We start from the raw sequence: 54,606 nt of genomic DNA, 5'->3' as shown, positions 1-54,606 counted from the left end.
AAGCCGGTCTGGGCCGGCGTCAGCTTGTAGGTCTCAGTGATGAACGGGCCCATGGCGCCGTTCAGGACCCAGATGGCGAAGCAGAAATCGAAGTAGAGGAATGCCGCGAACAGCGTCGGGGGGTGACCCGACTTCATCACCGTTTTGAAGCTGGCCATAGCTGGTGCTCGTCGTAAGTGGGCGAACCGCCGTGCGGTCGCTCATGCCGGGGATCCGGACTTACACCGTCCGCTGTTTGGAGCGTCGTTGCTCCGCCGCCGCAGCAGGCGCGGCTGACTGGGCAATGCAGCAAGCGTGCCATCCCGGACGGACGCCCGCCGACCGGATCGCTCGGCCGTCGCGGCGCCGCGGCCGAACCGCAATCCGCCAAGTCGCTGGCGCCGAGTCGCTGCCGCTCGGCGAGGCAGGCCTGCCGAGTAAACGGGCGCTCGCCCGGCGCCCTCACGGATCGGTGAGCGGCGCGGCCGAAATCGTTGCTGCACGAGGGCAACACACGCGGCGAGAAACGACCCGGAAGACCCTGTAAGTTGCCCTCGATGACCGTCGGCAACTTGGCGGTAAAGCGCGACCTTTGCTAAGCCCCGGGATGAGCTGTGCCGCGACTTCGTGCCGGCCCGCTCGCCTGCGCGTCGCGGCAAGCCCCGGCGGCGCCTCCCGAGGAATTCGAACCATGTCCGCCCCGATCCGTCGCCTTCTCCTGGCCGGCTTCACGGTCCTCGCCCTCGTCTCCGCCGCGCACGCCCAGGGCCGCGGCCCCGTGGGCGACGCCGGGATCGACGGGTTCGGCGACGACAATCAGCTCTACCAGGATCAGAACGGCGCGCTGTACGTGCGTCGCGGCGGCCGCTACCTGCCCTATACCGGCCGCACCGACTTCGTGCGCCCGGCACCCCCGCCGCCCCCCGCGCAGGCCCCGGTCGCGCCGCCGCCGGCCGCCAACCTGGAGACGGACCCGACGGTCCCGGCACGCCCGGGCAGCGCGCCCCCGGCCGAGGGGCTCTCGCCGCTGGAGGCCGCGAAGGCCAAGGCCGTGCTCCGCGCGCCCGACAACGAGCCGATCGACTACGCCAAGATCTACGGCCCGATCACGGACGACGTGTTCCCGGTCCAGGCGTTCAATTACAAGAAGATGAACCCCGCGTTCCTCCGTCAGGAGATCGCCTATCACGGTCCCTACGAGCCGGGGACGATCATCGTCGACCCGCGGGCCCACCAGCTTACCCTGGTCGAGGCGAACGGCCGGGCCCGCCGCTACGGCGTCGGCGTCGGCAAGCAGGGCTTCTCGTGGTCGGGCACCGCGACGGTGAATTCCAAGCAGGCGTGGCCGGACTGGTATCCGCCGAAGGAGATGATCGCCCGCAGCCCGAAGCTCGCCAGCGAGGTCGACAAGCTGCAGAGCGGCCTCGGCGTCGCCGGCGGTCTGCGCAATCCGCTCGGCGCCCGCGCGATGTACCTCTGGCAGGGCAACAAGGACACGCTGTTCCGCATCCACGGAACCCTCGAGCCCTTCTCCATCGGCAAGAGCGTGTCGTCGGGCTGCATCCGGATGATCAATCAGGACGCGATCGACCTGTTCAGCCGGGTCGGCGTCGGCAGCAAGGTGGTGGTGCTGAACTGAGGCCGGGCCGGGCCCACCGCCCGAGCGCCGCCGGTCCGGGACCGGCGGTCCGCCGGTTCAGGTCAGCCCGCGCCGGTGCTCGCCGAGGATCCGGCGGACCGTCCCGGCCTCGGACCGGTACACCAGGGTCTCGGTCTGGATCTTGTCCGGCCGGAAGCGCACGCCGCGCAGGAGAGCCCCGTCCGTGATGCCCGTGGCGGCCACGATGACGTCGCCGCTCGCGAGCTCGGTCAGGTCGTATTTCCGGTCCTGATTCTCGATGCCCATCTCGGCGGCCCGGCGTCGCCGGTCCGGGGTGTCGAGAATCAGGCGTCCCTGCATCTGGCCGCCGATGCAGCGCATCGCGGCGGCCGCCAGCACGCCTTCGGGCGCCGCGCCGGTCCCGAGATAGAGGTCGATGCCCGTCTCCTCGGGGCTCGCCGTGAAGATGATCCCCGCGATGTCGCCGTCCGAGATCAGGCGGACCGCCGCGCCGGCCGCCCGCACCTCGGCCACGAGCGCCGCGTGGCGCGGCCGGTCGAGGATCAGCGCGGTGATCTGCTTCGGGTCGACGCCCTTGGCCCGGGCCAGCGCCGCGATGTTGTCGGTCGGGCTGGCGTCGAGATCGACGAGGCCGGGCGGGTAGCCGGGCCCGATCGCGATCTTCTGCATGTAGACGTCCGGCGCGGCGAGGAGCGAGCCGCGCTCGGCCATCGCCATGACGGCGATGGCACCCGGCATGTCCTTGGCGCAGAGGGTCGTGCCCTCAAGCGGATCGACCGCGATGTCGACCTCGGGCCCTTCCCCGAGACCGAGCTGCTCGCCGATGAACAGCATCGGCGCCTGATCGCGCTCCCCCTCCCCGATCACCACGGTGCCGCGGATCGGCAGGCCGTTGAGTTCGTCGCGCATCGCGTCGACCGCGGCCTGGTCGGCCGCCTTCTCGTCGCCCTGGCCGCGCAATCGGGCGGCGGCGATGGCGGCACGCTCCGTCACGCGGGCCAGTTCGAGGGCGAGCGTGCGCGGGACGCCGCGCGATGCCGGCTTGGGGGCCTCTTCCATGGTTTCCTGCCTCTGGCCGGGTCCGATCTTGGGGTCGGATCCCGGATGGATACCGTCGGATGACGGCCGCGCAGCGTATACGCCGGTTCGCTAAAGCCCACTATCCTGCATCAAGCGGTGGGGGGTCACGCGACCGTATGCACTGTTATTCACGCTCGATCCGGATCAGCTGCGGCGGCTCCGCCAGCAGCCCGTCGGCGCCGATGGCGTCGAGGGCGTCGCGGATGTTGCCCTCGGTCGCCGCGTAGGTGATCAGCACCAGCGGCACCGGCCGGCCGGAGCGGCCGCGCGGATCGGTCTCCGGCCCCTCGACGCGGCGCTGCAGGATGCTCTCCAGGGAGATGGATCGCTCGGCCATCCGCTGCGCGACGCCGGCCGCGACGCCCGGGCGGTCATGGACGGTGAGGCGGATGTAGTAGCCGCCCTCGTGACGTTGCATCTCCACGCGCTCGCTGGCGCGCATCGCCGCGGCCGGAACGCCGAAGGTCGGGCGGATCACGCCGCGCGCCACGTCGGCGATGTCGGCCACCACCGCGGAGGCCGTGGCCTCGCCGCCGGCGCCGGGACCGATGAGCGTGAGCTCGCCCACCGCGTCCGCGTCGATCGTCACGGCGTTGGTCACGCCCATGACCTGCGCGATCGCCGAGGATTTCGGCACCATGGTCGGGTGGACCCGCTGCTCGATGCCGGACTCGGTCGCCTGCGCGACGCCGAGCAGCTTGATCCGGTATCCGAGTTCGTCCGCCATGCGCAGATCGAGGGGCTGCACCCGGGAGATGCCCTCGACCGACACGCCGTCGGCGTCGACGACGGTCCCGAAGGCGAGGCTCGTCAGGATCGCGAGCTTGTGCGCGGTGTCGAACCCCTCGACGTCGAAGGTCGGGTCCGCCTCGGCGTAGCCCAGGGCCTGCGCGTCCTTCAGGCAGGCCTCGAAGGTCAGCCCCTCGCGCTCCATGCGGCTGAGGATGTAGTTGCAGGTGCCGTTGAGGATCCCGTAGACGCGGGAGACCGCGTTGCCCGGCAGGCCCTCGCGCAGGGTCTTGATCACCGGGATGCCGCCGGCCACCGCCGCCTCGAAGGCGAGGGCCACGCCCTTCGCCTCGGCCTGCGCGGCCAGGGCGGCGCCGTGACGGGCCAGCAGCGCCTTGTTGGCGGTCACCACCGGCTTGCCCGCCGCGAGCGCCGCCTCGACCACGGCCTTGGCCGGTCCCTCGGCGCCGCCGATCAGCTCGACCACGCAGTCCACGGATTCCGACCGGGCGAGCGCCACCGAATCGTCGAACCACGCGATGCCGGACAGGTCGAGGCCGCGGTCCCGGCCACGGTCGCGCGAGGAGACCGCGGTGACGCGGATGTCGAGGCCCGCCGCAGCGAAGGCGGCGCGGCGGCGCTCGACCATCCGGACCACGGACGCACCGACGGTCCCGAGTCCGGCGATCCCGAGGCGAAAGCTCACTGTCATGACCCCTTCCGTGCCCGGGCGACCGCGATGGGCCGGGCGCCCGATGCGGCGCACTTCTGCAAGAATTCCGCCCCGCCCGCAAGGAATTGGCCCGGGACCGCGGGGCGTGTCATCCGGCGGTCTCCCGGTGGCGGATCGCCGTCGCCACGAGGGCGTACAGGACGACGGCGTTCAGCAGGTGCCAGAGCGGGTGCGTCCCGGTCGGCAGCAGCGCGCAGGCCGCCCGGTCCCGACGAAGCGCTCCTCCGGCCGCCGCGCGGCCGCCCAGGCGACGCCGAACAGCGCCAGCAGGGCGGGCAGGTAGTCGACCGAGCCGTTGGTGAGCCGCGCGACGTCGAGGCCGGTCAGCCCGTCGAGCAGGGGCGTGAGCGCGAATCCGAGGAGCGCGAAGCCGCCCGTCGCCGCCGCGACCCGGACCGGCGCCAAGCGCAGGAACCGCGAGAGGGCCAGCGCGAGATAGGCGTAGATGAATAGCGCGATCGGGACGACGTCCGCGAGCATCGCCCAGTAGACCGCCAGGGTGTGGAACAGGAACGAGCCGACGCCCACCACGGCGATCAGGGCCGCCAGCCCGAGGCAGGTCCGGTCCGGCGGATCGGTGACGGCGGCGCGCCGCGCGGCGGCGGCGGCGGCCAGCAGGAAGGCCGCGTTCGACAGCGCGTTCGCGGGCTCGGCCCAGAAGTCCGGGCCGCCCCGCTCGCAATAAGCCGACACCGGCTCGAACCAGTTCATCCGTCGACCCTACTTCCCCGTCCTTGCGCCGGGATGGCCTTGTCAGCGCGACGCGAAGCGCGGATGACGGCCGGGCGGCGACCGGAAGCGAGGCGATGCGGATCACCACCTGGAACGTCAACTCGATCAAGCAGCGGCTCCCGCACCTCCTCGGCTTCCTGGAGGAGGCGCGGCCCGACGTGGTCTGCCTGCAGGAGCTGAAATGCCAGGACGAGGCCTTCCCGCGCGCCGACATCGAGGCGGCGGGCTACGCTGTCGAGACGCTGGGCCAGAAGGCCTATAACGGCGTGGCGCTGCTGGTCCGGGCGCCGCTGGCCATGTCGGAGATCCGGCGCGGGCTGCCGGGCGACGCCGCCGACGAGCAGGCCCGCTACATCGAGGCGCTGATCTCGGGCGCGGAGTGCCGCCCGGTGCGCGTGGCGTCGATCTACCTGCCGAACGGCAACCCGGTGGACAGCCCGAAATACCCGTACAAGCTCGCCTTCATGGAGCGGCTGCGGCTCCACGCCCGGGCGCTGCTGGACGACGAGATCGCGGTGGTGCTGGCGGGCGACTACAACGTCATCCCGGAGGCGGCCGACGCGGCCGATCCGGAGGCGTGGCGCTCGGACGCACTGTTCCTCGGGACGACCCGGGCCGCGTTCCGGGCGATCCTCGCCGAGGGCTACACCGACGCCCTGCGCGCCTGCGACCCGCGCGACGGGCTCTACACCTTCTGGGACTATCAGGCCGGGTGCTGGCAGCGGAATGCCGGCATCCGCATTGACCATCTGCTGCTCTCGCCCCAGGCCGGCGACCGCCTGGTCTCGGCCTCGGTCCAGAAGCACATGCGCGGGCTCGACAAGCCGTCGGACCACGTGCCGGTCACGGCGGAACTGGCGGCCGGTTAGAGCCGCGATCGGGGGAACGACGATGATCATCTACGGCAGCAGCGTGTCGCCCTACGTGCGCAAGGTGCTCGCGGCGCTCTACGAGAAGGGCGTCGCCTTCGAGCACCGCCCGGTCGGCTTCCACGCGCAGGATCCCGGCTTCCGGGCGGCGAGCCCGATGGGGAAGATCCCCGCGATGGAGGATGCCGGGTATCGCCTCGCCGATTCGAGCGCCATCGTGGACTATCTCGAGCGGCTGCATCCGGCGCCCGCGCTGATCCCCGAGGACGCGCGGGACGCCGCCCGCGCCCGCTGGTTCGACAAGTTCGGCGAGTGCGAGCTGACCCGGCAGGTGCTGGTGCCGTTCGTCGAGCGCTTCCTCAAGCCCCGCCTGTTCAAGGTCGAGGGCGACGAGGCCCTGGCGCAGCGGACCGTCGACACGGCGCTGCCGCCGCTGTTCGACTACCTCGAATCGCAGATCGACGGGCCCTACCTCGTCGGCGGCCGGTTCGGCATCGCCGACATCGCCGTGGCGGCGCCGTTCCACAACCTGCGGCTAGCCAAGGTCGCGGTCGACGGCGCCCGGTGGCCGAAGCTCGCCGACTGGGTCGCGGCGACGCTGGAGCGGCCGTCCTTCACCGCGGCGATCGCCGCGGCGAAGAGCTGAGGCCGCTCAGCGCCGCTTGCACAGTCGAGGGCGGCTCAGCGCCGCTTGCGGATCGAGCCCACGGTCTGAAGCTGCGTCTGCGCCTCGGCGCGATCGTCCTCGCTGGCGGCCGCCCAGTTCTTCTCGTAGAGCGCGACGATCCAGTCGTCCTTGCGGCTCTCGGCGCCTTCCCGGGCGAGCGAGAGCCACATCAGGCCGCGCACCCGCTGGACCGGGATGCCGCCCAGGCCGTTGACCAGCATGTCGCCGAGCAGCGCCTGCGCCGGGTGGTGGCCCTTCTCGGCGGCGAGGTTGAACCAGCGCGCGGCCTGCCGCGGGTCGGCCTCGACGCCGGTGCCGTCGAGGTAGAGCCGGGCGAGATTGTACTGCGCGTTGGGGTCCCCGTAGTAGGACGCCGCGTAGTTGAACATGTCGTAGGCGCGCTCGGGATTGGGGCGCACGTAGGTGCCCTTGATCCCCTCCAGGAAGTAGGTGCCCAGAGCCGTGAAGGCGCTGCCCAGGACCGCCGAGTTCTGCGGATCGGGCCCGTCATCGGTGCTGGCGTCGGCGATCCGCGAGAAGAACTCGAACGCCTTCAGGTCGTCGTGCGGGACGCCGTCGCCGTCGGCGTACATCCGGCCGAGCTTCCACAGCGCAAGGGCGTGGCCCTGGCCGGCCGCGTACTCCAGCGCGCGGGCGGCGCCCTGCTTGTCGCCGGCATTGTACTCGCGCATGCCGGCGCGCAGCGCGTCCTTGGCCGAGCGGTAGCTCTTGTCGGCGACCGGGACCTGCACGGGCGTGCGGACATTGGCGTCGAGGGCGCGCGACGGCGCGACCGGCAGCGCGACCAGGGCGAGCGCCCAGGTCGCGACCGCGAGCCGGCCGACGGACCGGAACCGACCGGGATCGGCCCCGGCCGGCGCCCTGCGCCGGCTGAGGTCAGTCCTAGACGTCCGCATAGCTCTGCGTCTCCTTGGCACCTCCCGGATGGGTGACGGCGCCGTACAGGGCCGGGCCGACGCCCTGCGCGTATTTCCAGAGGTAGCCGGAGGTCGCGGTGTTGGGCCGCGCGGTCCAGGCCTTGCGTCGCTCGGCCAGCTCCGCGTCCGACAGGGCGACGCTGAGCGTGCCCTGGATCGCGTCGAGGGTGATGACGTCGCCGTCGCGCAGCAGCCCGATCGGGCCGCCCACGGCGGCCTCGGGGCCGACATGCCCGACGCAGAAGCCCCGGGTCGCGCCCGAGAAGCGCCCGTCGGTGATCAGCGCGACCTTGTCGCCCATGCCCTGGCCGTAGAGGGCCGCGGTGGTCGACAGCATCTCGCGCATGCCGGGGCCGCCCCGCGGGCCCTCGTAGCGGATCACGAGGACGTCGCCCTCCTCGTAGCTGCGGGCCTGCACGGCCGCGAAGCAGGCCTCCTCGCCGTCGAACACGCGGGCCGGGCCGGTGAAGACCTGCTTCTCGGCCGGGATGCCGGCGACCTTCACGATCGCGCCCTCGGGGGCGAGGTTGCCCTTGAGGCCGACGACGCCGCCGGTCGGGGTGATCGGCCGGTTCGCCGGGTAGACCACGTCCTGGTCCGGGTTCCAGGTCACCCGGTCCATATTCTCCGCGATGGTGCGGCCGGTGACCGTCAGGCAGTCGCCGTGCATGAAGCCGTGGTCGAGGAGCGTCTTCATCAGCAGCGGGATGCCGCCGACCTCGAACATGTCCTTGGCGACGTAGCGCCCGCCGGGCTTCAGGTCGGCGATGTATGGGGTGCGCCGGAAGATCTCGGCCACGTCGAACAGGGTGAACTCGATGCCGCACTCGTGGGCGATCGCCGGCAGGTGCAGCGCCGCGTTGGTGGAGCCGCCCGAGGCCGCCACCACCGTGGCGGCGTTCTCCAGCGCCTTGCGGGTGACGATGTCGCGCGGGCGGATGCGCTTCTCCAGGAGCTCCATCACCTTCTCGCCGGCGGTGGCGCAGAACTTGTCGCGAATCTCGTAGGGCGCCGGGGCGCCGGCCGAGTAGGGCAGCGCCAGGCCGATCGCCTCGGAGACGGTCGCCATGGTGTTGGCGGTGAACTGCGCGCCGCAGGCGCCGGCCGACGGGCAGGCGACCTGCTCCAGCTCGTCGAGGTCCTCGAGGCTCATGTCGCCGACGGCGACCTTGCCGACCGCCTCGAACAGGTCCTGGACGGTCACGGGCTTGCCGCGGAACGAGCCGGGCAGGATCGAGCCGCCGTAGATGAAGATCGAGGGCACGTTCAGCCGGACCATCGCCATCATCATGCCGGGCAGCGACTTGTCGCAGCCCGCGAGGCCCACGAGGGCGTCGTAGGCGTGGCCGCGCATGGTCAGCTCGACCGAGTCGGCGATGACCTCGCGCGACGGCAGCGACGCGCGCATGCCGCCATGGCCCATGGCGATGCCGTCGGTGACGGTGATCGTGCAGAACTCGCGCGGCGTCCCGTTGGCGGCGGCGACGCCCTTCTTCACCGCCTGCGCCTGGCGCATCAGCGAGATGTTGCAGGGCGCGGCCTCGTTCCAGCAGGAGGCGACACCCACCAGCGGCTGGTGGATCTGCTCGCGGGTCAGGCCCATGGCGTAGAGGTAGGAGCGGTGCGGGGCGCGGTCGGGCCCCTCCGTGACGTGGCGACTCGGCAGCTTCGACTTGTCGTTCAAACGCGTCACCATGACTTCAGACCAAGCCTTCGCAGCCGATCCCGAGGGTGCGTTGAACCGCGGCGCGTCGCCGTTCGCGAGGCGCCGGGAGATCCGTCCGCGTGCTCGGGAAGTCCTCGTTTCCGAACGGTAAACCGTTGTCGAATTTGCCGTTTACCGCGGATGTTGAGGTGGGCCCGGACTATGGCGGGATCGCGGCGTTTACGGGCAGGTCTCGGGGCGGAGCGGGGATCGTTTTACGGTGTTGCGACCCCGCCACAGCCACGCTTGCGGCCATTTCGGCGGCGACGACAAGATGAAGGACAATGGCGCGGCGCTGACGAGACGCTTCTCCGAGACGCAACTTGTCTTCGGGCAAGCCGAGGATCTACCGGCCGCGATCCGGGCGGGACGCGGCAATCCGGCACCCGGAAAGTCGCTGTATCACTATCCCTGCGCGGGACCGGCGCCGGCAATACGCCGACCGACGGGCGGAACGACATGTCGCGCCGCCGCCGCGGCAGGTCCGGCGCGCCAATCTGCTTGCGCGCCGCGCGGTCCTCGCACGCGCGGAACGGCGGGTCCGGCGCGCGTCCGTGGCGGCGTCGCGGGCCTGATCGAATGGAGCCCGTGTCCCGCTCTTCGCCGACGCAGGCCGGGATCGGGCGTCCTGCACCGGCACCCGCTTCGCCGCGGCCGGGATCACGGGATCACAGGACGACGTGATCCCGGCCGGATCCGCGCTCAGGCCGCTCCGGCGTGCGGCGCCGGGATCTCGGTCGAGATGGCGTCCACCGTGCGCGGCATCGGGCTGCCCTGCCCGTCCGCGCGCTGGATCCGGACCTGCTGATTGACCGGCTGCATGCTGCCGAAGGGCGTCGAGAAGGCGATCTCCGCGGCGTCGCGCCCGACGCCGATCCGCACTAGCCCGTCGAGGTCGGCCTGCCGGGTGGCGTCGAACAGCCACCAGCGCCCGTCGAGATAGGCCTCGAACACCGCGTGGAAGTCGCTCGGGACGAGGCCGTGGGCGTAGCAGCTCACGAACCGGGCCGGGATCCCGAGCGCCCGGCAGAAGGCGGCGCCGATATGCGCGAAGTCGCGGCAGACGCCGGCGCGCTTCAGGAGCGACTCGTGGGCGGTCGTCTCGCCGTCGCTGGAGCCGGGCTGGTAGGCGATGTGGTCGTGGATCCAGTTGCAGATCTGGTTCACGCGCGCGTGGCCCTTGGGGAGCGCCCCGAACTCGGCGAGCGCGAAAGGCGTCAGCCGGTCCGATGAGACGAACCGGCTCGGCAGCAGGAACGGCAGGATGTCGAGGGGCAGTTGCCCGATGGGCGTCTCGTTGACGGTCGCCGGGTCGGCCCGGTGCACGGTCAGGTCGACCTCGGCATTGTACTCCAGCGCGAACTGACCGGTCGGGACGTTGACCGCGAGATAGCGGTTCTGGAGATCGGGGGTCGTGTAGAGATCGCGCTTGAGGTTCGGCGTCAGGACCAGGCTCTCGCTCAGGATCTCGACGCTCTTCAGCTTCGCCACCTCCAGATTGAAGATGAAGGTGGTGTCCGAGAGGATGTTGTAGGACAGGCTGCAACCGAGGGTGTAGCGCATCGGATCTCCTTGCCGGATGACGGCCCATCCGCCGTCCAAGCAAGGGGCGCGCCCGACCGTCGGTTCCGGCTCGATCGGGGGGGACGCGGGCGAGACGGGGGCGCCGCGTGCGTCGGACGGCGCCTCCGTCATCGCGAGCGCAGCGAAGCGAGGCAGAGCGGCGCGTCCCTGGATTGCTTCGCTCCGCTCGCAAGGACGGCTGAAGCGATGGTGCCGGTCTCAGCCGCGCTCGGCGGCATCCCGCGGGAGCAGCACCACCGTCAGCGAGCGGACGCCCTGCGCGCCGTGGATGAGGACGCCCTCGATGTCGGCGGTGGCCGACGGGCCGGTATGCAGCACCGCGTAGGCCGAGCGGCCGAATTCCGATCGGCGGTAGGCCGCCTGCACGTTCGGCACGATGTCGGCCGGGTCGAGCAGCACGACGAGGTGCTGCGCGAGATAGGCGACGGCGTTGACGATCAGCTGGTCCTGCGTGAACAGCACCGAGCCGGTCTCGGCGATGCCGAACACCGCGCGGACCACCGCCACGTCCACGTCCTCGACCTCCTGGGGCGCGCGCACGCTCCGCAGGTCGCGGTTGCCGGTCAGCTCCGGCACCGCGGAGGCGATAACCTTGGCGGCGTCGAGGCGCTCGCGCACGCCCGCGAACACGTCGCCGGTGCCGGGCTCGGCCACGCGGCCGCCCATGCGCTTCAGCCGCTCGCCGAACTCGGCGACCAGGTCCTCGCCGACGAGCGGCGCGAACAGCGGCACCTCCGGCAGCGGGAAGTCGCCGGCCGGCCGGTTCCTGCGGATGCCGTCGAGGATCGCGTCGCGGGCGCTCATCGACCCGTGTCCTTCATGCGGTTCTGCTTGTACCAGGCGTGGAAGGTCTGGCGCGGCGCGTCGGGCATCTCGCGCTTCTTCCCCCAGGTGTTAAGTGGGTTGTAGACCGCGAAGCGCGGCAGGACCTTCAGGGCGGAATCCGCCGCGCCGATCGCCGCCCGATAGGCGGCCGGGCGCGAGAGCACGGCGCCCGCGGCCTTCATCATGCCCTGCTTGAGCGCCGGGATCTGGTGCTCCTCGACCAGCACCTTCCGCCACGCGAAGATCTGCTCGTGGATGTTGATCTTGACCGGGCAGACGTTGGTGCACGAGCCGTTCATCGTCGAGGAGAACGGCAGCGTCGAGTATTTCCGCTTGTTGAAGGTCGGATCGATGATCAGACCGATCGGCCCCGAATAGGTCGCGCCGTAGGAGAGGCCGCCCGAGCGCCGGTAGACCGGGCAGGTGTTCATGCAGGCGCCGCAGCGGATGCATTTCAGCGAGGTCCAGAACTCCTCCATGCCGAGGCGCTCGGAGCGGCCATTGTCGACCAGAACCATGTGCATCTCGGTGCCCGCGCGGGGGCCGCGGAAATGCGAGGTGTACTGGGTTATCGGCGAGCCCAGCGCCGAGCGCGACAGCAGGCGGATGAACACCCCGAGGTGCTCGACCTTCGGGATAATCTTCTCGATGCCGATGGAGTGGATCTGCAGCGGCGGCACGTTGCCGGACAGGTCGGCGTTGCCCTCATTGGTGCAGGTCACGACCGTGCCGGTCTCGGCGATCGCGAAGTTGCATCCGGTCATGCCGGCATCGGCCTTCAGGATGTAGGGCCGGGTGGTCTCGCGCTGGCTCTCGGCAAGGTAGTGCGCGTCGTCGTTGTCCGGATCGGTGCCGAGCGTCTTGGCGAAGACCTCGGCCACGTCCATCCGGGTCTTGTGGACGGCCGGCGCCACGACGTGGCTCGGCTCCTCGTTGTCGAGCTGCTGGATCCGCTCGCCGAGATCCGTCTCGATGACCTCGATGCCGTTGGCCGCCATGTGGTGGCGGAAGCCGCACTCCTCGGTGAGCATCGACTTCGACTTCACCAGCGTCTTCGCGCCGTGGCTCCGCAGGATCTCCAGCACGATCCGGTTGTGATCGGCGCCGTCCTTCGCCCAGTGGACGTGGACGCCGTTGGCCTTCGCGGCCGCCTCGAACTGCTCGAGGTACCGGTCAAGGTGGCTCAGCGTGTGGGTCTTGATCTGCGAGGCGAGCTCGCGCAGCTCCTCCCACTCCGGGATGCCGTGCGCGGAGGCGTCGCGCTTCTTGCGCAGGTCCCACAGGCGCTCGTCGTGGGCGGCCTGGTGCAGCGGCGCCGCGAGGAAGCGCTCGGCGGCCTCCGACTGATTGATCGGCCGGTCGCCCCGGATCTTCGCGCCGCGCGGCTGCGGCTCCCGGGTCTGCGGGGTGCGGATCGGCTTCGAGGCGGCTTCCGCGTGCTGGAGACGCCGGCCGTCCGGCGCCCGCTCGCTCTCGTCGTGGCCGGCCCGCACCTCGGGGTGGATGACGCCTTCGCGCTCGCGGGGGTTGAGGTCCTCGGCGCTCATGCGGCGGCTCCGTTCAGCACCTGCGCGATGTGGATGTATTTGAGCGGCAAGCCGAGCCGTTCGGCGCAGCCCTTCTGGTGCATCAGGCAGGAGGAATCCGCCGAGACGACGTAGGCGGCCCCGGCGCGGTTCTGATCGGCGACCTTGTCGTAGCCCATCTTCGCCGAGACGGCGGGCTCGAACACCGAGAAGGTGCCGCCGAAGCCGCAGCACTCGTCCGGCCGGGCGAGGTCGACGAGCTCGACCCCCTTCACGAGGCGCAGCAGGTCGAGGGGCTTCGAGTAGTAGGGCTTCACCAGCTCGGTCGGCCGCGCGTGGTGGATGCCGCGCAGGGCGTTGCAGTTGGTGTGGTAGGCGACCTTGTGGGGGAAGTTCGCCCAGGGCAGGTCCTCGACCTTCAGCACGTCGTGCAGGAACTCCACGAGCTCGTAGGTGCTGGCGCGGACGTGGCGGACCTCGTCGGTCTGCGGGATCGCCGTCAGGTGCTCGCGCACCTGGTGGACGCAGGATCCCGACGGGGCGACGATATAGTCGAATCCGGAGAAGTTCTTGACGAACAGCGCCTCGGTCGCGGCGGCCTCGGCGTGGCAGCCGGTGTTGGTCATCGGCTGGCCGCAGCAGGTCTGGTCGAACGGGTACTCGACCGTGCAGCCCAGGCGCTCGAGGAGCTCGAGGGTGGCGATCCCGACCTCGGGCTCGAAGGCGTCGACGTAGCACGGCACGAACAGGCCGACCCGCATGGTCCGGCAACTCCCTGGATCACCCGGCCCGGCGGCCTGGAACGGTTCAAGACTGACCGAGGGTCTACCGGAAGGGGCGGCCCTTGGCGAGGTCGCCCGCTGCGGCACCGTGCCCGCTGTAACCGGGGAGTTTTCCTGGGAAGCGATGCCGCGCGCTTGATTTCCGACGCCTCAGAGTCGAAGGACGTCTGGAAGCGTTCCGAAGAGATCATCACCATGGAAGAACTGCTCGCCCGCGTCACCACCCGCACCGGGCTCGACGCCGCGACCGCTCAGACCGCCATCGGGCACATCCTGGCCTTCCTGCAGAAGGAAGGGCCCGCGGCCGAGGTCGGCCAGCTGCTGGCGGCCCTGCCGGGCTCCGAGGCGCTGATCGCCGAGTCGAATGCCGGCGAGAGCGGCGGCGGCGGGCTGATGGGCATGCTCGGCGGGATGATGGGCGGCGGCGGCGTCATGGCGCTCGGCCAGAAGCTGATGGCCGCCGGCGTGCCGATGGGTCAGATGCAGCCGCTCGGCCAGGAGCTGTTCGCCTTCGGCCGCGAGAAGGTCGGCGAGGACGCGATGGGCCCGATCATCGGCTCGATCCCGGGGCTGAACCAGTTCGTCTGACCGCGGGCCGGTGTGCGCGGCCGCACTGCATTCGGGTGACGCCTGGACGAAAGTAAAAAAGAGGTTGCGGAGCGAAAGCTTGACGGAACCTGTCCACGCGATCCCCGTTATTGGGGATGTGCCCCGGATCGACGCCTTCGGCAGTGTCCGGTACCGCACTCAAGCAGGCCGGCCATGCCCGTCTTCGAAGCCAAGAACCTGGACAGCGAGTTCGAAGGGCAGTCCCTGCTCGCTGCCATCCTGCACCCGACCCGCGCGGCGCAGACCCGGGCCCTGAGGCACGGTCGCCGGCGCGCTGAGCGCGCGGCGGCCCTGGCCGATCCGATGACGATCGAGCCGCGCTTCCCGATCGCGCCCGGCGAGCTGGCGCCGACCGGGTTCACGGGCCGCTGAGGGCTACCAAGCCTGCGCGGTGACGAGGCCCTGGCGGGTCACCACCACCCATTCCCGACCGTGGCGCTCGACGCCCTCGACGCGGCCGACGCCCGGGATGACGTCGCCGGGCGCGACCTCGACGAGGCGGCGCCGGCGGTTCTCCAGGATCGCGGTGCCCTCGTAGACGTCCCGGAGGGCCCAGCCCTCGATGACCGGCGGCTTGACGGCCGCGGCCGGCTTCGCCTTCGGCTCGCTCACCTTGGCGTCCGCGACCTTGACCTCGGGCTTCGCCTCGGCGGCGCGGGCGGGCTCGCCGATGCTGCCGGTCTGGGTCGGCTCCGCCTTCGCGGCGGCCGGAGTCGCGGCCGCGCGGCGGTCGAGCTGCGCGGCGAGGCCGCTGAGGCGGGTGTTGTGGTCGCGCTCAACCTGCTCGAGCCGCTCGCCGAGGGCCGTGACCTTGCTGTTCAGGCTCTTGTCGACCTGCGCCAGGCGCTCGCCGAGGGCGGTGCTGCGGCTGGCCGCCTCCTTCCGCGCCACGTCGGTCGAGGCGCGCAGGTCGGCGAGCACGGTGTGGAGCTGCGCGATGTCGGCGGCGAGGCGCACGGTCTCGGTGCGGCCGGCATCGAGCGTCGTCTCGAGGGCCGCGAGCGCGTCGGGCCGGACCGAGGCCGGGCGGGAAAGCGCCATCACGCCCCCGCCCAGGAGGACACCGACCGCCAGGGTCGCGCCCGGGATCGCGAACCGCTTCGGATCCAGGCGCGCCAGCGACGCCAGCGCGAACTTCCCGCCGGCCGGCGAGGCCGCGGTCTCGGTCGCGGCGCCCGCGGCGTCGGTCTTGCCGGTCACCGCGGCCTTGAGCAGGTCGGCCGGCGAGATGCCCTGGGAAACGCCCTGCTTGGCTTCGATCTTCGTCATCGCCCCGAACTCCGCACGCGGCCTCGCGCTGCAAGCGTTCGTTAAGGACGTTTGTTTACGAAACCCTTACCGCACGCCCGTCGCTTAGGCCGCGAGCCCGCGCTTCTTCAGGAGCGGCTCGATGCTCGGCATCCGCCCGCGGAAGGCCGTGTAGGCCTCGCGCGGGTCGCGCAAATTGCCGGCCCCGTACACGAAGGTCCGCAACCGCTTCGCCAGCTCCGGATCGAAGATGTCGCCGGCCTCGCGGAACGCGTCGAAGGCGTCCGCGTCCAGCACCTCAGACCAGAGGTAGCTGTAGTATCCGGCGGCGTAGCCGTCCCCCGAGAAGATGTGGGCGAAGTGCGGCGTCCGGTGCCGCATGCTGATCTCGGCCGGCATGCTGATCCGCCGCAGCGCCTCGGCCTCGAAGGCGGGCACGTCGAGACCGCCCTCGCCTTCCGCCGAGAGGTGCAGGGTCATGTCGACGATCGCCGAGGACGTGTACTCCACGGTGGCGAAACCCTGGTTGAAGGTCCGCGCGGCGAGCAGCTTCCGCAGCAGGGCGTCGGGCATGGGCTCGCCCGTGCGATGGTGGCGCGCGTGGGTCCGCAGGACTTCCGGCTGCTCCAGCCAGTGCTCGTAGAGCTGCGAGGGCAGCTCCACGAAGTCGCGCGACACCGCTGTCCCCGACAGGAGCGGGTAGGTCACGTCCGAGAGCAGCCCGTGCAGGGCGTGGCCGAACTCGTGGAACAGGGTGCGCGCGTCGTCGAAGGACAGCAGCGTCGCCTCGCCGTCCGGCGCCTTGGCGAAGTTCATGACGTTGACGATGATCGGCGTGACCGTCCCGTTCAGGCGCTCCTGTGAGCGGAAGGCGCTCATCCAGGCGCCGGACCGTTTCGAGGCGCGGGCGAAGTAGTCGCCAAGGAACAGGCCGACCTCGGACCCGTCGGGATTGCCGACCCGCCAGACCCGGACATCGGGATGGTAGCGCGGCACGTCGGCGAGTTCCGTGAAGGTCAGACCGAACAGCCGCGAGGCCGTGTCGAATGCCGCCTGGATCATCCGCTCCAGCGGCAGGTACGCCTTGATCTCGCTCTCGTCGAGGTCGTGCTCGGCGCGCCGCACCTTCTCGGCGTAGTGCCGCCAATCGTGCGCCTGGAGGGGAAAGTTGTGCCCCTCCGCCTGGATGGTGGCCTGGAGACGGTCGCGCTCCTCCGCCGCCCGCGCCCGGGCCGGCGTCCACACGTCCCGCAGCAGCCCGGTCGCCGCATCCGGGCTCGCCGCCATCGTGTCGTCGAGGGCGAAATGGGCGAAGCTCTCGAAGCCGAGGAGCCGCGCCCGCTCGGCGCGCAGCCGGATGATCTCCGCGATGATCGCCCGGTTGTCGGTCGCGCCGCCGTTCTCGCCGCGCCGCGTCCAGGCCGCGTAGGCGCGCTCGCGCAGGTCGCGCCGCGTCGAGCAGACCAGGAACGGCTCGATCAGCGAGCGGGACAGGGTGATGACGTGCCCGTCGAGGCCGCGCTCCTTCGCGGCGCTCTCGGCCGCGGCCCGCAGGAACGGCGGCAGGCCGGCCAGATCCTCCTCGCCCTGCAGCGGCAGGGTGAAGCTGCTCTCGTCGGCCAGGAGGTTCTGGCTGAACGTGGTCCCGAGTTCCGACATGCGCGCCGCGATCTCGGCGATGCGGGCCTTGTCCTCGGGCCCGAGATCCGCCCCCGACCGGCGGAAGCGGATCCGGTACCGGTCGAGGACCCGGCGCTGCTCCGCGCTCAGGCCCTCGGCGTCGATCGCCGAGATCCGGGCCCAGAGCTCGGGGTTGAGGTAGATGGCGCTGCCGTGCCGGGCGAGCTTCGGCCCGATCTCCCGCTCGATGGCCTGCAGCTCGGGGTTCGTGTGGCTGCCTGTCAGGTTGTAGAACACGCCGGCGACGCGCTCGAGGGCGAGGCCGGCCCGCTCCATCGCCTCGACGGTGTTGCCGAAGGTGGCGGGAGCGGACTCACTCGCGATGGCGCGGATCTCGGAATCGTGCGCCGCCAGGGCGGCGTCGAACGCGGGCCGGTAGTGCTCCGGCCGGATCCGCTCGAACGGCGGGAGGCCGTGCGGGGTGCTCCACTGCGCCTCGCGGAAGGGATTGTCCGGCGGCAGGCTCGGGAGCCCGGCATCAGCTGCGTCCGACATGCAGTCCTCGATCTCGACGTCCACGCGACGGCGCGATCGTCCGCGCCGCAGGTGCGCCGACATGGGGTGTGCCGGCGCGATCCGGAAGACAGTGGTCCGATCGGCGCGGCCGTCAACCGGGTCCGGGCGATCCGAATGGCGTCTCGCCCGTTGTAGAGGCCAACGCCCACGCTTCGAGGCCCCATGCCGGGACGCAGCCTGTCGATCCTCCGATCCGCGACGCTCCTGGCGGGCGGCGCCCTCGCCGCGGGGCTCGCCCTCCCGGCCACGCCGGTCGGCGCCGTCGAAACGCCGGCGGCCACGGTGCCGACGCCCCCGCCCCTGCCGCCGGAGCGCCCAGAGACGCTGAAGCCGCCCGTCGCCGAGCCGGCGCCACCGACGCCGCCGGCGCGGCCGCCCGAGCTGAAACCTGCCGCGGCTGAGCCGAGCAAGGAGCCGGGCAAGCACTTGGCCCGAGAGCCTTCGAGGGAGAATGGCCGGGACAAGCCGCCGGAGTCCGGGCAGGAAGCCGGGAAGGAAGCCCCGAAGGAAAGCGCGAAGGAGACAGCGAAGCCCGAGATCCCCTCACCGCCGCCAGCGCCGCCCGCGCGGCCGCCCGAGCTGTCGGGCGCGGCCGCCCTGGCGCTCAAGGTGACACCGCCGGACGATTCCGCCTGCCGGACGCGCCTCAAGCGTCTTGGGGTCGAGTTCGAGCCGCTGCCGGCGATCTCCGAAGGCCAGTGCACCGCGCCGCTGCCGCTCAAGGTGACGAAGTTCGCCGACGGGGTGGTGCTGCCGCAGGGCGCCACGCTGACCTGCCGGACCGCCGAGGCGCTGGCGCGCTGGGTCACGGAGGTGCAGATCGAGGCCGATCGAACGCTGAAGCACCCGCTGATCGCGCTCGAACTCGGCGGCTCCTATGTGTGCCGGGGACAGAACCACGACGTCGACGCCAAGCTCAGCGAACACGCCTTCGCCAACGCCGCCGACATCATGGGCTTCGCCTTCGCGGGACGCGCGAGCATCCCCGTCAAGGCGATGCCGGACGGTTCCGAGGAGGCACAGTTCCTCGGCGCGGTGCGCGCCAAGGCCTGCGGCTTCTTCCGCACCGTCCTCGGCCCGGGCTCGAACGCCGCCCACGCCAACCATTTCCACCTCGACGAGCGCGAGCGTAACGGCGGTCACCGCCTGTGCCAGTAGAGCGGCGTGGAACGTTCCCGCAGATCCGGCATTTCTCGGCTCGGGAGCGCGCCCGCTCCCCGGAATGACGACGGCGATGATCCCGAAACCCTGGCGGCAGGTCTGCGTGGCTCTCCTGGCGAGTTGTCTGGCCGCGCACGGTGCGGCTGCCCGGACCGGGAAGGGCCGGAAAGCCGAGACGGCCCAGCCGCCGGCGCTGACCGCCGAGGCAGTGAACGCCGCGACCCTGGCGCAGTCGGGCGCCGGGAAGGGCGAGGGCACAAAGTCCGACGCGAAGGCTCGTCGGGCCAAGTCGTCGGACGACAAGCCCGATCCGCTGATCGTCAAGGCCCAGGTGCTGCTCGATCGCGCGCGCTTCTATCCCGGAGCGATCGACGGCCGGAAAGGCGACAATTACCGGCACGCCCTCTCGGCGTTCGCGGTGGCCCAGGGGCTTCCCGCCGGCGAGGACCTGACGCCCGAGATCTGGGACAAGCTCCAGGCGACCAGCGACAAGCCCGCCGTCACCGACTACACGCTCTCCGAGGCCGACGCCGCGGGCCCCTACGTCGAGCGGATCCCGCCCAAGATGGAGGAGCAGGCCGAGCTCAAGTCGATGGGCTACACCAATCCCCGCGAGATGCTGGCCGAGCGCTTCCACATGAGCCGCGACCTCGTGAGCGCGCTCAATCCCGGCAAGCCCCTGGACAAGGCCGGCACGACCATCGCGGTCGCGGCGGTGGACCCGATGGGCACGGACAAGCCGAAGGGGAAGGACCTGCCCCAGGAACCGAAGGTCGAGCGCATCGAGGTCGACAAGACGAGCCGCGACGTCCGCGCCTACGGCGCCGACGGGAAGCTCGTGGCCTATTATCCGGCGTCGATCGGCAGTGCCGAGAAGCCGGCCCCGAGCGGCGAGACCAAGGTGAAGGGCGTCGCGTTCGATCCCGACTATACCTACAACCCGAAATACGCGTTCAAGGGCGTGAAGGCGCAGCACAAATTCACCATCCAGTCGGGCCCCAACAACCCGGTCGGCCTGGTCTGGATCGACCTGGCGATCCCGAGCTACGGGATCCACGGGACGCCGGAGCCCGAGAAGGTCGGGAAGACCGAGTCCCATGGCTGCATCCGCCTGACCAACTGGAACGCCCGCGACCTCGCCGCGCATGTGACACGGGGCGCCAAGGTCACGTTCAAGGACGACTGAGCGGCCGCGCGGCGACACTCGCATACGCCCGCGCGGAGCCGCCCGCACAAAAATGTATCATCGGTTAACATAGCGCCCGGTCTGGGTGTCGGAACGGGGCGGGAACGCTTGACACATTGCGCATTACAGGCGACGCCTCAGGTTGTCTCGCGGGCTGACCCTCGGGCCGCGTTCACCCGTCCGGACGCTGCTCACGCGGTGCGCAAGGCGTGACCAGCCGCATGGCAAGATCCCCGGCGACGGGGGCATTCGAAGGGAAGACGGCCCGGCGTGATTGCTGACCCTAACGACGACGTCCTCAACGGCGTCCGTGTTCTCGTCGTCGAGGACGAGGCCGCGATCTCGATGCTGCTGGAGGACATGCTCCTCGATTTCGGCTGCGCCGTGGTCGGGCCGGCCGCGCGGCTGTCCTCCGCGCTGGAGATGGCGTCGCAGGAAGCGTTCGAGGTCGCCATTCTCGACGTGAACGTGGCGGGTGAGCCGATCTACCCGGTGGCCGAGGCCATCGCCAAGCGCGACCTGCCGCTGGTCTTCTCGACCGGTTACGGCGGTGCCGGCATCCGCGAGCCGTTCCGCGACAGGCCCGTCGTCCAGAAGCCGTTCAGCCAGGCCGACCTGAAGCGGACCCTGATCGGGGCGATCCGCGCCGCCCGGGACTGAAGACCCGGCGCGTCGGCTCCGGCGGCCTCGGGCCGCCCGTCAGAGACCCTCGATGGTGAAGACCCGCTCGACATGGGCGGGCCAGGTGCGGGATCCGACGAACACGGCGTCGGCCCGGAACGTCGACCCGGCACACCACGCATTGCGTCCGATCCAGGCGCGGACCGCGCGGGAGAACCGCCGCCGCTTGGCGGCGTCGATCGCCTCCCGGGCATCGTCGCGGCGCGCCCGAGCCTTCACCTCCACGAACACGACGGTCTTCCAGCGCCGGACGACGAGATCGATCTCGCCGCCCGCGACGCTCACGCGCCGGCCGATCGGCCAGTACCCCTTGAGCATCAGCGCGGCGAGCGCCAGCCACTCGGCGCGGTGGCCGAGCCGGTAGGCGGCGCGGCGCCGGCCGGCCCGGTCCGGCAGGGCCCCGGTCATCCCTGGTCCCGCGCCAGCGCCAGCGCGCGGGTGTAGACGAGGCGCCGCGGCTGACCGGTCTCGTCGGATACAAGGCTGGCGGCATCCTTGATCGAGTGCCGCTCCAGCGCCGCCAGGATCAGGGCGTCGAGGGCGGCATCCGAATCCGCGCTGCGCTCCGGCGCCGTCGCCGCACCGATGATCACCACGATCTCCCCCTTCGGCGGTCCCTCCTGGGCGAAGCGTGCGCTCAGGCTGCCCAACGTATCGCGCCGGATGGTTTCGTAGAGCTTGGTCAGCTCGCGGGTCACGGCCGCCGGCCGCTCCGAACCGAGCACCGCGGCGGCGTCGGCCAGCATGTCGGGCAGGCGATGCGGCGACTCGAACAGGACCAGGGTGCCGGGAACCTGGATCAGCGCCTCCAGGCGGTTGCGCCGCGCTCCGGCCTTCTGCGGCAGGAAGCCCTCGAAGAAGAACCGGTCGGTCGGCAGGCCGGCCGCGACCAGCGCGGTCATCACCGCGGACGGCCCCGGGACGGGCGTGATGGCGATCCCGGCCTCGATGGCGGCCTGGACCAGCTTGTAGCCGGGATCCGAGACGAGCGGCGTCCCGGCATCCGAGACCAGCGCCAGGGCCTCGCCGGCGGTGAGCCGCGCCACCATCCGCTCGCGCACCGCGTCGTTGGAATGCTCGTGATAGGCGAGCAGCGGCGTCGTGATCCCGTAATGCGCCAGCAGGTTCCGGGTCACGCGGGTGTCCTCGGCCAGGACCGCGTCGGCGGCCGCCAGCGTCGCCAACGCCCGGATGGTGATGTCTCGCAGGTTCCCGATCGGCGTCGCCACGATGTGCAGGCCCGGCGACAGGGGTTCGGTCTCGCTCGCGAGGCCGAAGGCCGTGAAGGTCGTGCTGCGCGGGCGGTCGGGGGCGAGCTTCGGGGACGGAGCTCGGGTCGGGGCGGCGGGCCCCGGGTCGTCGAATCTGCGGGTCATCACCGGCGATCTTGCCACACTGGTCGCCTCTCGTCGCGGCGAGGCCGCGTGGCCGGGGGGCAAGTCCCCGCCGCCGCGTTTACATTTGAGAATCCGCCGGTCAGGCTGCGGAGCCTGCCCGAAGGAGTACGCGCCATGGCGCGCCCGACAAGCGCGCGGGACCGTCTCGTGCGTGTCACCGCCCAGACCGCCGCGCTCTGCGCGATCCTGCTCTCGCTCGGCGGTTGCGTCGGCAGCGACCTCGCGCGACGCGCGACCGGGCCGCAGGCCGAGCTGTCACCGCCGGCCGCCGTGCCGGATGCACCGGGCACCGCACCCGCGGCGCCGCCGATGCCGGCCGCGGGCGGCGGGCGCATCGGGGCGGGCTCGGTGAAGGTCGCCCTGGTGCTGCCGCTGACCGGCCAGGGATCGACCGTGGGGGCCGCCATGCGCAACGCCGCGCAGCTCGCCTACGACGAGGCCCAGCAGCCCGACCTGACGCTCATCGTCGAGGACGACCGGGGCAGTCCGGACGGCGCCCGGGAGGCGACCCAGGAGGCGCTGCGGCAGGGCGCCGAGATCGTGCTCGGCCCGCTCTTCGCCGGCAGCGTGCAGGCCGCCGCGGCCGTCGCCAGGACCGCCGGCAAGCCGGTGATCGGCTTCTCCACGGACGCGACCGTGGCGAACCCGGGCGTCTACCTTCTGAGCTTCCTGCCGCAGCCGGAGGTGGACCGCGTGGTCGAGGACGCGGTCGCGGGCGGGAAAAGGTCCTTCGCGGCGCTGATCCCCGAGACCGCCTACGGCAACGCCGTCGAGGCGGCGTTCCGGGAGGTCGTCGCCCGCAAGGGCGCGCGCGTCGCCGCCGTGGAGCGCTACCCGGCCGGCGCGCCCGGCCCGGCGGTCGAGCGGCTCGCGCGAGTGATCGCCGGGCCCGGCGCCACCGCCGACGCGCTGTTCATCCCCGAGACCGCGGACGCGATGCCCGCCGTGGCGGCCGCGCTGACGAAGGCGGGCTTCTCGCCGGCACGGGTGCGCCCCCTCGGCACCGCCCTCTGGAACGAGCCGTCACTGTTCGCGCTGCCGGCCCTCCAGGGTGGCCGCTTCGCTGCGCCGGACCGCGTCGGCTTCTCGAATTTCAGTGCGCGCTACCAGGCCCGGTTCGGCGCCGTCCCGCCGCGGGTGGCCTCGCTCGCCTACGACGCGGTGCTGCTCGCCGCGGCCCTGTCGCGGCGCTACGGCTCGCAGCGCTTCGCCGAGACCACCCTGACCAACGGCCTGGGCTTCGCCGGCGTCGACGGGACGTTCCGGTTCCGGCCGGACGGTCAGAGCGAGCGGTCCCTCGCGGTCTACGAGATCCGCAACAACGCCGCGACGCCCGTCAGCCCGGCGCCCCGGGTTCTCGCCAAGCCAGCGATCTGATCAGGCGGCGAGCTCGGCGACCAGGGCATTGAGCACCGGCGCCCCCCGCGCCGTGGCGGCGATGCGGCCGCCCGGCAGCCGCTCGAGCAGGCCGTCCCCGATCAGCATGCCGATGCGGTTGCCGTTCAGGGGCCGGCCCTTGAGCGCCGCGTAGCGGTCGGGATCGATCCCCTCGCGCAGGCGCAGGCCCATCACCAGGAACTCGTCGGCCTGGTCGGCGGCCGAGAGGCTCTCGGTCTCGACGATCCCGTGGCCCTCGGCCTTGACGCGGGCGAGCCACGCCTCGGGCGACCGCTCCGTCACGGTTCCGACCCGGCCCTGTCCCGTCACGAGCCGTCCGTGGGCGCCCGGACCGATGCCGGCATACTCGCCGTAGCGCCAGTAGAGCAGGTTGTGCCGCGATTCCGCCCCGGGCCGCGCGTGGTTCGAGATCTCGTAGGCCGGGAGGCCGGCCTTCGCGCAGAGCTCCTGGGTGACGTCGTAGAGGGCGCGGCCGACCTCGTCGTCCGGCGTCACCAGCTTGCCGGCGGCGGCGAGCCCGTGGAACGGCGTCCCGGGCTCGATGGTGAGTTGGTAGAGCGAGAGGTGCTCGGCGGCCCGCGCGAGCGCGTCGCTAAGCTCCGCCCGCCACAGGTCCGGCGTCTGTCCGGGCCGCGCGTAGATCAGGTCGAAGGAGGTCCGCGCGAAGGCCGACTGCGCCAGGGCGATCGCGCCGAGCGCCTGCGCGGTGTCGTGCAGGCGCCCGAGGGTCCGCAGCGAGGCGTCGTCGAGGGCCTGGATCCCGAGCGACACCCGGTTGACCCCGGCGGCGCGATAGCCGTGGAAGCGGCCGGCCTCGACACTCGACGGGTTTGCCTCGAGGGTCACTTCCGCGTTCGGCGCCACCGCCCAATGCTCCGCCACCGCGTCGAGCAGGCCGGCCACGGTCGCGGGCTGCATCAGCGAGGGCGTGCCGCCGCCGAGGAAGATGCTGGTCACGGTCCGGCCCGACGTGCGGGCGGCGGTGTGGGCGATCTCGGCGCGGAAGGCCGCCAGGAAGCGCGGCTCGTCCACGCCCGCGTGGCGGACGTGGCTGTTGAAGTCGCAGTACGGGCACTTCGCGGCGCAGAAGGGCCAGTGCAGGTAGATCCCGAAGCCCGCGTCGCGGGTCGGATGGTCCGGGCCGGTCGATGACATGATGGCGGGCATGTGAGCGCCCGCGCGTCTTTTGGCAATCAGGCGCCGGGCGCGAGGCAGGCGCGGCTCAGCTCGACGAAGGCCCGCGCCCGGTGCGACAGGCCCCGCCCCTGCTGCCAGTCGACCCCGTGCTTCTCCTCGGCGCTCATCTCGCCGAAGGTGCGGTCGTGGCCGTCCGGCCGGAAGATCGGGTCGTAGCCGAAGCCCGCGGAGCCCTTCGCGGCGACGAGGTCGCCGAAGACCCGTCCCTCGAACAGCTCGGTGTGCCCGTCCGGCCAAGCCAGCACGAGGGCGGACACGAAGTGCGCCCGGCGCTCGGCGGCCCCGCGCCGGTCGAGTTCGGCGAAGATCCGCGCCATCGCGCCGGTGAAGTCCTTGGTCGCGCCGGCCCAGCGGGCCGAGAAGATGCCCGGCGCCCCGTCGAGGGCGTCGACGCAGAGGCCGGAATCGTCCGCGAAGGCCGGCAGCCCGGTGGCGTCGGCCGCCGCCCGCGCCTTGATCGCCGCGTTCTCGGCGAACATCGTGCCGGTCTCGTCGGGCTCGGGCAGGCCGAGCTCGCCCGCCGACACCGCCTCGATCCCGAACGGCGCGAGCAGGTCGCGCATCTCGGCGAGCTTGCCGGCATTGTGCGTGGCGATGACCACCTTCCCGGTCAGACGGCGGCTCACGCGAGGGCCTCCTTCTGCAGGGCGACCAGCCGCTCGGTGCCGGCGCGGGCGAGGCCGAGGAGCTCGAGAAGCTGCTCCTGCGTGAAGGGCTCCATCTCGGCGGTGCCCTGCACCTCGACGATGCCGCCCCGGCCGGTGAGGACGAAGTTGGCGTCGGTCTCGGCCGCCGAATCCTCGGCGTAGTCGAGGTCGAGGACCGGCATGCCCTTGTAGAGTCCGCACGAGACGGCGGCGACGTGGTCGCGCAGCGGGTCGACGGAGATGATCGAGCGGGTCCGCATCCAGGCGAAGCAATCGTGCAGCGCCACCCAGGCGCCCGTGATCGCGGCCGTCCGGGTGCCGCCGTCGGCCTGGATCACGTCGCAATCGATCGTGATCTGGCGCTCGCCCATGGCCGGGAGGTTGGTGACGGCGCGCAGCGAACGGCCGATCAGTCGCTGGATTTCCTGGGTACGCCCCGACGGCTTCCCGGAACCGACCTCGCGGCGGGTGCGTTCGTGCGTCGCACGCGGCAGCATGGCGTACTCGGCCGTGACCCAGCCCTTGCCGGAACCGCGCAGCCACGGCGGCGCGCGCTCTTCCAGCGACGCGGTGCAGAGCACCCGGGTGTTGCCGAAGCTGACGAGGCAGGAGCCCTCGGCGTAGCGCGAGACCGCGCGCTCCAGGCTCACGGGCCGCAACTCGTCGGCGGCACGCTTGGAAGGCCGCATCGCGGGCCCCTTCTGTCGAGAGTGTCGAGGGCCGGGCTCTTAGGCCGCCGCGCCACCGCGGGCAAGCATCGCAGTACGGATTGATCCGCGCGGGACGGTTGGACATGATCGGACCACAGGATGACCCCGTGACACACCCCAGTCCCAACTTCTCGAACGGCCAAGCGATGCAGGCGCTCGCCGCCCTCAACGAGCGTGCCCGGGAGATCTTCCGGCAGATCGTGGAGAGCTACCTCACGACCGGCGAGCCGGTCGGTTCCCGGAATCTCGCGCGCATCCTGCCGATGGCGCTGTCGCCGGCCTCGATCCGCAACGTGATGGCGGATCTGGAGCATTCCGGCCTCATCTTCGCGCCGCACACCTCCGCCGGCCGCCTGCCGACGGAGCTCGGCCTGCGCTTCTTCGTGGACGCGATGCTCGAGCTCGGTGACGTCAGCCAGGACGAGCAGGCGCGCATCGAGGCGCAGATGCGCGCCGCCGCCTCGGGTCACACCTTCGACTCGGCCCTGGCCGAAGCCTCGACCATGCTGTCCGGCGTCTCCCGGGGCGCCGGGGTCGTCCTGACCACCAAGGCGAACGTCAACCTGAAGCACATCGAGTTCGTGCGCCTCGATCCCGCCCGCGCCCTCGTCATCCTCGTCTCGGACGACGGCTCGGTGGAGAACCGCCTCGTGGACCTGCCGGCGGGCCTGCCGGCCGGGGCCCTCCAGGAGGCGACGAACTTCCTCAACGCGCGCCTGCAGGGCCGCACCCTCGGCACGCTGCGCGCCGAGATCGAGGCCGGCCGCAAGGCGATGAAGCGGGAGCTCGACGCGATCACCGAGCGCCTCGTCGATGCCGGACTGGCCACGCCGGTCGGCCCGACGGAGGCTCGCCAGCTGATCGTGCGCGGGCAGGCCAACCTGCTCGACGACCTGCGCGCGGTCGAGGATCTCGAGCGGATTCGCCTTCTGTTCAACGATCTGGAGACCCAGAAGGACGTGATCGATCTCCTGTCCCGCGCCGAGGGCGGCGAGGGCGTGCGGATCTTCATCGGCTCGGAGAACAAGCTGTTCTCGCTCTCCGGATCCTCGCTGATCGCGGCGCCGTTCCGCGACGGCTCGCAGAAGATCGTGGGCGTCGTCGGCGTGATCGGTCCGACCCGGCTGAACTACGCGCGGATCGTGCCGATGGTCGACTACACAGCGCGCGTGGTGTCGAAACTCCTGGACGGCGGGCGGTAGAGGGCACCGGGCAGAGGATCCGCCCGGCCCACCGATCTCCCTGTGATTGCCCGCTCAGGCCGGGATCACGTCCACGATCTCGTAGGTGTCGGGATCGATGATCACGATGTCGTCGCGGACCAGGACGAAGTCGTAGCCTTCGTATTCCGGCACCAGCTCGATGATCGCCGGTGGGAGCCGGTGGAGGGTGACCGAGCGGGGGATCGCCGTGCCCACCGCGAGGCCGAACGCCACGTCCCGGAGCGGCGAGACGCCCAGACGGGTGATCGAGCTGCGGAACTCGGTCCGCTGACGGGTGTCGAGGCGGCCGACAGCGCCGCGGACGGCGCCCCGGTCGCGGGCACCGGCACGGCCGTCCCGTTCGCCGGCCGGACCGCGACCGCCGCGCTCGGGACCGGCCGCGTCGCGGTTGCCCCGCTCGGGTCCGGCACCCGGCTCGCGGCCACCCCGATCGCCGGCACCGCGTTCACCCGCACCGCGTTCACCCGCACCGCGTTCGCCCGCACCTGGATTCGCGGCCGCGCCGCCCCGGTCCGCCGGTCCGTTGCGCTCGGCCGCGCCGCCCGGGCGACCCGGTCCCTCGGCGCCGCGCGGCCCACCCTCGGCACCGCCGGGACCGCGCATCGCCCCGCCTTCGGGCGCGCCGCCCCTCATCCCGCCGCCGGCACCGCCAGCAGGGCCGCCGGCCGGGCCGCCGCCGGACGGACCTGCGCCCGCTCCGGCCCCACCACCCGGGCCGCCGGCGCCGCCGCCCGCACCACCGGGTCCGGCCCCTCCGCCGCCCGGGCCGCCCTGCGCGAACGCCGTCGCCGCGCCGGCGACGACGATGGCGGCCGCGACCGCGTCTCTCAGAACTCGCTTCATGGCCTCTTCCTCCTGCGGTGGTCGGAACGCCATCGACGCCCACGCCGGCCCGCAACGGGGTCCTGAGGCGAACCGTTCCCTCCCGCGGCACTGTGGACCCGCGGCCGGTGACACCGCCCTGCGCTGTCCTCGGCTAAGTCGGATCACGGCCTTGCGATCGGGCGCGTCACCTGTAACGTCGCGCCGCACCAAGAAGAGACCGGCCTCGGCCGGCACCAAGATTGATCGACGGAGACGCCATGTCCGCCTCGCGCGACGATACGATCGGTATCGCACCGAGCGACCTCGATGATGCTGCGGACCGCAAGCGCCGGATCTGGGCGATCGTCGGCTCGTCGTCGGGCAATCTCGTCGAGTGGTACGATTTCTACTGCTACGCGTTCTTCGCGCTCTATTTCGCGCCCGCCTTCTTTCCGAAGGGCGATTCGACCAGTCAGCTCCTGCAGACCGCCGGCATCTTCGCGGTGGGCTTCTTCATGCGGCCGATCGGCGGCTGGCTGTTCGGGCGCATCGCCGACCGCGTCGGCCGCCGGACCTCGATGGTCATCTCGGTGCTGATGATGTGCTTCGGCTCGCTGCTGATCGGCATCCTGCCGACCTACGAGCATGTCGGCACGCTGGCGCCCGTGCTGCTGCTGCTCGCGCGCATGCTCCAGGGCCTGTCGGTCGGCGGCGAGTACGGCACCTCGGCGACCTACATGAGCGAGGTGGCGATCAAGGGGCGGCGCGGCTTCTTCGCCTCGTTCCAGTACGTGACGCTGATCGGCGGCCAGCTCCTCGCCTCGCTGGTCCTGGTGCTGCTGCAGACGGTGATGACCGGTCCGGAACTCACCGCCTGGGGCTGGCGCATCCCGTTCTTCATCGGCGCCGCGCTGGCGGTCGTCGCGCTCTATCTCCGGCGCTCCCTGGCCGAGACGAAGGACAGCAGCGACAAGGAGACCGCCGGCACTTTCGCCGCGCTGGCCAAGCACTGGCGGGCGTTTTTGGTCGTGGTCGCCTACACGGCCGGCGGCTCGCTGAGCTTCTACACCTTCACGACGTACATGCAGAAGTATCTGGTCAACACAGCCGGCATGCCGAAGACTTCGGCGTCGCAGACGATGACGGTTGTGCTGTTCGTCTACATGATCATCCAGCCGATCTTCGGCGCGCTCTCCGACAAGATCGGCCGCAAGGCGAACATGCTGCTCTACAGCGGCCTCGGCACGCTCATGGTGGTGCCGCTGATGACGGCCCTCGGCACCAACAAGGACCCCTACCTCGCCTTCGCGCTGATCACCCTCGGGCTCGCCGTGGTGTCGTTCTACACGGGCATCAGCGGCATCGTGAAAGCCGAGCTGTTCCCCACCAACGTCCGGGCGCTCGGGGTCGGCCTCTCCTACGCGATCGCCAACGCCACCTTCGGCGGCACCGCCGAGTTCGTCGCCCTGTGGTTCAAGGACGCCGGCATGGAGAGCACGTTCTTCTGGTACGTGACCGTCCTGATGGCGATCGCCTTCGTGGCCTCGCTGATCATGCCGAACCCCAAGGTCCACGGCTACCTCGACGGCGCGGGCACCGTCGAGGAGGCGCTGGGGAAGAAGCCGCGCCTCGCCCACGCCTGATCGGCCGCCCGGCTGGACCGGGCCGGACTTTCACGTTGATATGCCTCCCGCCGGGCGCGCCAGACGCCCGCGGGAGGACGCCATGTTCAGGAACGCCGCCGCCGGGGCGCTGGCCCTGCTCTGTCTCGCCATTGCATCCCCGTCCCGAGCCGCCGAGGCGGGTGCCGCCGACGGGCCGTTCAGGCTGACGCAGCCCGCGGGCTACTTCTTCGTCGGCGGCCGCTACGCCACCGCGGGCGGCAAGACGACGGCGTCCGGCCAGATGTTCGTGGAGTACCGCGTTCCGGAGCGGGTGACGCAGCCCTACCCGATCGTCCTGGTGCACGGCACCGCCCAGACCGGGACCAACTTCCTCGGGACGCCCGACGGCCGGCCGGGCTGGGCCGACCGCTTCGCCGCGCAGGGATTCGCGGTCTACGTCGTCGACCAAGTCGGTCGCGGCCGCTCGGGCGGCGACCCGGACACCTACGGCCCCTACGCCCGCCTGCCCGCCGAGGATCTGGAGACGGTGTTCACCGGGCAGGAGCGCTCCGCGCTCTACCCGCAGGCGAAGCTCCACACGCAGTGGCCGGGCGGCGCCGGGATCCGCGGCAACGCCGCCTTCGACCAGTTCTACCTCTCCCAGGTGCCCTACATCGCCAGCGCGCTGCGGAGCGAGGAGTTGGTCGACCCGGCGCTGATCGCCCTGCTGGAGAAGATCGGCCCGGCGATCCTGCTGACGCACTCGCAGGCGGGCGTCTTCGGCTGGGCGGTCTCCGATCAGCGGCCCGACCTCGTGAAGGCGCACGTCGCCGTCGAGCCGAACGGGCCGACCTTCTACGACATCCGCTTCAAGGGCGGCGCGGACTGGTACGAGCGCGTCGGCGAGGCCCGGGCCCGGCCCTACGGCATCACCCGGGTGCCGCTGCACTTCGAGCCGCCAGTGAGCGGCCCGGCGGACCTGACGGTGGTCCAGGCGGAGAGCGCCGCCGCGCCCGACCGGATCCGCTGCTGGCTCCAGGCCGAGCCCGCGCGCCAACTGCCGAACCTCGCCCGGGTGCCGGCGGTGATCGTGACCGCAGAGGCGTCGTTCCGGGCGACGATGGACGATTGCACGGCGGCCTTCCTGACCCAGGCGGGCGCGAAGCCGGACCGCCTGGCGCTCGCCGAGCACGGCATCCGCGGCAACGGCCACATGATGATGCTGGAATCGAACAGCGACGCCGTGGCGGACGCGATCGCCGGGTGGATCCGGAACCGCGTCCAGGGCCCGGTCCAGGGCCAAGTCGAAGCGCCGGCCCGGCCTTAACCCGCCACTTACCCTGTCGGGCGAGGGTGCCCCCGTCATCCGACGAGGGACTGCATGACCGACATGACCGACACCGTGGGCATCGCGGGCGACCGCATCCGCTCGATCATCGAGCGCGTGGAACGGCTGGAGGAGGAGATCAAGGACCTGATGGAGGCCAAGAAGGAGGTCTTCGCCGAGGCCAAGGGCGAGGGTCTCGACGTGAAGGTGCTCAAGGAGATCCTGAAGATCCGCAAGCAGGACAAGGACGAGCGCGACGAGCAGGAGACGCTCCTCGACGTCTACCTGCGCGCCATGGACGCGCCGTCGCCGGCCCCGATCGCCGCGGCGGCCTGACGGGCTCAACCGGGTGCGGCGCCAGGCGCCGCACCGCCTGTCCCGACCCCGAGGCTACGCCGCGAGATAGGCGGCGATGTTGCGCCGGATCCGCTCCAGGGGCTCCTCGGCCGGGTCCGGCAGGACGAAGCGCTTGCCCGTGATCGTCTCGTAGGCGCGGATGTAGACCGCGGCTGTCTCTAGGACCACCTCGGCTGGGATCTCGGGGATCGGGTCCTTGTACGGGTCGCAGCGGGCGACGACCCAGTTGCGCACGAAGTCCTTGTCGAAGCTCTCCGGGGCCGAACCCGCGGCGAAGCGCTCGGGATAGCTCTGCGCGAACCAGTACCGGCTGCTGTCCGGCGTGTGGATCTCGTCGGCGAGGACGATCCGGCCCTCGGGATCCGTGCCGAACTCGTACTTCGTGTCGGCCAGGATCAGGCCGCGCTCCGCCGCGAGCGCCGTCCCGCGCGCGAACAGCGCCAGGGCCGCCCTCGACACGGTCTCCCACTGCGCGCGCGTCAGCAACCCGCGCTCGAGGATCTCCGCCTCGGTGAGCGGCTCGTCGTGGCCGCCGTCGAACGCCTTGGTGGTCGGCGTGATGATCGCCTCCGGCAGGCGCTGGTTCGGCCGCATCCCGTCGGGGAAGGCGTGGCCGTACATGTCCCGCTCGCCCGCGCGGTAGCGCGTCAGGATCGAGGTCGACGTGGTGCCCGCGAGGTAGCCGCGCACCACCACCTCCACGGGCAGGATCTCCAGGCGCCGGCCGACCACCACGTTGGGATCGGGATAGGCGAGGACGTGGTTCGGGCACAGGTCGGCGGTCTGCTCGAACCAGTAGCGGGCGGTCTGGGTCAGGACCTGGCCCTTGAACGGGATTGCCGCGAGCGCCCGGTCGAAGGCGCTGATCCGGTCCGAGGTGATGAGGATGCGCCGGTCGTCGGGAAGGTCGTAATTGTCCCGGACCTTGCCGCGGTAGTGCCGGGGCAGCTCGGGCAGGGTCGCGTCGCGCAGGACCTGATGCGCGTGCGGGGCGAGATCTGCCGTGTTCATCGGGCTTTCCGTCAGGCTGAACGGCGATCGCGCCGCCGGACTTCTGTGCGCGGACGGGGCGGGAAATTCCAGTCCCGGCCTCACCGAGGGCGCGCGGCGCCGGCCCTCGCCCTGGTCGCGCCCGACCGGGACCCTACACTTACGGGGGGACCAACGACGGTGGACGACCGGCCGCGCGACGCCGAGCGCTTCTGCCGGACGGCCGAGGCGCGATGAACGAGACACCCCAACCGTCGGTCAGAGATCCGTTCCTGCGCCGGATCGAGACCGTGGCCCTGTTCCGGCTGTCCGACGCGGAGCGCGCCGCCCTCGTCGCGCTCCCGCTGCAGGTCGCCCAGTTCGAACCCAACCAGGACATCATTCGGGAGGGCGACCGGCCGTCCCGGAGCTTCACGCTGCTCAGCGGTATCGCCTGCACCTACAAGTCGACACGAGCGGGCAAGCGGCAGGTGATGAGCTACCACGTCCCCGGGGACGTGCCGGATTTCCAGAGCCTGTTCCTGGAGGTACTCGACATCAACATCGCCACGGTGAGCGCCTGCCGCCTCGGCTTCGTCCAGCACGACACGGTCCGGGCGATGCTGCGGGCGCACCCGCGCCTCAACGAGGTGTTCTGGCGCGCGACGCTGATGGACGCCGCCCTGGTCCGGGAATGGATGCTCAACACCGGGCGCCGGGAAGCGTATGCGCGGATGGCTCACCTGTTCTGCGAGCTGATGACCCGCCTCGACGCCGTCGGTCTGGCACCCGACCGGACCTGCGACCTGCCGATGACGCAGCCCGAACTCGCGGATGCCCTCGGGATCACGTCGGTCCACGTCAACCGGACGATCCGCGATCTCAAAGCCGCCGGCCTGATCACGCTCCGGGGTCGCCGCCTCACCGTCCACGATTGGGCCGGGCTGCAGGAAGCGGCCGAATTCGATCCGACCTACCTGCACCTGCGCGACGCGGAGACGCGCTGATTGGGACGCGCGGACGCGCGCGATCTGCAGCCGAGTATTGTCAGAAAATCGAGGACCCTGTCGCCGGCTCTACCGATCCGATGGTCGGGCGCTCAGCGGGATGATGGTGCCCAGGGACGGAGTCGAACCGCCGACACTGCGATTTTCAGTCGCATGCTCTACCAACTGAGCTACCTGGGCGTCGTCCGCGCCGGTGCCGGCCTCGGACGTCGCGGGGTATAGTGAGTGCTTGGCGGCCTGTCCAGCCTCGCGTGACATCGACGGGACCGGAAGGCCGAAAAATTCAGCGCTCCGGATCCGGCGGGGGCGGCGGCGCGTCGGGATCGAGCTCCTCGGGGATCGCGTAGCGCTCGTTGAGCCAGCGCCCCAGATCGACGTCGGCGCAGCGCTGGGAGCAGAACGGCCGGAAGTCCGGCGTGGAGGGCTGCCGACAGATCGGACAGGGGGGCGGCCGGCGCTCCCGGGTCATGCGAGGGCGCCCCACCCGGCCCGCACGGGATACCCCTCGCCGTCGAGCAGGCTCAGGGTCTCGTAGAGCGGCAGGCCGACCACGCCGCTATACGAGCCGACCAGCTTGACCACGAAGGCCCCGGCCAGTCCCTGGATCGCGTAGCCGCCGGCTTTGCCGCGCCACTCGCCCGAGGCCACGTAGCCCTGGATGTCCCGGCCCGAGAGCCGCTTGAACCGGATGCGGCTCTCGACGATCCGCTCGCGGCGCCCGCGGGGCGAGAGCACGCAGACCGCCGTGTAGACCCGGTGCTGCCGGCCCGAGAGCAGGCGCAGGCAATCCGCGGCCTCGTCGGGGATCTCGGCCTTCGGCAGGACGCGCCGCCCGACCGCGACGACCGTGTCGGCCGAGAGAAGCCAGGTCGGCGTCGTCGTGTCCTCCAGGTGGAGCGCCGCCTCGGCGGTGGCGAGCTTCGTCCGCGCGAGGCGACGCGCCAGCTCGCGCGGCGGCTCGGCCTTGCGCGGTGTCTCGTCGATCTCGGCGGGCAGGAGCGCCGCGGGCTCGATCCCGATCTGCTGGAGCAGCGCGAGACGGCGGGGCGAAGCGGATGCGAGCACGAGTCGCGCCGTCGGCTCCTGCGTCGCGCCGATCGCTTCAGGTTTGGCGTCCATGATGTCCCGTTCGCACAATCGACCGGAGCCGCGCGACCGGAGCCGTGCGCGCGCTGCGCGGCGGCACTTCGTCGGCCGGGACAGGCTCGATGCGCCTGCCTGATAAGGGAAGGGGTCCGGCTTGTGAACTCGAGCGGGTGCCGACGCCCCGGGCGAACGCGCGTGGATTCGCCTGGGCGATCCCGCGCGGCCCGGTGCGTCCGTGGGCAGCGTTGCTCAGGTCTGGCGGCGCCTCGGCGTGACCGGGACGCCGGGGAATCCAGCTCAGAGCCCGGCGCGGGAGCGTCCGCAAGAACAGCGCAAGTTGTCGAGGCGGCACGTAACCCATCGTTAACCACGATGGACGCAGGATGGCGGCAGTCCAATGGGATCGTCATCGATGCTGAACGCTGACCCGCTCGTGCCGCGCCCGAAGCTCGTCAATGCGGCCCTGCTCGCCCGCGCCCTCGACGGGCTCCGGCCGCAGGTCGCCACGCCGGTCGAGATGTGGCAGCGCCTCACCGATCAGTACGTGGTCGACCTCGACGCGGTCGCGGCGCTCCTGCCCGCCGACGAGCCGGAGACGCGCTGGCTTCCCGCCCGCGACTGAGTCCGGCCCGGACGACATTGCACCTCTCAAGGGACGCGTTGTGCTGCGCTGGCACATGACGTGCTTCGAGTCTTCAGCAACCGGAGGAAGCGACCAGGCAACGACAACGCGGTGGCTCGCACGCCGGAGCACCCCGCGGACCTTTCGATCACTCGAAGCTGAGGTCCGTCATGTCGGAATTGCTCTCCGTTGCCCTCGTCTGTGCCGGCACGCTGCTGGCCCAGGACTGCTCGCGCGACACCGCCCTCGACGTCATCGTCGCGCCGGCGCACACGCCGATGGAATGCCTGATGCACGCCCAGACGATGGCCGCCCAGGCCGGGTTGCCCGGGGGCAGCGACCGGTACCTCAAGGTCGCCTGCGAGCATCGCCGGAGTGAGTCCGACCCGCGCCCGGTCATTCGCCGCGCCTCGTGACGACGGGGGTGTGCCGGGCGATTCGGCACACCCGAATGTGATCGGCGCGGCGCGTGGTGCATCAAAGTCACGTCACGACAATTCTTGTTCGCATCCGCCTATCGGACAGTTGCCGCCCCCGGGAACGGGACCCATCCTGCATGGCCACGCTGATGCAACCCTCACTCCGGCATCCGCCAACGTTGCCGCCCCGATGGCCCGCGTGCCGGGCAGGGCTCAAGCGAGTGCCTGCCCGATGCTGTACGACGCGTTCGATCTGCAGACCGAAATGGCCGCCCAGACCCGGGCGTGGGGGCGGCTGCTGAACGACATCTGGTCGCCCTGGGTCGGGTGGGGCGAGCCGGCGACCTGGATGTCCGCCGGGGCCCGGATGATGATGCGCGCGGGCCTGACCTTCGCGCGGCCGCCCTACGGCATCGACTCGGTGAATGTCGGGAACCGGAGCGTCCCGGTCTCCGAGGAGGCGGTCGAGGTCACGCCCTTCGCCACGCTGCTCCACTTCAAGAAGGACATCCACACCGAGCAGCCCAAGGTGCTGATGGTGGCGCCGATGTCGGGCCACTTCGCCACGCTGCTCCGCGCCACCGTGCGCACGATGCTGCCCGATCACGACGTCTACATTACCGACTGGCACAACGCCCGGGACGTGCCGCTCTCCGACGGGACCTTCGGCTTCGACGACTACGTGAGCCACCTCATCCAGTTCCTGCGGACCATGGGCGAAGGCGCCCACATGGTGGCGGTGTGCCAGCCCGCCGTGCAGGCCCTCGTGGCCGCCGCCGCGATGGCGCAGTCGAAGGACCCGGCCGCCCCGCGCAGCATGACCCTGATGGCCGGCCCGGTGGATTGCCGGATCAACCCGACGGGCGTGAACGAGCTCGCGACCTCCAAGCCGATCGAGTGGTTCGAGAAGAACCTGATCGCCACGGTGCCGTCGCGCCACAAGGGGGCCGGCCGCAAGGTCTATCCGGGTTTCGTGCAGGTCTCGGCCTTCATGGCGATGAACGCCAAGCGCCACGTCCAGGGCCACGCCGACCTGTTCTGGCACATGGCCAACGGCGAGCACGACAAGGCCGAGGCGATCGAGACCTTCTACGACGAGTATTTCGCGGTGCTCGATCTCGCCGCCGATTTCTACCTGGAGACGGTCAAGACCGTGTTCCAGGACCACGCCCTGGCCCGGAACGCGGTGTCGTATCGGGGCGAGCCGATCGACCTGCGCGCGATCCGCCGCACGGCGCTGATGACGGTCGAGGGCGAGCGGGACGACATTTGCGCGGTCGGGCAGACCATGGCGGCCCACGACCTGTGCTCGGACCTCGCCCCGTACATGCGGACCCACCACCTCCAGGCCGGCGTGGGCCATTACGGCGTCTTCGCCGGGCGGCGCTGGGAGTCGCAGATCTACCCGCAGGTGCGCAACTTCATCCAGGCGCACAACTGACCGGCGCGCCGGTCGGGCCGCCGTCGCGCCGATTTGACCCGCCGACCCGCGCGGCCCACCATGCTAGGCACGTGTGACGGGGGCCGCCGGGGGCGGCTCCGTGGGCCACTCCTTCGGCGTGAGGCGGAACGGTCGGCGTGATCGGCAGCAACGGCACCGAGAGCAAGACCCGGGTGGGCGGAGGGGACGCGGCGTCCACGCGGCTCGACCGGCTCGTGGCGCAGGCGCGGGCGGCCGCCCTGTGGGAGCAGGCCTGGCCCGTGCTCTGGCGCGGCATCGGCGTCTTCCTGCTCTTCCTGGTCGTCTCCTGGGCGGGCGTGTGGCTCGACCTCACGCCGCTCTGGCGCCAGATCGGCCTCGGCGCCCTCGCCATCCTGCTCGTCGCCGCGCTCCTGCCGCTGATCCACATCGCCCGGCCGGACCGGCGCCTCGCCCTGGCGCGGCTCGACCGCGAGGCCGCTTCCCGCGATCCGAAGCTGCGGCACGGGCCGGCCTCGGCCGCCCAGGACAGCCTCGCCGTCGGCGCCGCCGATCCGGGGAGCCGGCTGCTGTGGGACCTCCACCAGCGCCGCGCCGCGCAGGCGATCTCGGCCCTGCGGGTCGGCCTGCCGCGGCCGGGCATGACCCGGCACGACCCCTTCGCGCTGCGCGCCGGCCTGGTGGTCGCGGCGGTCGCCAGCCTGTTCGTGGCCGGCCCCGAGTGGCGTCAGCGGATCGGCGCCGCCTTCGACTGGCAGGAGCCGGCGGCGCCCGGCCCGAACTTCCGCGTGGACGGCTGGATCGACCCGCCGCTCTACACCCGCCTCCCGCCGCTGCTGATCGCGATGGACGGGAGCGACCAGCACCTGCGCGCGCCTGTCAACGCGCAGCTGATCGTGCGGATCGCCGGCCAGGGCAAGGCCGCGTCCGAGACGACCCTCACGCCGAATGCCGGCCTCGTCCCGGTGCCGGGCCAGGAGGCGCGCGCCGACCTGCGCGAGGAGCGCTACCGCATCGTCGGCGGCGCCGCGCTGACGATCGTCACCCCGGCGGGCAAGCAGCGTCTCACGGTCGACGCGATCCCCGACCGGCCGCCGGAGGTGACCGCCGTGGGCGGCCCCGAGGTGAACGGGCGCGGCACCTTCAACCTGACCTACCGGGCGAAGGACGATTACGGGATCAGCTCGGCCGAGGCGGTGATCGAGCCGCTGAAGTCCGCGCGGGCCCTGGTCCCGGTGCCGCAGATCAACCTGGCGCTGCCGGGCGACGCGAGCGGCGACACCGACACCAAGACCCTCGTGGACCTCACCGAGAGCCCGTGGTCCGGCGCGAAGGTCCGCTACCACATCGTCGTCAAGGACGAGGCCGGCCAGGAGGGGCGCACGCCCGACACCGAGATCGTCCTGCCGGCGCGGCCGTTCCGCGAGCCGCTGGCGCGCGCGCTCGCCGAGCAGCGCCGCCGGCTCGTCATCGCGCCCGACACGGATCGCCGCTGGGTCCAGGGGGCGCTGGACGCCCTGCTGGTCGCGCCCGACACGTACACGCCGCAGCCCGCGATCTTCCTCGGCCTGCGGACCGCGACCGAGCGCCTGCGCCGCGCCCGCACGGATGCCGACCTCGTCGCGGTGGCCGACCTCCTCTGGGAGATGGCTCTCAAGATCGAGGACGGCGACCTGTCGGACGCCGAGAAGCAGCTCCGCCAGGCCCAGGACCGGCTGAAGGAGGCGATCGAGCGCAACGCGCCCGACGACGAGATCAAGCGCCTGACGCAGGACCTGAAGCAGGCGCTCGACAAGTTCCTGTCCGAGATGGCGCAGAAGCAGGGCCGCGAGCCCCGCGAGCAGAGCGAGCGCGGCCAGAGCAACGGGCAGACCAAGACCGTCACGCCGGAGGATCTCGACAAGATGATCCAGGACATGGCGGAGGCGATGAAGCGCGGCGACACCGCCGAGGCGCAACGCCTGATGGAGCAGCTGCGCAACATCCTGGAGAATCTCCAGACCGCCGAGCGCGGCGGACGCTCCGATCAGGCGTCCCGCGAGATGCAGAAGCAGATGCGCGATCTCGACGCGATGTCGCGCGAGCAGCAGGGCCTGCGCGACGAGACCTTCAAGGACGGCGAGGAGCAGCGCGACGGCCAGCGCCCGCAGAACCGCGGCCAGCCGCAGCAGGGACAGCGCGGCCAGCAGGGCCAGCGCCAGCAGGGTCAGAAGGGTCAGCAGGGGCAAGGCCAGCAGGGTCAGGGCCAACAGGGCCAGAAGGGTCAGGGGCAGCAGGGCGAGGGCCAGCAGGGCGGCGTCGGCGAGCGCCAGCAGGCGCTCCGGCAGCGGCTGGAGGACCTTCAGAAGCGCATGAAGGAGAACGGCATGCGCGGCGAGCAGGGCCTCTCCGACGCCGAGGACGCCATGCGCGAGGCCGAGAACGCGCTGAAGGACGGCGATTCGGACGGCGCGGTCGACGCGCAGGGCCGCGCCCTCGACGGCCTCAAGCGCGGCGCCGACGGCATGGCCCAGCAGATGCAGGAGATGGCCGAGGGCCAGGGCGAGGGCCAGCAGGAGGGCGGCCAGCAGCCGGGCCAGCAGGGTCAGGCCGGCGCGCGCGACGACGATCCCCTCGGGCGCCCGACCCGCGGCCGCGACATGAGCGACGGGCGGGTCCGCGTCCCCACGGCCGACGAATCCGCGGTCCAGCGCGCCCGGCGCATCATGGAGGAGCTGCGGCGCAAGCTCGGCGACCCGAGTCGCCCCCGCGAGGAACTCGACTATTTCGAGCGCCTGCTCCGCCGCAACTGAGCGCCCGACACCTCAACGACGCGCCGAGCCGCATCGCGGCTTGCGCCCCACCCGGATCCCCGACCGCATGTCGTCCAACACCCTCGTCCTGATCGCCTGCCTCGCCGTCGCCGCGGTCCTGGTCGCGGGCCTCGCCAACATGATGCGCGGCGGCAGCGTGAACCTCTCGCAGAAGCTGATGCGCCTCCGGGTGCTCCTGCAGTTCGTCGCGATCGTGATCATCATGGGCGTCGTCTGGTGGCGCTCGGCGTGACGTCGTCGGGCCGGGTGTGACCGCGCCGCCGCACCGAACACCTTTCGATCCGGTGAAGGATGAATAGGCCGCCCCGCCGCGCGGGCCTCTGCTACGCTCGGTAGAAGCAAATCGCTGCGCCTAACCGGCCGAGCCCGCATGACTGCCCCTTCCCGCCTCCGTCTGTTCGGCCTTCTGACCGGGGCGGCGATTCTGCCGGCTTCGGCCGCCGACCTCGCGCCGCCGCCGCCCGCCGCCTACGCGGCCCCCGTCCAGCCGCTCAGCATCGTGTCGGAGATCCGGATCGGCGGCGCGGTGCAGGATCCCGGGAGCGCCGAGGGCAAGCTCCCCGGCTTCAGCAAGGCGAACGTCAACGGCGAGATCCTGTTCGCCAAGCCGCGCATCAGCGACGATCCGTTCTGGCAGGCCTTCGTGCCGCGGCCGACCGTCGGCGGCAGCTACAACACCGGCGGCCGGACCAGCTACGCCTATCTCGGCGCGACCTGGACGCTTGAGATCTTCCCCGAGACCTTCAACCGCCGCGTGTTCCTCGACGGGTTCTTCGGCGGCGTGGCCCATAACGGCTGGACCGGCCCGAAGGCCGAGACGCCCTACGGCTTCAACACCCTCGGCTGCTCGCCGATGTTCCGCGAGGCGGCCGCGCTGGGCTTCCGCCTGACGGAGCACTGGAGCATCATGGCGACGGTCGAGCACATGTCGAATGCCGGGCTCTGCGCCAACAACCGCGGCCTGACCAATTTCGGCGGCAAGATCGGCTACACGTTCTGAGGCACGCCACCCCGTGGTCAAGCTCAACCGCATCTACACGAGGACCGGCGACAAGGGGACGACCGCGCTGGCGGACGGGCAGCGGCGCTCGAAGGCGGACCTGCGGGTCGAGACCTACGGCACCGTCGACGAGACCAATGCCTGCATCGGCATGGCGCGCCTGCACACGCAGGGCCCCCTCGACGGGATGCTGGGGGCGATCCAGAACGACCTGTTCGACCTCGGCGCCGACCTCGCGACGCCGCCGACCCCCGAGCCCCTCCCCTACGAGCCGCTGCGGATCGTGGCGAGCCAGGTCGACCGGCTGGAGCGCGACATCGACGCGCTCAACGCCGCGATCCCGCCGCTGAAATCCTTCGTGCTGCCCGGCGGCTCGCCGGCTGCCGCGGCCCTGCACCTCGCCCGGACCGTCTGCCGGCGCGCCGAGCGGCTCGCGGTGAGCCTCGCGGCGCGGGAGGACGAGACGGTCTCGCCGGAGGCGCTGCGCTACCTCAACCGCCTGTCGGACTTCCTGTTCGTGGCGAGCCGGGCGGCGAACGGCGACGGGGCCGACGACGTGCTCTGGGTGCCCGGCGCCAATCGCTGAGCCGGCATCGCGGTTTTCGCGGGGCCGCCACGGCGCCGCGTTGACAAGGCGGAAATGTGGCCGTTACGGTCCGGCGCCTTGCGTGCCCCGGCCACGTTGCGCCTCGCGCGCCCGTGGGAGTGGCCTGCACGACGACAAGAATCCTCCGGGGAAGGATCGTGACCGCCATGAAGGTGCTGGTGCCCGTCAAGCGGGTGGTGGACTACAACGTCAAGATTCGCGTGAAGGCCGACGGCTCCGGCGTCGAGCTCGCCAACGTCAAGATGTCCATGAACCCCTTCGACGAGATCGCCGTCGAGGAGGCGATCCGCCTGAAGGAGAAGGGCAAGGTCACCGAGATCGTGGCCGTGTCGATCGGCCCGCAGCAGGCGCAGGAGACGCTGCGCACGGCACTCGCCATGGGCGCCGACCGGGCGATCCTGGTGAAGACCGACGTGAACTGCGAGCCGCTCGCCGTCGCGAAGCTCCTGAAGGCCGTCGTCGAGAAGGAGAGCCCGGAGCTCGTCATCCTCGGCAAGCAGGCGATCGACGACGACTCGAACCAGACCGGCCAGATGCTCGCCGCCCTGCTCGGCTGGCCTCAGGGCACCTTCGCGTACAAGATCGAGCCCGGCGAGGGCAGCCTCGACGTCACCCGCGAGGTCGACGGCGGCCTGCAGACCGTCAGCCTCAAGCTGCCGGCCATCGTAACGACGGACCTGCGCCTCAACGAGCCGCGCTACGCGTCGCTGCCCAACATCATGAAGGCCAAGAAGAAGCCCCTGGAGGAGCTGGCGCCCGACGCGCTGGGCGTCGATGTGACCCCGCGGCTCACGGTGCTGAAGACCGCCGAACCGCCAGGCCGCTCGGCCGGCGTGAAGGTCGCCTCCGCGGCCGAGCTCGTCCAGAAGCTCAAGGTCGAAGCCGGCGTCATCTGATCCGAGGCGGGGCTCCCGGTCGACGGTCGAGCCCCGCGCCACCACCTTCGAGGGCACCAGCAGACCATGACGACACTCCTCTTCGTCGAGCACGGCAACGGCCAGATCAAGGACAGCACGCTGAAGGCGCTCGCCGCCGCCAAGGAGATCGGCGCGCCGGTCCACGCGCTCGTGCTGGGCACCGGCTCCAAGGCCGTGGCCGAGGCCGCAGGCAGGCTCGACGGCGTCGAGAAGGTCCTGAACGCCGAGGACGGCGTCTACGACCACGACCTCGCCGAGCCGGTCTCGGCGCTCATCGCCGCCATCGCCGAGCCCTACGACACGATCATCGCCTCGGCCTCGACCACGGGCAAGAACGTGCTGCCGCGCGTGGCCGCCCTGCTCGACGTCGCGCAGGTCTCCGACATCATCAAGGTGGTCTCGCCCGACACGTTCGAGCGGCCGATCTACGCCGGCAACGCCATCCAGACCGTGCAGGCGCCCGCCGGCAAGAAGGTGATCACCGTGCGCACGGCGGCCTTCAAGGCGGCCGAAGAGGGCGGCGCCCCGGCGCCGGTGGAGGCCGTCTCGGCGGCCGCGCCTGAGGCGGGCGGCTCGAGCTTCAAGGGCGAGGAGATCGCCAAGTCCGACCGGCCGGAACTGGCCTCGGCGCGGATCATCGTCTCCGGCGGTCGCTCGCTCGGATCCTCGGACAAGTTCCACGAGCTGATCGAGCCGCTGGCCGACTCGCTGGGCGCCGCCGTCGGCGCCTCGCGCGCCGCCGTGGACGCGGGCTACGCGCCGAACGACTGGCAGGTGGGGCAGACCGGCAAGGTCGTGGCGCCGGACCTCTACGTCGCGGTGGGCATCTCGGGCGCGATCCAGCACCTCGCCGGCATGAAGGACTCGAAGGTCATCGTCGCCATCAACAAGGATGAGGACGCGCCGATCTTCCAGGTGGCCGATTACGGCCTCGTCGGCGACCTGTTCCAGGTCGTTCCCGAGCTGCAATCCGAGATCGGCAAAGCCAAGGGCCAGTAACGGCACCGGATCTGGCAACCCGCGAGCATTATCGCAGAACGCGGCTTCACGGGTTCCTTCCGGATCGAGGATTGGTCTAGAAGGCAGCAGCGGCGAGACTTCGCGCGGTGCCGTCGCGTCCGTGCCGTCCAGAGAGCTGGGCGGCAGCGCTGCGGCATCCGCCTTGGGGGCACAGGTCGGCACATGCATATGGAGATCAAGCGGGTCGGCATCGTCGGCGCGGGCCAGATGGGCAGCGGCATCGCGCAGGTCTGCGCCACCGCCGGCTTCGAGGTTCTGCTGAACGACCGCGATCCCGCCCGGCTCGAGAATGGACTGTCGGTGATCGAGGGCAGCCTCGCGCGCCTCGTCTCGAAGGGCACGCTCACCGAGGGCGACAGCGGCGAGGCCCGCTCGCGCATCGTCCCCGCCCGCGACTTCGCCGCCCTCGGCCCGTGCGATCTCGTCATCGAGGCGGCGACCGAGAACGAGGCGACCAAGCGCGAGATCTTCACCACGCTGTGCGGGTCGCTGCGGCCGGAGACCCTGGTGGCGACCAACACGTCGTCGATCTCCATCACCCGGCTGGCGGCGGCGACCGACCGGCCGGAGAAGTTCATCGGCATCCACTTCATGAACCCGGTGCCGGTGATGCAGCTCGTCGAGCTGATCCGCGGCATCGCTACCGAGGACACGACCTACGAGTCGGCCAAGGCGTTCATCGCGAAGCTCGGCAAGACGTCGACGATGTCGGAGGATTTCCCGGCCTTCATCGTCAACCGGATCCTGCTGCCGATGATCAACGAGGCGATCTACACGCTCTACGAGGGCGTCGGATCGGTCGAGTCGATCGACACCGCCATGAAGCTCGGCGCGAACCACCCGATGGGCCCGCTGCAGCTGGCCGACTTCATCGGCCTCGATACCTGCCTCTCGGTCATGCAGGTTCTCTACGAGGGCCTCGCCGATTCGAAGTACCGGCCCTGCCCGCTCCTCGTGAAGTACGTCGAGGCCGGCTGGCTCGGCCGGAAGGCGAAGCGCGGCTTCTACGATTACCGCGGCCCGACGCCGATCCCGACCCGCTGAGAGGGCCGTGTGCGGGACGGCCCGAGCCGTCCCGCGCGCGACGCCTTACTTCGGCGCGCCGTTCGCGCCCGGCTGGGCCGGCTGCGGATAGGACGGGTTGCCGCCCGGAACGGCGGTGCTGTTCGACGGCGACGACCCGCCGGACTGGCCGTTGACCGAGCCCGTCACCTCCTTGCGCGACGCGTCCTGGCTCTGGCTGGCGTAGTCCTTCGGCGAGTTGGCGCCGTTCCACGTGAGCAGGCCCACGGTCGCGATCGCCAGCAGGACGAGGCTCGCCACCAGGACCCAGAGCACCGGCTTGCCGCGCTCGCCCTGTCGGCTCTCGTTGGGGTTCAGTCTCTCGGCCATGTGCAAAACCTTCCTCGGCGGGACGCCACACGCCGGAACGGGCGCTGCGCGACACGATCTCGTTACCGGCCGCCAACGCGGGGCCGCCGAGGCAGGTTCCTGACGGGGCCGGCTCAGCGGCCGGTCGTCAGCAGGATCTTGCCGAGATGGGCGCTCGATTCCATCAGCTCGTGCGCCGCCCGCGCCTCTTCGAGCGGGAACGTGGCGTGGGTGACGGACCGGATGCGTCCGGCCTCGAGTTCGGGCCAGATGTCTTGACGGAGACCGTCGGCGATCGCGGCCTTGTCGGCCTTCCCGCGCGGCCGGAGCGTCGAGCCGGTGAAGGTCAGGCGGTTGCGCATGATCGGCGTGATGTTCAACCCGTCGACCTTGTAGCCGCCCATCAGCGCGATCATCACCAGCCGCCCGTCCGGTGCCAGCGACTTGAGGTTCCGGGCGAGGTAGCTGGCGCCGATCATGTCGAGGATGACGTCGACGCCGCGCCCGTCGGTGAGGCGCTTCAGTTCCTCGGCGAAGTCGGCCTGCTTGTAGTCGATCGCGGCATCCGCCCCGAGATTTTCGCAGAACCGGCACTTCTCGGCGGAGCCCGCCGTCGCGAAGACCCGGGCGCCGACATGCTTGGCGATCTGGATCGCCGTGGCGCCGATGCCGCTCGACCCGCCGTGGACGAGGAAGCTCTCGCCGCGCGTCAGGCGGCCGCGCTGGACCACGTTGGAGTAGACCGTGAAGAAGGTCTCCGGCAGACCGCCGGCATCGACCAGCGAGACGGCCTTCGGTCGCGGCAGGCAGTGGGCCGCCTCGGCCACGGCGTACTCGGCGTAGCCGCCGCTGATCACAAGCGCGCAGACCTCGTCGCCGGCCGACAGGCCCTCGACTCCGCTGCCGAGCGCGACCACGCGGCCGGCGACTTCGAGGCCGGGAATCTCGGTGGCGCCGGGCGGCGGCGGGTACACCCCGGACCGCTGCGCGACGTCGGGCCGGTTCACCCCGGCCGCCACCACCTCGATCAGGACCTGGCCGGGCCCCGGGCTCGGCACGGGCGCGTTCTCCAGGCTGATCACCTCCGGTCCGCCGGAACCCGCGTAGCGGATCTGGCGCATGGTCCCGGGCAGGTCGGTGGTGGCCATCAGCGATTGTCCTCAGCGCGCACGTCGTCTCGGCCGCGCTCACGGTGTCGCGGCCCGGCTCTACTTGCGGCAACGGGCGCGCTTGGCAAGCCGCGCGCCCGCTGCCGGTCCGGGGTGCCGCCTAGCGGGCCGCCGCCTTCACGGCCGCCGGGAGGACGATCGCGCCCTGCGCGAGGCTCTTCGGCCAGACCGCGACCTGCTTGCCGTCCTGCCACTGCGCCATCAGGCCGGTGACGAAGCCCGGCCCGTACTTGATCGAGTGGGTGAACGGGTCGTCCTTGCCGTAGAACTGCGTGCGCCCGACGGTGCCGACCCAGTCGGTCTTCTCCAGGGCGTCGACCAGCTTGTCGGCCTCCGTGGTGCCGGCCCGCTTCACCGCGTCGGCGGCGTAGTAGACCTGATCGTAGGCCATGTACCCGGCGTAGGACGGGTCGCTGCCGAAGCGCTTCTTGAACGCGGCGCTGAAGGCGAGCGACTTGTCGGTGATCGCCGCGCCCGGCACCGCGATGCTCTGGAAGATCACGCCCTGGGTCGCGCCGTTGGTGTTCGACCAGAAGGTCGAGGAGGTCGCCTGCGAGTTCATGCCGGTCATGGCGAGCGGCACCTTCTGGTTCTGCCACTGCACGGTCGGCTGCACGCCGACATGCGAGATGCCGGTGACGATCAGGTCGGGCTTGGCCGCCTCGATCTTGTTGTAGATCGGCGTGAAGTCGCCCGTGTCCGGCGAGAAGCGGATGTGGTCGACGACCTTCACACCGATCTCGGGCAGGCACTTCTCGTAGCCGACGTCGAGCGGCCGGGTCCAGGCCGCGTCCTCGCTCATGATCGCGGCGGTCTTCACCTTCATCAGGTCGATCAGCATGTCCTTGGTGGAATCGCAGATGGACTGGGCGAGTGCCGCCGAGGTCAGGTAGCCGTGGAAGGTGTACTTGTTGCGCGCGTAGTCCTTGTGGACCGCGGCGCTGATCTCGTTCGAGGCCGCGCCGGGCGTGATCATCGGCGTCTTGAGCCGGGCCGCCCAGGGCATCAGCGCCAGCACGACCTCGGAGATGTAGCTGGCGATGACGAGGTTGACCTTGTCCTCGGAGACCGCCCGCTGGAAGGCGCGGACCGCGTCGGAGGCGGAGGACTTGTCGTCGTAGGTGACGACCTGGATCTGGCGCCCGTCGACGCCGCCCTGGGCGTTGATCTCGTCGGCGGCGAGCTGGACGGCCTGCGGGATCGAGGCCCCGACCACGGACTGCGCCTCGGCGATCACCCCGATCCTGATGGGATCCGCGGCCCGCGCCTGCGTCGATCCCAGTAATCCGGCCACTGCGAGCAGGGCCAGGGCCCGGCTCGAGACGCTGCGTTCCATCGGCATGGGCTTCCTCCTGCGGCCCGTGCGGCTTTTGCCGCCGCATCGGGTCCAGGACAGGATAGTGCAGCACGCGGATGCTTGAATACAGTGTGCAGATGCGGAAAGCCGTGACAGACGGGCGCTCACCTGTCCGCCCGGCCGAAGATCAGGCTCAGATTGTTGGCGGGCATGGCCACGCGCCGGACCAGGCTGAGCCCGTGTTGGGCCGCTTCCGCCGCGACAGCGTCGAGGTCCCGCACGCCCCAGGCGGGATCCCGCGCGCGTAAGGAGGCGTCGAAGGCGGCGTTGCTCTCCGCGAACGGCCGATCCGCCTCGCGGAACGGCCCGTACAGGAACAGGACGCCGCCCGCGCTCAGGACGCGTCCGGCGCCGGCCATCAAGCCCTCGGTGGCGGCCCAGGGCGCGATGTGGATCATGTTGATGCACACGATCCCGTCGACCCGCGCGACGGGCCACGCCGCGGCGGCGGCGTCGAGCGCGAGCGGCGGCCGGATATTGGCGAGCCCGGCCCGGAGCGCGTGCGCGGCGATGCTGCGCCGGGCGGCGGGTTCGGGATCGCTCGGCAGCCAGTCCAGGCCAGGCAGGGCCGCGGCGACGTGAACCGCGTGCTCACCGGAGCCGCTGGCGATCTCCAGAACGGTGCCGCTGTCGGGCAGGATCTCGCGGAGCACGGCCAGGATCGCGTCGCGGTTGCGCGCGACGGCCGGCGCCGTCAGGGCCTCGGTGACGTCGACGTCCCAGCCGAGCATGGAGGCCCTCCATCGGTCTGCGCAGTCCGTCGACGGGATGGCGGCCGGACGCGTCACACACCCATATTGCGCGGGCGGACCCGTTGCCATACCGCATTCCACCGGTGTTCCGCCCGTTCGACGCGCTGTTCGCGCCAGCCTCCGCGTCTCTCGCGGTGCGAACCGTCCCGATCGGCCCGGCAGGGTTGAAAGCGCCGCCCCACTTCCGGACTTGCCGTCCTCCGAGACGTCCAGGGATTCGCCCATCGTGCCCGACCCGCAAGCCGCCCGGACACTGCCCAAGGTCGCGACCGGCATCACCGGTTTCGACGACCTGACCCATGGCGGTCTGCCGGCCGGGCGGCCGACGCTCATCTGCGGCGCCGCGGGCTGCGGCAAGACGCTGTTCGCCACGACCTTCCTGGTCAACGGCGCGACGCTCTACGGCGAGCCCGGCGTGTTCATGAGCTTCGAGGAGCGGGCCGAGGATCTGGCGGCGAACGTCGCGTCGCTCGGCTACGACCTCGACGGTCTCGTCGCCGCGGGCCATCTCGCCATCGACCACGTGCGCGTGGAGCGGAGCGAGATCGAGGAGACCGGAGAGTACGACCTCGAGGGCCTGTTCATCCGCCTCGGCTTCGCGGTGGACTCGATCGGGGCCAAGCGCGTCGTCCTCGACACGATCGAGACGCTGTTCGCGGGCTTCACCGATCCGACCCTGCTCCGCGCCGAGCTGCGCCGCCTGTTCGGCTGGATCAAGGATCGCGGCCTGACCGCGATCATCACGGGCGAGCGCGGCGACGGGCCGCTCACCCGCCAGGGCCTGGAGGAGTACGTCTCCGACTGCGTCGTGCTGCTCGACAACCGCGTCGAGGACCAGATCACCACGCGACGGTTGCGCGTCGTCAAGTATCGAGGCTCCGCCCACGGCACCAACGAGTACCCGTTCCTGATCGATCACGCGGGGATCAGCGTCCTGCCGGTGACCTCGGCGGATCTCGTCTACGGGGTGCCCGACGGCATCCTCTCGACGGGGATCGCCGGGCTCGACGCCATGCTGGGACCGCGGGGCTTCCATCGCGGCTCCGGGATCCTGATCTCCGGCGAGGCCGGGACCGGGAAGAGCATGCTCGCCGCCTCGATCCTCGACGCGGCCTGCCGGCGCGGCGAGCGCTGCATGGCCTTCGTGTTCGAGGAGAGCGGTGCCCAGATCATCCGCAACGCGCGCTCGATCGGGCTCGACCTCGCCGCGCACGTGGCGAGCGGCCGCCTCCGCTTCGAGGCCGCGCGGCCGAGCCTGTTCGGTCTGGAGACGCATCTCGCGCGGATGCACCGCGACCTCGACCAGTTCCGGCCGGACGTGGTGGTGCTCGACCCGATCTCGGCCCTGCGCGGGTCTTCGGGCGAGCTGCAGGCGACGCTCCTGCGCATGATCGACCTGATCAAGACCCGCGGCATCACGGCGATCTTCACGACCCTCCGCGGCGACGGCTCCCTGATCGAGGACAACGATCTCGGCGTGTCCTCCCTGATGGATGCCTGGATCAAGCTCCAGAACATGGAGGCGAACGGCGAGCGGACGCGGACCCTCTACGTCATCAAGGCGCGGGGTATGAGCCACTCCAACCAGATCCGCGAATTTCTGATGTCGTCGGACGGGATCCAGTTGGTGGATGCCTATATTGGTCCTTCAGGTGTTCTCACCGGCACCGCGCGCCTGGTTCAGGAGGCTCAGGAACGCGCGGCCGCGCTGCAGCACCGGGACGCGACCGAGCGCCGGCTCCGGGATATGGCGCGCCGACGCTCCGCCTTGGAGCGTCAGATCGAGGAGCTCAGGGCCGGTCTCGAGGCGGCCGTGGACGAGGAGGAGAGCCTGCGTACCGAGGACGCGGCGCGGGGCGTCACGCTCGCGGCGGAGCAGCAGGCGTTGAGCGCACGACGGAGTGCCGCGGAATGAGCGATACGACATCGGACGACCAAGCACCCGAGACGGATCCCGACCGCGATTCCGGCCACTATCACCTGCGCCTCTACGTCGCCGGGCAGACGGCCAAGTCTCTCGCTGCCCTGAGCAACCTGAAGCGGTTCTGCGAGGAGCACCTGGCCGGCCATTACGACATCGAGGTCATCGATCTCATGAAGAACCCTCAGCTCGCCGCCGGCGATCAGATCCTCGCGATCCCGACCCTCGTGCGCCGGCTGCCGTCGCCGCTCAAGCGGATCATCGGCGACCTGTCGAACACCGAGAAGGTTCTGGTCGGCCTCGACATCCGTCCCAAGGCCGACCGGCCTTGAACGCGGCCGCCTCGTCTCCGACGGACGCGGAGCACGTCCGGTTGCGGCTGTTCGTGGCCGGAACCGCGTCGCGCTCGCTGCGCGCGGTCGAAGTGCTGCGCCGCATCTGCGAGGCCCACTTCCCGGGCCGCTACGAGCTGGAGATCGTCGACATCTATCAGCAGCCCGACCTTGCCGAGCGCGACGGGATCCTCGCCGCGCCCACACTCCTGAGACTGGCGCCGGGGCCGGAACGGCGCCTCTCGGGCGACCTCCTGGATGAGGGCCGCGTGCTGCGCAGTCTCGAGATCGCGTCCGCCGCGGAGCCGCTCTGATGGGTGTGGACGCTCTGCTGCCCGGCGACGAGCCCGGGCTCGACGCCTATCGCGCCCATATCCGCGAGCTCGAGGCGCGGCTGGAGGAGAGCGAGGAGACCCTCGCGGCCATCCGCCGGGGCGATTTCGACGCCGTCGTGGTGGAGGGCCCGAACCACGAGCGCCTCGTCTACACGCTCGAGAACGCGGACCTGCCCTACCGGGCGCTAATCGAGCAGATGCAGGAAGGCGCGTTCACGTTGGCGCTGGACGGGACGCTGCTCTACTGCAACCGGCGGCTGGCCGAGATGCTCGGCGAGCAGCAGGAGCGCCTGACCGGCCGCGCGCTCCGGAATTTCGTCCACGCGGATGTCGACCTCGGGCGCCTGATCCGGCACGCGATGGACGGGCCCGTCCGCGAGGAGATCGCGCTGCACGCGGCGGGATCGGAGAGCGCGACCTTCCTGTCGCTCAGCCGCTTCGCCTGCCAGGGCGATCAGCCGCTCCTCTGCGGGATCCTGACGGACCTGACCGAGCAGCGACGCAGTATGCAGGCGTTGGCGGAGGCTCATGCCAAACTCCAGTCCGAGAGCGCCGAGCGCGAGCGCGTGGAGGAGGCGCTGCGGCAGTCGCAGAAGCTCGAAGCGGTGGGGCAGCTGACCGGCGGCGTCGCCCACGACTTCAACAACCTGCTGACGGTGATCAAATCCTCCACCGACCTGCTCAAGCGCCCGGACCTGCCGGAGGAGCGCCGTCGCCGTTACGTCGAGGCCATCTCCGACACGGTCGACCGCGCCGCCAAGCTGACCGGCCAGCTCCTGGCCTTCGCGCGCCGTCAGGCCCTCCGGCCCGAGGTTTTCGAGGTGGGCGCCTCGCTGCGGGCCGTGGCGGAGATGCTGGATTCGGTCACCGGAGCGCGCATCAGCGTTCTGGCCGAGATCCCCGCCACCCCCTGCTACATCCGCGCCGACCTCAGCCAGTTCGAGACCGCGCTGATCAACATGGCGGTGAACGCCCGCGACGCGATGGGCGGTGAGGGCACCCTCACCCTGAAGCTATCCGGCGACCGGCCGATGCCGGCGATCCGCGGTCACGCGGGGTCGCGCAGCACCTTCGCGGCGGTGTCGCTGTCCGACACCGGCATCGGCATTCCGGCCGACGTGCTGCCGCGCATCTTCGAGCCGTTCTTCACCACCAAGGACATCGGCAAGGGCACCGGGCTCGGGCTGTCCCAGGTCTTCGGCTTCGCCAAGCAGTCCGGGGGCGACGTCGACGTGTCGAGCAGCCCGGGCCACGGCACGACCTTCACGCTCTACCTGCCGCAGGCAGAGCACGCGCCGGACATGTCCGTCACGCCGCGGAGCGAGGAGAACGGGCTCGACGGCGCCAGCCTCTGCGTGCTGGTCGTCGAGGACAACATCGAGGTCGGCCGCTTCGCCACGCAGATCCTGGAGGATCTCGGGCACAAGACCGTCTGGGCGACCAATGCCGAGGAGGCGCTCGTCGAGATCGAGAGGATCCCCTTCCGCTTCGACGCCGTCTTCTCCGACGTCGTGATGCCCGGCATGGGCGGTATCGCGCTGGCCCGCGAGCTGCAGCGGCGCCTGCCCGACCTGCCGGTGGTCCTCACCTCCGGCTACAGCCACGTGCTGGCGCAGGAGGGCGTCCACGGCTTCGACCTGATCCAGAAGCCCTACTCGGTGGATCAGCTCTCGCAGACCCTCCGCAAGGTCGTCGGCAAGGGCCGCGCCGGAGCCCAGCGTCGGCGCTGAGGCCGGCTCCTAGCGGGTGCCGTACATCCGGTCGCCGGCGTCGCCGAGGCCCGGGACGATGTAGCCGTGGTCGTTCAGGTGGCTGTCGATCGCCGCGGTCCAGACCGGCACGTCCGGATGGGCGGCCTGGAACTTGGCGAGGCCCTCCGGCGCCGCCAGTAGGCAGACGAAGCGGAGGTCGGAGGCGCCCCGGGCCTTGAGGCGGTCGAGGGCCGCGATCGCCGAGTTGGCGGTCGCCAGCATCGGATCTAGCACCAGCACCGTCCGGTCGGCCAGATCGGACGGCGCCTTGAAGTAGTACTCCACGGCTTCCAGCGTCTCGGGATCCCGGTAGAGCCCGATATGCGCGACGCGGGCCGACGGGACCAGCGACAGCATGCCGTCGAGAAAGCCCACTCCGGCGCGGAGGATCGGCGCGAGCACCAGCTTCTTGCCCTGGATCTGCTGCCCCTGCATCGGCTGGAGGGGCGTCTCGATGGTGACAGGCTCCAGCGGGAGGTCACGGGTCACCTCGTAGGCCAGGAGCATCCCGATCTCGTTGAGGATCTGCCGGAAGCCCTTGGTCGAGCGGTTCTTGTCCCGCAGATGGGTCAGCTTGTGCTGCACCAGCGGGTGATCGACCACGGTGACCCGAGCCGTCGACATGCCCCGAACCCTCCCCTTGCGGTTGAGGAGCAATGCAGGAGCGAAGGCCGGGGTGCAACTCGTCCGGCGTAAGGCCGGGTCGAAGGTGGTGCGCGAGGACTCGGGTAGGCGTCGCGGCCGGGCGCGAAATCTTCTCGCAAGGATGGAGTCTCGGTCGCCGCGGACCGTCGCGTGCGGGCCTGGCACAAGTGTCACTTGTCTCGTCGCGATCAACGCTTTCGTTTGGATAAGAGAGATTTTCGGGCGAACCGGATACTCGAACCTGCGCGAGGGTTGACCTTTATCTGATATGATAATGTAGCTTTGTTCAGTAAATTATCAATTTCTGCAGAATTTTTATAAGCAAAAATTGTTCAATGATGTTTTTAAGGCGCGAGTTGCGCGAGATCCCGAAGTGGCTAGATGCAGTCGCCTGCGTCGGGCCGCCCGATGCGACCGTCCCGCACTCGGATCTGGCCGAGGATCGTCATGCGCGCATCCATTCCACTCAAAGCAATCCTGGCCCTTCTCTTCGCGGGACTTGCCCTGATCTCCGCGGCGCAGGGCGGTCTGTCCCTCCGTCAGCTGGCCGGGATCGGGCAGGCTGCGACGGCGCTGGCCAGGGACTGGGTGCCCTCCCTCGAGAAGGTCGGCGCGATCGAAGTGGCGGCCTCCGAGGTGCGCATCAAGCAGTACCGGCTCATCCTGCTGTCGGATACGCCGGAGCACCGGGACGCCAATGAGGCCGCCCTGGCAAACACGCACGCGCGGCTGCGCGATGCGCGCCGGGCTTACGAACCGCTGATCACCACCGCCGAGGAGCGGCGGCACTACGACGCGTTCGGCGCGTCCTGGACCCGATACGCGGAGGTGGATCGGGACGTGCGGCGCCTCGTGGAGGCGGGGCGGCAGACGGAGGCGACCGCGCTGCTGATCCGGCCCGACGTCGTGGCACTGTACGACGGCGCCCGGGCGGCCCTGGCCCGTCTGGCGGACCACGACGAGAAAGCGGCGCAGCAGGACGCGGACGCGGCGATGAGCCGGGTCGAGGCCGCGTCCGCCGCGGCCGTCGCCAGCATCGGCCTCGCGCTGGTGTCCGCCCTGGCGGCGGCGATCTTCGGCCTCCTCTACATCTCGCGGCCGATCGCCGCGATGACCGCCGCGATGACCCGACTGGCGCGGGGTGAGGCCGGCACCGAGGTCCCGTTCCGGCACCGTCGCGACGAGATCGGCGCCATGGCGGCGGCCGTGCAGGTGTTCAAGGACAACCTGATCCGCACCCGGCAGCTGGAGGCCGAGGCCGAGGCGGCGCGGCAGGACGCGGAGCGTCAGCGCGGCCTCGCGATGCGGCAGGTCGCCGACCGGTTTGCCGACGCCGTCGGCGGGATTGTCGCGCAGGTCTCGACCGCGGCGGCCGGCCTGCAGGCCACGGCCCGCGGCATGACGGAGACCGCGGCCGAGACCGCGGGGCAGTCGACCACCGTCGCGGCCGCGGCCGAGGAGGCGGCCAGCAACGTCGGCACCGTGGCGGCGGCGGCCGAGGAACTCGGCGCCTCCGTGCAGGAGATCGGCCGGCAGGTCGACGGCTCGGCCGGTCTCGCGCGGGCGGCGGTCGCGGAG

The 54,606-nt window shown here is 71.1% G+C and carries 55 protein-coding genes and 1 tRNA gene (1 of these 56 only partly in view); 29 read left to right on the top strand and 27 right to left on the bottom strand.

Annotated features, from left to right (window positions below):
• On the bottom strand, window positions 1-158 hold the start of the coding sequence (locus BMY19_RS05895) for a nitrate/nitrite transporter (protein WP_100251160.1). 1,105 nt of this gene lie to the left of the window's left edge; only the first 158 of its 1,263 coding nucleotides appear in the window; the start codon lies at window positions 156-158; its stop codon lies off the left edge, out of view.
• A 512-nt stretch (window positions 159-670) separates the two neighbouring features.
• On the opposite strand from BMY19_RS05895, the gene BMY19_RS05890 reads away from it, so the two are divergent.
• Window positions 671-1,618, top strand: a complete 948-nt coding sequence (locus BMY19_RS05890; protein WP_100251159.1) for a L,D-transpeptidase — start codon at window positions 671-673, stop codon at window positions 1,616-1,618.
• A gap of 57 nt (window positions 1,619-1,675) precedes the next feature.
• Here the strand turns inward: BMY19_RS05890 and glpX are convergent, their stop codons facing one another.
• The 3 genes from glpX to BMY19_RS05875 form a co-directional block, all read right to left on the bottom strand.
• Complete coding sequence (gene glpX / locus BMY19_RS05885; RefSeq protein WP_100251158.1) at window positions 1,676-2,659, bottom strand: class II fructose-bisphosphatase; 984 nt, start codon at window positions 2,657-2,659, stop codon at window positions 1,676-1,678.
• A gap of 145 nt (window positions 2,660-2,804) precedes the next feature.
• On the bottom strand, window positions 2,805-4,121 hold the full coding sequence (locus tag BMY19_RS05880) for a homoserine dehydrogenase (protein WP_100251157.1): 1,317 nt from the start codon (window positions 4,119-4,121) through the stop codon (window positions 2,805-2,807).
• A gap of 171 nt (window positions 4,122-4,292) precedes the next feature.
• Entirely contained in the window at window positions 4,293-4,853 is a 561-nt protein-coding gene (locus BMY19_RS05875) for a ceramidase domain-containing protein (protein WP_348529854.1), read from the bottom strand.
• A 95-nt stretch (window positions 4,854-4,948) separates the two neighbouring features.
• Between BMY19_RS05875 and xth the strand changes: the two genes are divergently transcribed.
• Window positions 4,949-5,743 (top strand): exodeoxyribonuclease III, encoded by a 795-nt coding sequence (gene xth / locus BMY19_RS05870; RefSeq protein ID WP_100251156.1) that lies wholly within the window; start codon window positions 4,949-4,951, stop codon window positions 5,741-5,743.
• Between the two features lie 22 nt (window positions 5,744-5,765).
• Window positions 5,766-6,389, top strand: coding sequence for a glutathione S-transferase family protein (locus BMY19_RS05865; RefSeq protein ID WP_020091885.1), 624 nt, complete (start codon window positions 5,766-5,768; stop codon window positions 6,387-6,389).
• Window positions 6,390-6,424: 35 nt separating this feature from the next.
• Here BMY19_RS05865 and BMY19_RS05860 read toward each other — a convergent pair whose 3' ends face one another.
• From BMY19_RS05860 to BMY19_RS05835, 6 genes are all read right to left on the bottom strand, one after another.
• The gene (locus tag BMY19_RS05860; protein WP_091927843.1) at window positions 6,425-7,327 is read right to left on the bottom strand and encodes a tetratricopeptide repeat protein; all 903 of its coding nucleotides are present in this window, start codon (window positions 7,325-7,327) and stop codon (window positions 6,425-6,427) included.
• Window positions 7,314-9,044 carry a dihydroxy-acid dehydratase gene (ilvD, locus tag BMY19_RS05855; protein ID WP_020091883.1) on the bottom strand — a complete coding sequence of 577 codons (1,731 nt, stop codon included), beginning with the start codon at window positions 9,042-9,044 and terminating at the stop codon, window positions 7,314-7,316. Before ilvD ends, BMY19_RS05860 begins: the two co-directional genes overlap by 14 nt.
• A 711-nt stretch (window positions 9,045-9,755) precedes the next feature.
• Window positions 9,756-10,616: a transglutaminase-like domain-containing protein gene (locus tag BMY19_RS05850; protein WP_100251155.1), complete on the bottom strand. Its 861-nt coding sequence runs from the start codon at window positions 10,614-10,616 to the stop codon at window positions 9,756-9,758.
• Between the two features lie 219 nt (window positions 10,617-10,835).
• On the bottom strand, window positions 10,836-11,441 hold the full coding sequence (locus tag BMY19_RS05845; RefSeq protein WP_100251154.1) for a LutC/YkgG family protein: 606 nt from the start codon (window positions 11,439-11,441) through the stop codon (window positions 10,836-10,838).
• Window positions 11,438-13,009 carry a lactate utilization protein B gene (locus BMY19_RS05840; protein WP_100251153.1) on the bottom strand — a complete coding sequence of 524 codons (1,572 nt, stop codon included), beginning with the start codon at window positions 13,007-13,009 and terminating at the stop codon, window positions 11,438-11,440. The genes BMY19_RS05845 and BMY19_RS05840 overlap by 4 nt, the downstream gene beginning before the upstream one ends.
• Entirely contained in the window at window positions 13,006-13,749 is a 744-nt protein-coding gene (locus BMY19_RS05835; RefSeq protein ID WP_042673458.1) for a (Fe-S)-binding protein, read from the bottom strand. Before BMY19_RS05835 ends, BMY19_RS05840 begins: the two co-directional genes overlap by 4 nt.
• Window positions 13,750-13,965: 216 nt before the next feature.
• Between BMY19_RS05835 and BMY19_RS05830 the strand changes: the two genes are divergently transcribed.
• Both BMY19_RS05830 and BMY19_RS05825 read left to right on the top strand, forming a co-directional pair.
• Window positions 13,966-14,358, top strand: a complete 393-nt coding sequence (locus tag BMY19_RS05830) for a DUF2267 domain-containing protein (RefSeq protein WP_012319882.1) — start codon at window positions 13,966-13,968, stop codon at window positions 14,356-14,358.
• A gap of 174 nt (window positions 14,359-14,532) precedes the next feature.
• Window positions 14,533-14,751, top strand: coding sequence for a hypothetical protein (locus tag BMY19_RS05825; RefSeq protein WP_012319883.1), 219 nt, complete (start codon window positions 14,533-14,535; stop codon window positions 14,749-14,751).
• A gap of 3 nt (window positions 14,752-14,754) precedes the next feature.
• Here BMY19_RS05825 and BMY19_RS05820 read toward each other — a convergent pair whose 3' ends face one another.
• On the bottom strand, window positions 14,755-15,648 hold the full coding sequence (locus tag BMY19_RS05820; protein ID WP_100251152.1) for a hypothetical protein: 894 nt from the start codon (window positions 15,646-15,648) through the stop codon (window positions 14,755-14,757).
• 84 nt (window positions 15,649-15,732) lie between these two features.
• The gene (locus tag BMY19_RS05815) at window positions 15,733-17,802 is read right to left on the bottom strand and encodes a M3 family metallopeptidase (protein ID WP_100251328.1); all 2,070 of its coding nucleotides are present in this window, start codon (window positions 17,800-17,802) and stop codon (window positions 15,733-15,735) included.
• A gap of 183 nt (window positions 17,803-17,985) precedes the next feature.
• Here BMY19_RS05815 and BMY19_RS05810 point away from each other — a divergent pair, with 183 nt between their 5' ends.
• The 3 genes from BMY19_RS05810 (at window position 17,986) to BMY19_RS05800 (ending at window position 20,830) form a co-directional block, all read left to right on the top strand.
• A complete protein-coding gene (locus BMY19_RS05810) occupies window positions 17,986-18,981 on the top strand; it encodes an extensin family protein (RefSeq protein ID WP_100251151.1) in 996 nt (331 codons plus the stop codon).
• Between the two features lie 76 nt (window positions 18,982-19,057).
• Window positions 19,058-20,170, top strand: a complete 1,113-nt coding sequence (locus BMY19_RS05805; RefSeq protein ID WP_100251327.1) for a L,D-transpeptidase — start codon at window positions 19,058-19,060, stop codon at window positions 20,168-20,170.
• 270 nt (window positions 20,171-20,440) lie between these two features.
• A complete protein-coding gene (locus BMY19_RS05800) occupies window positions 20,441-20,830 on the top strand; it encodes a response regulator (RefSeq protein ID WP_012319888.1) in 390 nt (129 codons plus the stop codon).
• A gap of 39 nt (window positions 20,831-20,869) precedes the next feature.
• Here the strand turns inward: BMY19_RS05800 and BMY19_RS05795 are convergent, their stop codons facing one another.
• Window positions 20,870-21,259, bottom strand: coding sequence for a YraN family protein (locus BMY19_RS05795; protein WP_020091873.1), 390 nt, complete (start codon window positions 21,257-21,259; stop codon window positions 20,870-20,872).
• Entirely contained in the window at window positions 21,256-22,227 is a 972-nt protein-coding gene (gene rsmI, locus BMY19_RS05790) for a 16S rRNA (cytidine(1402)-2'-O)-methyltransferase (RefSeq protein ID WP_091927837.1), read from the bottom strand. The genes BMY19_RS05795 and rsmI overlap by 4 nt, the downstream gene beginning before the upstream one ends.
• 135 nt (window positions 22,228-22,362) lie before the next feature.
• Between rsmI and BMY19_RS05785 the strand changes: the two genes are divergently transcribed.
• Window positions 22,363-23,625 (top strand): penicillin-binding protein activator, encoded by a 1,263-nt coding sequence (locus BMY19_RS05785; protein ID WP_100251150.1) that lies wholly within the window; start codon window positions 22,363-22,365, stop codon window positions 23,623-23,625.
• Here the strand turns inward: BMY19_RS05785 and hemW are convergent, their stop codons facing one another.
• The 3 genes from hemW to rph are packed head-to-tail and all read right to left on the bottom strand — an operon-like array spanning window position 23,626 to window position 26,179.
• A complete protein-coding gene (hemW, locus tag BMY19_RS05780; RefSeq protein ID WP_170862916.1) occupies window positions 23,626-24,813 on the bottom strand; it encodes a radical SAM family heme chaperone HemW in 1,188 nt (395 codons plus the stop codon).
• A gap of 26 nt (window positions 24,814-24,839) precedes the next feature.
• Window positions 24,840-25,469, bottom strand: coding sequence for an RdgB/HAM1 family non-canonical purine NTP pyrophosphatase (gene rdgB / locus BMY19_RS05775; protein ID WP_020091869.1), 630 nt, complete (start codon window positions 25,467-25,469; stop codon window positions 24,840-24,842).
• Window positions 25,466-26,179 (bottom strand): ribonuclease PH, encoded by a 714-nt coding sequence (rph, locus tag BMY19_RS05770; RefSeq protein ID WP_026604745.1) that lies wholly within the window; start codon window positions 26,177-26,179, stop codon window positions 25,466-25,468. Before rph ends, rdgB begins: the two co-directional genes overlap by 4 nt.
• Before the next feature lie 167 nt (window positions 26,180-26,346).
• Between rph and hrcA the strand changes: the two genes are divergently transcribed.
• A complete protein-coding gene (gene hrcA, locus BMY19_RS05765; protein ID WP_020091867.1) occupies window positions 26,347-27,402 on the top strand; it encodes a heat-inducible transcriptional repressor HrcA in 1,056 nt (351 codons plus the stop codon).
• Window positions 27,403-27,456: 54 nt separating this feature from the next.
• On the opposite strand, the gene BMY19_RS05760 is transcribed toward hrcA, so the two are convergent.
• Window positions 27,457-28,266 (bottom strand): DUF1236 domain-containing protein, encoded by an 810-nt coding sequence (locus BMY19_RS05760; protein WP_100251149.1) that lies wholly within the window; start codon window positions 28,264-28,266, stop codon window positions 27,457-27,459.
• Window positions 28,267-28,505: 239 nt separating this feature from the next.
• Between BMY19_RS05760 and BMY19_RS05755 the strand changes: the two genes are divergently transcribed.
• The 3 genes from BMY19_RS05755 to BMY19_RS05745 all read left to right on the top strand — a co-directional run bounded on the left by BMY19_RS05755 (window position 28,506) and on the right by BMY19_RS05745 (window position 31,494).
• Window positions 28,506-29,870: an MFS family transporter gene (locus BMY19_RS05755; protein ID WP_091677151.1), complete on the top strand. Its 1,365-nt coding sequence runs from the start codon at window positions 28,506-28,508 to the stop codon at window positions 29,868-29,870.
• 82 nt (window positions 29,871-29,952) lie between these two features.
• On the top strand, window positions 29,953-31,158 hold the full coding sequence (locus BMY19_RS05750) for an alpha/beta hydrolase (RefSeq protein ID WP_100251148.1): 1,206 nt from the start codon (window positions 29,953-29,955) through the stop codon (window positions 31,156-31,158).
• Between the two features lie 54 nt (window positions 31,159-31,212).
• Window positions 31,213-31,494, top strand: coding sequence for a DUF2312 domain-containing protein (locus BMY19_RS05745; protein WP_100251147.1), 282 nt, complete (start codon window positions 31,213-31,215; stop codon window positions 31,492-31,494).
• Between the two features lie 54 nt (window positions 31,495-31,548).
• Here BMY19_RS05745 and BMY19_RS05740 read toward each other — a convergent pair whose 3' ends face one another.
• The gene (locus BMY19_RS05740) at window positions 31,549-32,526 is read right to left on the bottom strand and encodes a phosphoribosylaminoimidazolesuccinocarboxamide synthase (RefSeq protein WP_100251146.1); all 978 of its coding nucleotides are present in this window, start codon (window positions 32,524-32,526) and stop codon (window positions 31,549-31,551) included.
• 212 nt (window positions 32,527-32,738) lie between these two features.
• Between BMY19_RS05740 and BMY19_RS05735 the strand changes: the two genes are divergently transcribed.
• Window positions 32,739-33,491, top strand: a complete 753-nt coding sequence (locus BMY19_RS05735; RefSeq protein ID WP_020091860.1) for a Crp/Fnr family transcriptional regulator — start codon at window positions 32,739-32,741, stop codon at window positions 33,489-33,491.
• Window positions 33,492-33,595: 104 nt separating this feature from the next.
• Here the strand turns inward: BMY19_RS05735 and BMY19_RS05730 are convergent.
• The 3 genes from BMY19_RS05730 to BMY19_RS05720 all read right to left on the bottom strand — a co-directional run bounded on the left by BMY19_RS05730 (window position 33,596) and on the right by BMY19_RS05720 (window position 34,610).
• Window positions 33,596-33,671 (bottom strand) — tRNA-Phe (locus BMY19_RS05730).
• A 103-nt stretch (window positions 33,672-33,774) separates the two neighbouring features.
• Window positions 33,775-33,960, bottom strand: coding sequence for a DNA gyrase inhibitor YacG (gene yacG, locus BMY19_RS05725; protein WP_100251145.1), 186 nt, complete (start codon window positions 33,958-33,960; stop codon window positions 33,775-33,777).
• Window positions 33,957-34,610 (bottom strand): Maf-like protein, encoded by a 654-nt coding sequence (locus BMY19_RS05720; protein WP_100251144.1) that lies wholly within the window; start codon window positions 34,608-34,610, stop codon window positions 33,957-33,959. The genes yacG and BMY19_RS05720 overlap by 4 nt, the downstream gene beginning before the upstream one ends.
• Window positions 34,611-34,989: 379 nt before the next feature.
• Between BMY19_RS05720 and BMY19_RS05715 the strand changes: the two genes are divergently transcribed.
• The 10 genes from BMY19_RS05715 to BMY19_RS05670 all read left to right on the top strand — a co-directional run bounded on the left by BMY19_RS05715 (window position 34,990) and on the right by BMY19_RS05670 (window position 44,439).
• Window positions 34,990-35,199: a hypothetical protein gene (locus BMY19_RS05715; protein ID WP_100251143.1), complete on the top strand. Its 210-nt coding sequence runs from the start codon at window positions 34,990-34,992 to the stop codon at window positions 35,197-35,199.
• A 170-nt stretch (window positions 35,200-35,369) separates the two neighbouring features.
• Window positions 35,370-35,615 (top strand): hypothetical protein, encoded by a 246-nt coding sequence (locus tag BMY19_RS05710; protein ID WP_020091856.1) that lies wholly within the window; start codon window positions 35,370-35,372, stop codon window positions 35,613-35,615.
• Between the two features lie 235 nt (window positions 35,616-35,850).
• On the top strand, window positions 35,851-37,059 hold the full coding sequence (phaZ, locus tag BMY19_RS05705) for a polyhydroxyalkanoate depolymerase (RefSeq protein WP_100251142.1): 1,209 nt from the start codon (window positions 35,851-35,853) through the stop codon (window positions 37,057-37,059).
• A 137-nt stretch (window positions 37,060-37,196) separates the two neighbouring features.
• Window positions 37,197-39,830 carry a TIGR02302 family protein gene (locus tag BMY19_RS05700; RefSeq protein ID WP_244534847.1) on the top strand — a complete coding sequence of 878 codons (2,634 nt, stop codon included), beginning with the start codon at window positions 37,197-37,199 and terminating at the stop codon, window positions 39,828-39,830.
• Between the two features lie 67 nt (window positions 39,831-39,897).
• The gene (locus BMY19_RS05695; RefSeq protein WP_020091853.1) at window positions 39,898-40,083 is read left to right on the top strand and encodes a twin transmembrane helix small protein; all 186 of its coding nucleotides are present in this window, start codon (window positions 39,898-39,900) and stop codon (window positions 40,081-40,083) included.
• 138 nt (window positions 40,084-40,221) lie between these two features.
• On the top strand, window positions 40,222-40,851 hold the full coding sequence (locus BMY19_RS05690; protein WP_056528353.1) for an acyloxyacyl hydrolase: 630 nt from the start codon (window positions 40,222-40,224) through the stop codon (window positions 40,849-40,851).
• Between the two features lie 13 nt (window positions 40,852-40,864).
• Window positions 40,865-41,437 carry a cob(I)yrinic acid a,c-diamide adenosyltransferase gene (locus tag BMY19_RS05685; protein WP_056528350.1) on the top strand — a complete coding sequence of 191 codons (573 nt, stop codon included), beginning with the start codon at window positions 40,865-40,867 and terminating at the stop codon, window positions 41,435-41,437.
• Window positions 41,438-41,604: 167 nt separating this feature from the next.
• Window positions 41,605-42,354, top strand: coding sequence for an electron transfer flavoprotein subunit beta/FixA family protein (locus BMY19_RS05680; protein WP_056528346.1), 750 nt, complete (start codon window positions 41,605-41,607; stop codon window positions 42,352-42,354).
• A gap of 66 nt (window positions 42,355-42,420) precedes the next feature.
• Window positions 42,421-43,374, top strand: a complete 954-nt coding sequence (locus BMY19_RS05675; RefSeq protein ID WP_100251141.1) for an electron transfer flavoprotein subunit alpha/FixB family protein — start codon at window positions 42,421-42,423, stop codon at window positions 43,372-43,374.
• Between the two features lie 183 nt (window positions 43,375-43,557).
• On the top strand, window positions 43,558-44,439 hold the full coding sequence (locus BMY19_RS05670; protein WP_026604743.1) for a 3-hydroxybutyryl-CoA dehydrogenase: 882 nt from the start codon (window positions 43,558-43,560) through the stop codon (window positions 44,437-44,439).
• 45 nt (window positions 44,440-44,484) lie between these two features.
• Here the strand turns inward: BMY19_RS05670 and BMY19_RS05665 are convergent, their stop codons facing one another.
• The 4 genes from BMY19_RS05665 to BMY19_RS05650 form a co-directional block, all read right to left on the bottom strand.
• Window positions 44,485-44,787, bottom strand: coding sequence for a flagellar basal body-associated FliL family protein (locus tag BMY19_RS05665; protein ID WP_020091847.1), 303 nt, complete (start codon window positions 44,785-44,787; stop codon window positions 44,485-44,487).
• Between the two features lie 113 nt (window positions 44,788-44,900).
• Window positions 44,901-45,914 carry an NAD(P)H-quinone oxidoreductase gene (locus tag BMY19_RS05660; protein ID WP_100251140.1) on the bottom strand — a complete coding sequence of 338 codons (1,014 nt, stop codon included), beginning with the start codon at window positions 45,912-45,914 and terminating at the stop codon, window positions 44,901-44,903.
• A gap of 121 nt (window positions 45,915-46,035) precedes the next feature.
• Window positions 46,036-47,277, bottom strand: coding sequence for an ABC transporter substrate-binding protein (locus BMY19_RS05655; RefSeq protein WP_100251139.1), 1,242 nt, complete (start codon window positions 47,275-47,277; stop codon window positions 46,036-46,038).
• A gap of 119 nt (window positions 47,278-47,396) precedes the next feature.
• Window positions 47,397-48,023 (bottom strand): DUF938 domain-containing protein, encoded by a 627-nt coding sequence (locus BMY19_RS05650; RefSeq protein ID WP_100251138.1) that lies wholly within the window; start codon window positions 48,021-48,023, stop codon window positions 47,397-47,399.
• Between the two features lie 247 nt (window positions 48,024-48,270).
• On the opposite strand from BMY19_RS05650, the gene kaiC reads away from it, so the two are divergent.
• Genes kaiC through BMY19_RS05630 form a run of 4 tightly spaced genes read left to right on the top strand, consistent with a single transcriptional unit; the run spans window position 48,271 to window position 52,362 of the window.
• Window positions 48,271-49,959, top strand: coding sequence for a circadian clock protein KaiC (gene kaiC / locus BMY19_RS05645; RefSeq protein WP_170862915.1), 1,689 nt, complete (start codon window positions 48,271-48,273; stop codon window positions 49,957-49,959).
• A complete protein-coding gene (locus BMY19_RS05640) occupies window positions 49,956-50,297 on the top strand; it encodes a circadian clock KaiB family protein (protein WP_056528328.1) in 342 nt (113 codons plus the stop codon). The genes kaiC and BMY19_RS05640 overlap by 4 nt, the downstream gene beginning before the upstream one ends.
• Complete coding sequence (locus tag BMY19_RS05635; protein WP_042670640.1) at window positions 50,294-50,611, top strand: circadian clock KaiB family protein; 318 nt, start codon at window positions 50,294-50,296, stop codon at window positions 50,609-50,611. The genes BMY19_RS05640 and BMY19_RS05635 overlap by 4 nt, the downstream gene beginning before the upstream one ends.
• Window positions 50,611-52,362, top strand: a complete 1,752-nt coding sequence (locus tag BMY19_RS05630) for an ATP-binding protein (RefSeq protein ID WP_100251136.1) — start codon at window positions 50,611-50,613, stop codon at window positions 52,360-52,362. The genes BMY19_RS05635 and BMY19_RS05630 overlap by 1 nt, the downstream gene beginning before the upstream one ends.
• Before the next feature lie 9 nt (window positions 52,363-52,371).
• On the opposite strand, the gene upp is transcribed toward BMY19_RS05630, so the two are convergent.
• Entirely contained in the window at window positions 52,372-53,007 is a 636-nt protein-coding gene (upp, locus tag BMY19_RS05625) for a uracil phosphoribosyltransferase (protein WP_020096508.1), read from the bottom strand.
• A 468-nt stretch (window positions 53,008-53,475) separates the two neighbouring features.
• Between upp and BMY19_RS05620 the strand changes: the two genes are divergently transcribed.
• Window positions 53,476-54,606 (top strand): MCP four helix bundle domain-containing protein (locus BMY19_RS05620; RefSeq protein WP_100251135.1); only part of this gene is annotated, 1,131 nt, incomplete at its 3' end.

Origin of the sequence: Methylobacterium sp. UNC300MFChir4.1 (assembly GCF_900110155.1) — a bacterium.
GTDB lineage: Bacteria > Pseudomonadota > Alphaproteobacteria > Rhizobiales > Beijerinckiaceae > Methylobacterium.
This window is presented reverse-complemented; position numbering and strand designations above follow the sequence as displayed.

What these genes read in the sequence shown, in the direction of transcription:
- phaZ (WP_100251142.1), top strand. Translation starts at nt 35,851, where the DNA reads ATGCTGTACGACGCGTTCGATCTGCAGACCGAAATGGCCGCCCAGACC.
- BMY19_RS05670 (WP_026604743.1), top strand. Translation starts at nt 43,558, where the DNA reads ATGCATATGGAGATCAAGCGGGTCGGCATCGTCGGCGCGGGCCAGATG.
- BMY19_RS05785 (WP_100251150.1), top strand. Translation starts at nt 22,363, where the DNA reads ATGGCGCGCCCGACAAGCGCGCGGGACCGTCTCGTGCGTGTCACCGCC.
- upp (WP_020096508.1), bottom strand. Translation starts at nt 53,007, where the DNA reads ATGTCGACGGCTCGGGTCACCGTGGTCGATCACCCGCTGGTGCAGCAC.
- rph (WP_026604745.1), bottom strand. Translation starts at nt 26,179, where the DNA reads ATGCGGCCTTCCAAGCGTGCCGCCGACGAGTTGCGGCCCGTGAGCCTG.
- BMY19_RS05860 (WP_091927843.1), bottom strand. Translation starts at nt 7,327, where the DNA reads ATGCGGACGTCTAGGACTGACCTCAGCCGGCGCAGGGCGCCGGCCGGG.
- BMY19_RS05740 (WP_100251146.1), bottom strand. Translation starts at nt 32,526, where the DNA reads ATGAACACGGCAGATCTCGCCCCGCACGCGCATCAGGTCCTGCGCGAC.
- yacG (WP_100251145.1), bottom strand. Translation starts at nt 33,960, where the DNA reads ATGACCCGGGAGCGCCGGCCGCCCCCCTGTCCGATCTGTCGGCAGCCC.
- BMY19_RS05675 (WP_100251141.1), top strand. Translation starts at nt 42,421, where the DNA reads ATGACGACACTCCTCTTCGTCGAGCACGGCAACGGCCAGATCAAGGAC.
- BMY19_RS05880 (WP_100251157.1), bottom strand. Translation starts at nt 4,121, where the DNA reads ATGACAGTGAGCTTTCGCCTCGGGATCGCCGGACTCGGGACCGTCGGT.
- BMY19_RS05690 (WP_056528353.1), top strand. Translation starts at nt 40,222, where the DNA reads ATGACTGCCCCTTCCCGCCTCCGTCTGTTCGGCCTTCTGACCGGGGCG.
- BMY19_RS05710 (WP_020091856.1), top strand. Translation starts at nt 35,370, where the DNA reads ATGTCGGAATTGCTCTCCGTTGCCCTCGTCTGTGCCGGCACGCTGCTG.
- BMY19_RS05795 (WP_020091873.1), bottom strand. Translation starts at nt 21,259, where the DNA reads ATGACCGGGGCCCTGCCGGACCGGGCCGGCCGGCGCCGCGCCGCCTAC.
- BMY19_RS05755 (WP_091677151.1), top strand. Translation starts at nt 28,506, where the DNA reads ATGTCCGCCTCGCGCGACGATACGATCGGTATCGCACCGAGCGACCTC.
- BMY19_RS05680 (WP_056528346.1), top strand. Translation starts at nt 41,605, where the DNA reads ATGAAGGTGCTGGTGCCCGTCAAGCGGGTGGTGGACTACAACGTCAAG.
- BMY19_RS05630 (WP_100251136.1), top strand. Translation starts at nt 50,611, where the DNA reads ATGGGTGTGGACGCTCTGCTGCCCGGCGACGAGCCCGGGCTCGACGCC.
- BMY19_RS05840 (WP_100251153.1), bottom strand. Translation starts at nt 13,009, where the DNA reads ATGAGCGCCGAGGACCTCAACCCCCGCGAGCGCGAAGGCGTCATCCAC.
- BMY19_RS05815 (WP_100251328.1), bottom strand. Translation starts at nt 17,802, where the DNA reads ATGTCGGACGCAGCTGATGCCGGGCTCCCGAGCCTGCCGCCGGACAAT.
- BMY19_RS05850 (WP_100251155.1), bottom strand. Translation starts at nt 10,616, where the DNA reads ATGCGCTACACCCTCGGTTGCAGCCTGTCCTACAACATCCTCTCGGAC.
- BMY19_RS05735 (WP_020091860.1), top strand. Translation starts at nt 32,739, where the DNA reads ATGAACGAGACACCCCAACCGTCGGTCAGAGATCCGTTCCTGCGCCGG.
- BMY19_RS05865 (WP_020091885.1), top strand. Translation starts at nt 5,766, where the DNA reads ATGATCATCTACGGCAGCAGCGTGTCGCCCTACGTGCGCAAGGTGCTC.
- BMY19_RS05810 (WP_100251151.1), top strand. Translation starts at nt 17,986, where the DNA reads ATGCCGGGACGCAGCCTGTCGATCCTCCGATCCGCGACGCTCCTGGCG.
- hrcA (WP_020091867.1), top strand. Translation starts at nt 26,347, where the DNA reads ATGCAGGCGCTCGCCGCCCTCAACGAGCGTGCCCGGGAGATCTTCCGG.
- BMY19_RS05650 (WP_100251138.1), bottom strand. Translation starts at nt 48,023, where the DNA reads ATGCTCGGCTGGGACGTCGACGTCACCGAGGCCCTGACGGCGCCGGCC.
- BMY19_RS05760 (WP_100251149.1), bottom strand. Translation starts at nt 28,266, where the DNA reads ATGAAGCGAGTTCTGAGAGACGCGGTCGCGGCCGCCATCGTCGTCGCC.
- BMY19_RS05745 (WP_100251147.1), top strand. Translation starts at nt 31,213, where the DNA reads ATGACCGACATGACCGACACCGTGGGCATCGCGGGCGACCGCATCCGC.
- rsmI (WP_091927837.1), bottom strand. Translation starts at nt 22,227, where the DNA reads ATGACCCGCAGATTCGACGACCCGGGGCCCGCCGCCCCGACCCGAGCT.
- BMY19_RS05665 (WP_020091847.1), bottom strand. Translation starts at nt 44,787, where the DNA reads ATGGCCGAGAGACTGAACCCCAACGAGAGCCGACAGGGCGAGCGCGGC.
- BMY19_RS05660 (WP_100251140.1), bottom strand. Translation starts at nt 45,914, where the DNA reads ATGGCCACCACCGACCTGCCCGGGACCATGCGCCAGATCCGCTACGCG.
- BMY19_RS05845 (WP_100251154.1), bottom strand. Translation starts at nt 11,441, where the DNA reads ATGAGCGCCCGCGACGCGATCCTCGACGGCATCCGCAGGAACCGGCCG.
- BMY19_RS05655 (WP_100251139.1), bottom strand. Translation starts at nt 47,277, where the DNA reads ATGCCGATGGAACGCAGCGTCTCGAGCCGGGCCCTGGCCCTGCTCGCA.
- BMY19_RS05875 (WP_348529854.1), bottom strand. Translation starts at nt 4,853, where the DNA reads ATGAACTGGTTCGAGCCGGTGTCGGCTTATTGCGAGCGGGGCGGCCCG.
- BMY19_RS05825 (WP_012319883.1), top strand. Translation starts at nt 14,533, where the DNA reads ATGCCCGTCTTCGAAGCCAAGAACCTGGACAGCGAGTTCGAAGGGCAG.
- BMY19_RS05890 (WP_100251159.1), top strand. Translation starts at nt 671, where the DNA reads ATGTCCGCCCCGATCCGTCGCCTTCTCCTGGCCGGCTTCACGGTCCTC.
- BMY19_RS05695 (WP_020091853.1), top strand. Translation starts at nt 39,898, where the DNA reads ATGTCGTCCAACACCCTCGTCCTGATCGCCTGCCTCGCCGTCGCCGCG.
- BMY19_RS05640 (WP_056528328.1), top strand. Translation starts at nt 49,956, where the DNA reads ATGAGCGATACGACATCGGACGACCAAGCACCCGAGACGGATCCCGAC.
- hemW (WP_170862916.1), bottom strand. Translation starts at nt 24,813, where the DNA reads ATGCCCGCCATCATGTCATCGACCGGCCCGGACCATCCGACCCGCGAC.
- ilvD (WP_020091883.1), bottom strand. Translation starts at nt 9,044, where the DNA reads ATGGTGACGCGTTTGAACGACAAGTCGAAGCTGCCGAGTCGCCACGTC.
- BMY19_RS05805 (WP_100251327.1), top strand. Translation starts at nt 19,058, where the DNA reads ATGATCCCGAAACCCTGGCGGCAGGTCTGCGTGGCTCTCCTGGCGAGT.
- BMY19_RS05835 (WP_042673458.1), bottom strand. Translation starts at nt 13,749, where the DNA reads ATGCGGGTCGGCCTGTTCGTGCCGTGCTACGTCGACGCCTTCGAGCCC.
- BMY19_RS05820 (WP_100251152.1), bottom strand. Translation starts at nt 15,648, where the DNA reads ATGACGAAGATCGAAGCCAAGCAGGGCGTTTCCCAGGGCATCTCGCCG.
- BMY19_RS05830 (WP_012319882.1), top strand. Translation starts at nt 13,966, where the DNA reads ATGGAAGAACTGCTCGCCCGCGTCACCACCCGCACCGGGCTCGACGCC.
- glpX (WP_100251158.1), bottom strand. Translation starts at nt 2,659, where the DNA reads ATGGAAGAGGCCCCCAAGCCGGCATCGCGCGGCGTCCCGCGCACGCTC.
- BMY19_RS05720 (WP_100251144.1), bottom strand. Translation starts at nt 34,610, where the DNA reads ATGGACGCCAAACCTGAAGCGATCGGCGCGACGCAGGAGCCGACGGCG.
- BMY19_RS05715 (WP_100251143.1), top strand. Translation starts at nt 34,990, where the DNA reads ATGCTGAACGCTGACCCGCTCGTGCCGCGCCCGAAGCTCGTCAATGCG.
- BMY19_RS05750 (WP_100251148.1), top strand. Translation starts at nt 29,953, where the DNA reads ATGTTCAGGAACGCCGCCGCCGGGGCGCTGGCCCTGCTCTGTCTCGCC.
- xth (WP_100251156.1), top strand. Translation starts at nt 4,949, where the DNA reads ATGCGGATCACCACCTGGAACGTCAACTCGATCAAGCAGCGGCTCCCG.